Here is a 56892-nt window from a genome sequence, read left to right as displayed (position 1 = left end):
TTGGCTTAGGCTTACATCCGGGGTTAAAGCTTACCGCAACCCAAAAGCTCGATGTTGAGCAAGCCGCTGCACAAGTAGGTGTTGCAGAGTATTTAGATAGGCTGCCTGAACATTTATCTGGCGGCCAACGTCAGCGTGTCGCACTGGCGCGTTGTTTTGTTCAACCACACGACATTTGGCTGCTTGATGAACCTTTTTCGGCGCTTGACCCTTTGCTTCGTGAAGAGATGTTGAGCTTAGTGAGGCGATTAGCAGCAGAGCGCAATATTACGGTTTTGATGGTGACTCACCATTTAGGTGACGCACGTAGTATCGCCAATAAGTTTGTGTTTGTGGCGCTAGGTAAGGTGTTGGTTGAAGATTCGATAGAGACACTGACGGCTGACCATCCACAGCAAGAGCTAAGCTCGTTTGTTAAAGCGGGTGAGTGACGATTCACCAATCTTGTTTAATATCTCTTGATATTGAGTACGTAGAAAGCAAAAAGACCTAGCATGCGCTAGGTCTTTTATTATCTTTATAAGTAAAGCGAGACGAGGATTAGTCGCCTAACTTTAGCTCTTTTAAGATTTGAAAAATTTCACGAGAAGCTTTGGCTGGCTTGTTCGCTGATTTTTCTTTGTTAGCTTGACGCGCTAGCTGACGAAGACGTTGACGGTCTGCTTCAGGGTACATCTCCATAACGTCTGAAATGGCAGTATCGCCTTCAGCTACAACACGGTCACGCAGTTGTTCAAGCTTATGCAGCTCAGCGGTTGCTTGTGAGTGCTTGTTACGTACTTTATCCAAAGCCGCTTGAATTGGCTCAGGATCGACACTACGCATTACTTTACCAATGTATTGAAGTTGACGACGCTTCGCTTCATTTTTAAAGCGTTGTGCATCTTTTATCGCTTGTGCCAAATCTTCAGACAGAGGAAACTTGTCTAATACAGAAGGCTTTAAACCAACAAGCTCTTCTCCCAGCTTTTGCAGGGCATCCATGTCGGTTTTCATTTCTGTCTTACTTACCCAGATGATTTCTTCTTCTGGTTCCCATGGGGCTTTTTGGTTTTTGCGAGCCATCTTTTCTGCCTATGTCACTATCTCAAACGAATATATTGCCTATTTTAGCAAGAATCTTGGGGAGAAAGCGAAATTCTTGTTATCCTACGTAATATTGACCTACAAAATTAGAATAGATATGGATGTAAAACAGCAAGTCGCTCAGCAAAGAGTTGAGCTAGAAGCCGCAGTAGCAAAAGCATTGGACATGGCCTCTGTGAGTGCCGACGCCGCTGAAGTTGCTATTACTAAGTCAACGGGTTTAAGTGTTTCAACACGTATGTGTGAAGTGGAAAACGTTGAATTTAATAGTGATGGTGCGCTAGGTATTACTGTTTACCGTGGCCAGAAAAAAGGCAGCGCATCTACATCCGATCTAAGTGAAAAGGCGATTGCTCAAACGGTAGCGGCTGCGCTTGATATCGCTCAGTACACATCTGAAGACCCATTTGCTGGTCCGGCAGCAAAAGAGTACATGGTTAAAGAAATTCCAGATTTGGATCTTTTCCACCCTGATGAACCAAACCCTGACTATGCTGCTGAGATTGCAATTGCTGCTGAGAAGCAAGCGCTAGCTTATAGCGACAAGATCAAACAAAGTGATGGCGCGAGCTACGACAGCCATTACGGCGTTAAGGTTTACGGTAACAGCCATGGCTTACTCGCAAGCTACGCTTCAAGCCGCCATAGCACGAGTTGCTGTGTGATTGGACAAGGCGCTAACGGTGAAATGGAACGCGACTACAGCTATACCGTTGCTCGTCACCGTGACGATCTGTGGACGCCTGAGCGTGTAGGTCAAGAGGCTGCTGAAAAGACTATCAGCCGTTTGGATGCGAAAAAGCTATCAACAGGCCAATACCCAATTATGTTCGCTAACGATGTTGCTACTGGCTTGATTGGTCACCTTGTAATGGCAATCAGTGGCGGCAACCTTTACCGTAAGTCGTCGTTCTTACTGGATCATCTAGGTCAGAAAATTTTGCCAGATTGGTTCAATATCTCTGAGCGTCCACATATCTTACGAGGTTTGGCTTCAAGCCCGTTCGACAGTGAAGGTGTTTACACTCAAGATCGTGAAATCATCACTGATGGTGTGTTAGCTACTTACCTACTAACGAGCTATGCCGCGCGTAAGATGGATATGACACCAACCGGTCATGCGGGTGGTATTCATAACTGGTTCGTTAAATCGACCGGTCAAAACTTTGAGCAGATGCTAAAAGAGTTGGGTACTGGATTCCTAGTCACTGAAGTGATGGGGCAAGGCGTAAACACAGTAACGGGCGATTATTCTCGTGGTGCTGCAGGTTTCTGGGTTGAGAACGGAGAGATCCAATACCCAGTATCGGAAGTGACGATAGCCGGTAATCTAAAAGACATGTTTAATCAGATCGTGGCAGTCGGTAACGATGTTGAAATGCGTTCACAGATTCAAACCGGTTCTATCTTGCTTGAGTCGATGAAAGTCGCGGGCGAGTAATTTAATTAACGCTATTTTGATGAATTAAAAAGGGAGCTGATGGCTCCCTTTCTGTTTTTTGTATTTCGCCAAAAATTGGCTAGTTGCTTCTGCTAACTAGATCAGTATGGTCGCTAAGCCTAGGAACACCGATAGGCCAATAACATCGGTGACAGTAGTGAGAGCCATACCGCCCGCAAGTGCAGGGTCGATGTTCATTTTCTTCAACATCACCGGAATGGTTACACCGGCAATACCAGCGACAAGTAAGTTGGTCATCATCGCTGCGGAGATGATGCCTCCCAGTATCCAGTTACCCTTCCAGGCTACTACGATACCACCAATGATAACGGCCCATAACACGCCGTTTAGGAAGCCGATAGCCGCTTCTTTAAGTAGCAATTCACGCTTGTTACTATCACCAATATGACCGAGCGCTAAACCACGAATCACCAGAGCAACGGTTTGGTTGCCGGCAACCCCGCCCATTGAAGGTACAATCGTCATCAGTACTGCAATCGCTGCCATTTGGTCGAGCGTTGCTTCAAACATGTTCGATACTGAAGCCGCAGCCAGTGCTGCGAGTACGTTAGCACCAAGCCAGACGCTACGACGACGAGCGGATTTTACGACCGGTGCGAAGGTATCTTCGTCATCATCCATACCCGCCATACTCATCATTGAGTGTTCGGCATCTTCACGGATAACATCAACCACGTCATCGATAGTGATACGGCCCACAAGATGCTGGTTACTATCGACAACTGGCGCAGAAACCCAGTTACGACGTTCAAACAGGCTCGCAATATCGGAAGCGCTGGTTTCAACGGCGATAGCTTCGTCTGCATCTTCCATCACCTCAGAGACTGCAACATCCGGTTGTGTTGTGATCAGGGTCGTTAATGATAAGTTACCAATCAAACGCTCTTCTTCATCGATGACATATAAAGTATCGGTAGCGTCCGGAAGTTCACCACGCATACGTAGATAACGCAAAACAACATCAACATCGACGTCACCACGAATCGTGATCACGTCGGTATTCATTAACGCACCCGCAGAATTTTCTGGGTATGATAGTGCTGTCTCAACCAAAGCACGGTCAACGGAGTCCATCTGAGAAAGGACTTCGCGAGAAACATCGTCGGGTAGGCTTCGAAGTACGTACGCGACGTCATCGGTTTCCATGCCTTCGGTTGCTTCTGCCAATGTTTCTGGTGCCATTTTTGACACAAGAGCATCTTTGACGTCTTCGTTTAATTCATCAAGAATTTCACCGAAGTCTTCAGGATCGGTGAGTTGCCAGAGTACATCACGACTTTTGCGAGGGGATGCTTCTAAAAGGTGTGCAATATCTTCAGGCTCCATGTCCTGAAGTTGTCGGCGTACGTGAACAAATCGCCCATTTTCTAGGGCTTCGCTGACTTCTTGGAGGGTTTGGTGAGCTTGGTCAAATTCTAATTGCTCTGCCATATGTTCCTCCTATCTCATTATTCTAACAATATTTAGAATAGTAACTTAATTCTAGGGCTTATTTAAATCATTAACTTAGGTAGAACTAATATTTAATATTGGTTGGCTATTTATTTAAGTATTAGGCGTTGTGAGTAACGCTTTTTCTCTTATTCACCTTCATCAAACTTATCTTCAATGAGGTGACAGACGGCATCAAGCGCCTGCTGTGAATCGCTGCCTATGGCTTGAATTGTGATGTGTTGCCCTTGTGCTGATTCCAGCATCAATAGTCCCATAACGCTGTCTGCCGTCGCGATCTTATCGTCTTCGCTATGAATAGTAATGGTGGCATCAAAGCTTTGTGCAAGTTCAACCAACTTTACGGCTGCTCTAGCGTGAAGACCCAAACGGTTTTGGATCAGTACAGTTCGAGTTAATTCCATGGTTAGCCCTGTTGGTGCTTCTCTAGGGAGGCGTGTCTGATTTGTACTTGATGGCCAAGTTGTTCGAAGTACTCACCAATTTTTTGTGTCAGATAAACTGAGCGGTGCTTACCGCCAGTGCAGCCAATCGCGACCGTTAGGTAGCTACGATTATTCTTCTCTAACATTGGTAACCACTGCTCAACAAAGCCTTGGATCTGTTGCTTGAGTTCAATAACTTCGGGGTGTTTTTCTAGAAAAGAATGAATCGGAGCATCAAGACCGGTTAATGGTCGTAGGTCTGGCTCCCAGTGAGGGTTTGGCAAGAAGCGAACATCAAACACATAGTCAGCGTCACTTGGTAAGCCAAACTTAAAACCGAACGATTGAAAGACAATAATCAGCTCTTGCTTCTCTTTGCCTTCCACTTTAAAGCGAACCTTTTCACTCAATTCGTAAAGGTTGCATTCACTGCTGTCAATTACAATGCTGGCTTGCTCTGCAAGGGGAGCCAAGAGTGTTTTCTCTAAATCGATAGCTTGCTCAAGTGATAGCTTTTCTTGACCAATAGATAGAGGGTGAATTCTACGTGTTTCGCTATAGCGTTTAAGCAGTGTTTGCTTACTCGCATCTAGGAACAAAACGTTCACGTCAATATCAGTGGCAGATTTTAGTTGTTCTAGTGTATCTGTGACTAATTGAGGCTCTTTCGGTAGGTTACGAATATCAATACTAACGGCAACGTTTTGATTGATCTCACTGACGGATTTGACGAAGTCGTTGAGTAGATTTACTGGTAGGTTATCGACACAGTAATACCCCAAGTCTTCGAGGACTCGTAGCGCAACACTTTTACCGGCCCCCGATTGGCCACTTACAACGATGAGTCGCATATTATTACTCGCCAGGTGGTACTTGAATCATGATGTCATAAAGCTCTTGATCGCTTTGAGCATTACGCAATTGTTTAAGAGTCTGCTTGTCGTTAAGGCGCTCTGCCATGCAAGAAAGGGTTTTTAGGTGTTCCTTACACTGTTCGCTAGGGACAAGAAGAGCAAATAATAGGTCGACAGGGCGGTTGTCAATAGCGTCAAATTCGATTGGAGCTTGGCATTGCAGCAGCACTGCGATCGCTTTATCACTGACACTCATACGAGCATGAGGAATAGCGATACCATTACCAATACCAGTACTGCCCATTTTTTCACGGCTCAACATGCACTCAAACAGTTCTGTTGAATCTTGACCGCAGCTTTCTGCTGCAATCTGGCTGATGAGTTCAAGGGCTCTTTTTTTGCTCGTGCATTGGACAGCACTTTTAGTGCAGTCCAATGAAAGTACTTCGCTTAATTGCATGTTAGTGGCTACTTAGCTTTTCTTTGTGCTTGTTGAGTTGACGGACTAGTTTATCAACTAATGAATCAATCGCAGCATACATATTTTCATCTGTTGCTGTTGCATGGATTTCTCCTTGATTAACATGAAGAGTCGCTTCTGCTATTTGATCAACTTTCTCAACTCGTAATACAACCTGGACGCTATTGATATGATCAAAAAAGCGCTCAAGTTTGTCTAACTTAGTGTGAACATAGTCTTGCATTGAATCGGTAAGATCAACGTGATGGCCTTGAATATTGATTTGCATAGACTTTCCTTTTCAGTTGGTTGCATGGCTATAACTAAATTAAATAGTTAGTTAAATTATTTTACAGCAGGCGTTTACGCTGACTTGATGGGGCAATACCCAGAGACTCACGGTATTTCGCTATGGTACGTCGAGCTACCTGAATTCCTTGATCAGCCAGCAAAGCAGCAATTTTACTATCACTGAGAGGTTTCGCGGTATTTTCCGCCGCGACCAGCTTCTTAATGAGCGCACGAATTGCTGTAGATGAACACTCACCACCATTGTCGGTGCTAACATGGCTCGAGAAAAAGTATTTGAGCTCAAAGATGCCGCGTGGTGTATGCATGAACTTTTGAGTCGTCACACGGGATATTGTGGATTCATGCATCTCAACAGCTAACGCAACATCGTTTAGGACCATTGGCTTCATTGACTCTTCGCCATGTTCGAAGAAATCGCGCTGATGTTCAACAATGCATCTCGCAACTTTGAGTAACGTCTCATTTCGGCTTTCTAGGCTTTTAATTAGCCACTTTGCTTCTTGCAAATTCGATCGAATGTACTGATTGTCGGCGCTGTTGCCTTTGCTACCAAGAGCTGCGTATTGTTGATTTACCTTAAGCTTAGGCACGCTATCAGGGTTTATGGTGACTATCCATTTACCGAGCTCTTTGAAAACTGAAACATCAGGAACCACATATTCAGTTTCATCCGGTGTAATTTTGCTGCCAGGGCGAGGGTCCAACTGCTGAATGAGTTGCATAATCTCACGCAGTTCTGCTTCCTTCAACTTGGTTTCTTTTATGACAAGTTTATAGTCACGATTACCTAGTTGATCTATATGGCTAGTAAGTACTAACTTAGCTTCATTAAGCCAAGGGGTATCTTGAGGAAAGGTCGCGAGTTGCAGTAACAAGCAATCTTGCAGGTTCACGGAACCAACGCCTAATGGGTCAAATTGCTGAATTCGTTTGCGAACGGCTTCGATCTCATCAAGCTCGATCTCTTCGTTATCAAAGTTTTCAAGGATATCTTCACAAGAAACAGTGAGGTAGCCATAATCATCAATGGCATCGATCAGCGCGAAGGCGATACTTCGGTCAGTGTCAGTGAAGGGTGTTAGGCCGAGTTGCCAAAGTAGATAGTCGTGCAAGCTTTGTGTGGTTTCGCCTTGATAAACGGGCATGTCGTCATCAATAGCAATACCAGTATTACCAGTGTTTGCGCTGTAGACATCTTCCCAAGTTGTGTCGATTTCGAGTTCGTTGCCAATCTCTGATTTTTCGATTAAATCAGAGCTATCAGGTAAGTCTTGCTCTGTGGCTTCAACTGTTTCTTTCTCGTCACTGCTAGGTTTTTCTTCCGATATCGGCGTATCTTCATTGCCTTCTTCGACATCGAGTAGTGGGTTAGATTCAAGTGCTTCTTGGATCTCTTGTTGCAAATCTAAAGTAGACAATTGCAACAAACGAATCGCTTGCTGCAATTGAGGGGTCATTGCTAACTGTTGGCCTAGCTTAAGTTGTAATGAGGGTTTCATTCAGTGTGACTTACCTAGTTATTATTCTTAGAATTCTCGATACTCTCTATCTAATCATAGACGGAATTGTTCGCCTAGATAAACTTGTTTAACTTGCTCGTTATTGAGAACATCTTCAGGAGTACCTTCAGCAATCAGGTGTCCTTGGCTTACGATGTAAGCTTTTTCACACACGTCTAATGTTTCACGAACGTTGTGGTCGGTAATCAAAACGCCCAAGCCGCGATCGCGCAGGTGAACAATGATTTTTTTGATATCGATTACTGAGATCGGGTCAACACCAGCGAATGGTTCATCTAATAGAATGAACTGCGGGTTTGCTGCGAGTGCTCGAGCAATCTCTACACGACGACGCTCACCACCTGACAGAGCCATACCATTGCTGGTGCGGATATGTTGGATGTGGAACTCTTCTAGCAGGTCTTCCAGTTTATCTTGGCGTTGTTCGTTGGTCATCTCATCACGGGTTTGTAAAACCGCCATGATGTTGTTCTCTACAGACAACTTGCGGAAAATCGACGCTTCTTGAGGTAGGTATCCGATACCAAGGCGAGATCGACTGTGCATTGGTAAGATACTGATGTCTCGGTCATCAATGCTGATGGTGCCTTCATCACGCGCAACCAGACCAACTATCATATAGAAAGACGTGGTTTTACCTGCACCGTTCGGTCCAAGCAGGCCGACGATCTGGCCTGACTCTACCTGCAAGCTTACGTCGGTTACCACCTTACGTTTACTGTAGGTTTTCGCTAGGTTTTTTGCTTTTAAGACAGCCATCGTTACTTATTCACTTCCGTTGGTTGTAAAACCGTTGACACTCGTTTGTTTTCACCACTGTCAGCGACTAATTTCTGAGAACCGATCTGGTAAGTGATCTTAGAACCGCGAATGATGCTGCCATCTTGAGATAGCATCGCATTTTTGGTCATGATCAGTCGGTCGGCAACAAGCTGGTAATGTAAATCGTCAGCTTCGCCGTAGAGTGTCTTACCGTCGTCAGTAAGCTGAGAGAAGGTTGCTGGCTTACCGAAGCCTTGAATCTCTTCAATCTCACCATTTACGGCGTTACGAGTAACAATAACCTTGTCGGCATTGATATTGATGCTGCCTTGTTTAAGGTTCACATCACCAAGGAAAGTCACTTGGTTACTTTTCATATCCAATTGCTGGCTGTCTGAGTCAATGTAGACAGGTTGCTCGCTATCCGAAGACAGAGCATAGACATTAGGTGCCGCAAGGGTCAAAGCGAATAAACTAAGGTGTAAGAGTTTCATATCTACCTTGAACAGAATTAAAGAGGGTAGCATTGTTGGTACCGAAGTTACCTTTCATTGCTTGTCCCTCAGTTTCAAAAAATGTACCGATCATATGGACCGGAGTATCTGAATAAAAATCTCGGCTAGGCAGCTCAACAACCATTTTATCTGTGGTCATTGTATCGAAGCTGGCTTCTGGCAACAGGTTCTTTGCCACGACGTTGTCATAAAAAGTGACAACTTGATTCTCATCCATAATCGCGCGATCAGCGGTGACTTGCCATTCAATCGTATGCCCTTCACGGAATACCGAAAGAACTGGGTTTTGAAAGTGCGTATCGCCAACCACTGAGTAGTGTTCTAAATACGTCGATTCAACCTGATAGCTGCGAATACCGCTTTCGTCGTAGCTAATGTTGTTCAGGCTTTTGCCACTAAACGCGGGCAGCTCCAAATTGGGAGCCACTTGTATCGTTGATGTTTGCTCTTTGTCGTACAGGTAATAGGTCGACCAAGAGGCAATAAATATGAGTATTAAATAGATAATACGAGTAAAACTCATATGCTTAAACCTTTATGCACGTCGAGTTCATTTCTTGCTTGTAAAATAAGGTCACAGACTTCACGTACCGCACCATGACCACCGTTAATGGTTGTCACGTAGTTTGCACGCTTTGCAAGTAGCGGGTGCCCATCTGCCACACAGACCTTCAAGCCAACTTTTTCCATTACAGGCCAGTCAATCAGATCGTCTCCGATGTAACCTGTATTTTCAGGGTTTACAGAAAGCTTATCGCAAATATCTTGGTATGCCTTAACTTTATCGTCTTGACCTTGATAAATCAGCTTAATGCCCAGAGCGGTCATACGATTCTCAACAATTTGAGATTTGCGACCCGTGATGATCGCGATTTCAATGCCTGCATTCATCAGTGATTTGATACCGTAACCGTCACGAGTGTGGAAGGTTTTCAGCTCTTCACCGTTGTTGCCCATGTAGATGCGACCATCAGAGAAGACACCATCGACATCACAAATTAGGAGTTTGATCTCTTTTGCTACTGCAAATACATTAGCATCGACCGTGCCGTATAGAGTTTCGACTGTCTGTGTCATTACATTACTCCTGCTTTCAGTAAGTCATGCATGTTTAGCGCTCCAACCAGTTTACCTTCTTGGCACAACATCAGGCCATTGATGCTCTTAGCTTGCATCAAGTTTAGGCCTTCAACTGCAAGCATGTTGGGTTCAGCTACCGTCGGATTAAGTGTCATTACATCACCGATCTGCGTGTTATGGATATCAACGCGTTTGTCTAAGATACGGCGCAAATCACCATCAGTAAAAATACCGGCCATTTGACCATCTTCACCAACGATGGCCGTCATGCCTAAGCCTTTCTGAGATATCTCTAGTAGAGCGTCTCTTACTAGTGCGTCAGGTGCTACAACAGGAAGTGAATCGCCTGTGTGCATGATGTCGTCGAGCTTCAACAACAGTTGACGACCTAAAGCGCCACCTGGATGAGACAGTGCAAAATCTTGAGCGGTGAATCCTCGAGCCTGCAAAAGTGCAACGGCTAACGCATCACCCATTACCAAAGTCGCCGTGGTACTGGTGGTTGGTGCTAAGCCCAGTGGGCACGCTTCTTCCGGTACTGAAATTTGTAAATGAATATCGGACAAGGTCGCCATGTTCGATGCTGGCTTACCTGTCATGCTGATGATCTTGATGTTCAGACGCTTCAATACAGGGAATAGGCTGAGGATTTCTCCCGATTCACCTGAGTTGGATATTGCAATCACAATATCGCCAGGTTCGATCATACCCAAGTCGCCATGCGCTGCTTCACCTGGGTGTACAAAGAAAGCCGATGTCCCGGTACTTGCTAATGTGGCTGCGATTTTGTTGCCAATGTGACCTGATTTCCCCATGCCCATCACAACGACTTTGCCTTTGTTGTTCAGGATAAGGTCGCAAGCCTTGCAAAAATCATCATTAAAATATTGGTCTAATTGGGTGAGACCTGCAACTTCGGTGTCCAAAACTTGTTTTGCAACACTGCGGTAATCAAATGGCTGAGACATCAAATACTCCAAGTACGAGAAGTTAAATTAACAATTAAGCCGACATATTCATTAGTAGGTAACTTTGATAGGCCACGAACGTCACGATTAACACACCGCCTTCAATACGATTCACGCTACGAGATTTTCCTAGTGCCATAACAACAAGCAGCAGCGACACGCCTAGCATTACCCAGAAGTCACGCCCCATAGCGAACTCGCTCAAGATCGAAGGGTTTAGGATGCCCGGGATCCCCATAACCGCAAGGATGTTGAATACGTTTGAACCGATGAGGTTACCAACGGCCATATCATCTTCCCCTTTCATCACACCAGCAAGCGACGCTGCAAGTTCAGGTAAACTAGTACCAACGGCAATGATGGTTAAACCAATCACTAGATCACTCATGCCGAAATATTTCGCGATGATCACCGCGTTATCAACCAACATGTCGGCGGCCAAAGGCAGAATGATTAAACCAATCACGACCCACATCGCGGCTTTAGGATTACTTACACCTTGAGGAATCTCGGATTCTTGTTCATCCAGGAAGGCATCGCCGTTTTTCTTCTCACTGCGGCTGATTTGCAGCATGGCAAACAAGAACGCGGCAAAAAGTACAAACAGTAATACGCCTTCATAGAAACCTAAATGGTTATCCCAGAGGAGTGCGCCTGCTAGTAGAGTGACACCAATCATTAATGGTAGTTCACGGCGAATGACGCCAGAGCTAATCGATAACGGCTTGATAAGCGCAGTAATACCTAAAATCAGGGCGATGTTGGCGATATTTGAGCCGATAACGTTACCTACGGCTGTATCTGTTTTGCCGTCAAGGGCTGCTGTCGCAGAAACCATCATTTCAGGAGCTGAAGAACCCATTGCTAAGATCGTCATACCGATAACTAGTGGTGAGATACCGAAGTTGCGAGCAAGAGCCGCGGCGCCGTAGACCAGCTTATCTGCGCTCCACACCAAAAAACCTAGACCGATAATAAGAAACGCAATCGCTTCAAGCATGATGATTCCTAAAAAAATTAATAAAAAACGAAGAATTAACCGCTAATTTTGACCTGTTGCTAGATAAAAGGGAAGTCACTCGGCAAATTAATTACTAGTTAGTCGGTAAGAAAAAGAGCTGAATAGATAATTTTCTAATGCTTTCAAATCCCTGCATAGATTCATGTTTAATATGAATTAATTGAACAGTGCTTTTAATTCTAAAGTAGACTCATTATTATTGCAGCCATAATTGGCGTTTTTTAAAGCAAGGAAACAACAAAAATATGTTGAACACTGAGCTTGTGAAAGTTAAGAACCTCAGCTTCTCACGCGGTGAGCGCGTTATCTTTGATGACATCAGTTTAGAGGTGCCTCAAGGCAAGATAACCGCAATCATGGGGCCGTCTGGGATCGGCAAAACGACTTTACTGCGTTTGATTGGTGGGCAACTGCCGCCAGATAAAGGCGAAGTTTGGTTTGATGGCGACAATATCCCTGCATTATCACGTCGAAAGCTGTATCAAGCACGTAAGAAAATGAGCATGCTATTCCAATCAGGTGCGCTTTTTACTGATCTCAATGTGTTTGATAATGTGGCGTTTCCACTGCGAGAGCACACTGAACTTAATGAAAAATTCATTCGTACCATCGTATTACTTAAGCTTGAAGCGGTAGGATTACGAGGGGCAGCGCAATTAATGCCGAGTGAGTTGTCTGGCGGTATGGCGAGGAGAGCAGCGTTGGCTCGTGCGATCGCGCTGGATCCAGAACTTATCATGTACGATGAGCCGTTTGTTGGCCAAGACCCAATCACTATGGGCGTATTGGTTGAATTGATCCGAAACCTCAATCAAGCCTTGGGCTTAACCTCTATTGTCGTTTCTCACGATGTGCCTGAGGTGATGAGTATTGCTGATTGGGTTTACCTCATGGCGGATAGCAAGATCATTGCCGCTGGAACACCTGATGAGTTGTACAACAATAGCGATCCGAGAGTGCAGCAATTTTTGCAAGGCGAAGCCGATGGTCCAGTACCATTTAGATTCCCTGCGAAGAGCTTAGAAAAGGATTTGTTTTAATATGATTGTTAAAACTATTGCGGGTGTCGGTAAGCGTACACTTGCGATCTGTGAGTCATTTGGTCGAGCAAGCCTGATGTTATTTGGGGCTTTGTTTGGCATCCCGCGACTAAAAAACTTCCCCTTATTAGTAAAACAACTTTATAGCGTTGGCGTTCAGTCATTGGCTATTATTTTAGTTTCGGGTTTGTTCATCGGCATGGTGCTTAGCCTACAGGGCTATGTCGTGTTAATTGACTACGGCGCTGAGGGAAACCTTGGCCAAATGGTCGCGCTTTCACTGTTACGTGAGTTGGGGCCTGTGGTGACTGCGTTATTATTTGCAGGTCGAGCCGGTTCAGCACTTACGGCAGAAATTGGTCTAATGAAGGCAACAGAGCAGATCTCAAGCCTTGAGATGATGGCCGTTGACCCTCTTAAACGCATTATTGCACCACGTCTTTGGGCCGGGCTTATCTCAATGCCATTGCTTGCTATGATTTTTATGGCGGTCGGTATTTGGGGCGGTCAACTGGTTGGTGTTGATTGGAAAGGCATTGATCACGGCAGTTTCTGGTCTGCGATGCAGTCTTCAGTAGAACTTGGCCGAGATATTGGTAACAGCATGATCAAATGTATGGTCTTCGCTATCACCGTAACTTGGATCGCACTTTTCAATGGTTATGACGCAGTACCGACTTCAGAAGGTATTAGTCAGGCAACCACACGCACTGTAGTGCACTCTTCTCTAGCGGTACTAGGGCTAGATTTTGTTCTTACCGCATTGATGTTTGGGAATTAATCATGCAACAAACTCGAAAATTAGAATTATGGGTCGGCACCTTTGTTATTGCCGGAATTTGCGCAATCTTAATCATGATCTTTCAAGTCGCTGACGTAAAAGGCATAGGTTCGAACCATACTTACAATCTAAAAGCGACCTTTGACAACATTGGCAGCCTAAAAGTTCGTTCTCCAGTGAAAGTGGGTGGCGTCGTTGTTGGACGAGTTAAAAGCATTGAGCTTGATACCGAGAGCTACCTTCCTGTCGTTGAACTGTCTATTGACGGGAAATACTCACAATTTCCAGATACCTCTAGCGCTCAAATTTTAACGTCTGGCTTAATCGGTGAGCAGTACATTAGTCTGGTTCCAGGCTTTATTTTTGATGATGAAGAGATGCTGGTCGATGGTGATGCAATTGAAGACACCAAGTCAGCATTAGTACTAGAAGATTTGATTGGCCAAGTGCTGTATAGCGTTGGTGGTTCTAATGACAGCGAAGCTAAGGAATAAGATGATGTTGAAAACTATTAGTCATTTAAAAGATATTAGTCATTTAAAAACTATTGGTTACTTGAAATCAATGTTTATGGCGGCAATGGCGTTGCTTATGTCTACCCAAGCCTTTGCTGTAGAATCGATTGACCGTACTCAGCCTTACCAGATGATGACTCAAGTTGCAGAAGTGGCGTTTGAGCGTTTGAAGAGTGAACAAGACAACATCCACCAAGATCCAGAGTTATTGAAGGTCATTGTGGAAGAAGAGTTGATGCCTTATGTGAATGCACAATATGCAGCTCTTAAGCTACTTGGACCAAACTTGAAAGGCGCAGATAGAAAAGACGTGGGCGTGTTTATCGATTCATTCCGTAAATACCTGGTTTCTTCTTATGCTCAAGTGCTGACTCAATACACAGATCAGACGATTGAATTTGGTCCAGAACCAAAAATCAAAGCGGATAGCCGTATTACCAGTATCAAGGTCGATATCATCGATACGCCGCGACCAAACATTAAGCTTGAATTTAAGCTTCGCAAAGACAAGAAGTCTGGCGAGTGGAAAGCATTTGATATGGTTGCTGAAGGTATTAGCCTGTTGTCGAGCAAGCAATCGGAATGGAATACTAAGATTCGTCAAGAAGGCATCTTACAAGTTGCAGACGAACTAGAGAAATTAGCTGCACAACCGATTCGTTTTGAGAGTAACAAATAATGAGCCATTCTCAATGGCAAGCACTAAGCTCTAAAGAGTATCAGCTGATCGGTGATATCGACCGAGACAGTGTTCCTGCAATCTGGCGTATATTGGAAAAGTGGCAAACGACGGAATCGAGCGTTGAAATTGACCTTAGCCATATAAATCGAGTCGATTCAGCAGGAATGGTGATGCTAATTCACTTATTAGAGCATGCAAAAAATCAAAACTGTCATATAATGCTCAGTTTCGTGCCAGAACAATTACGAACGTTGTTCCAATTGAGCAATATCCAGCCAATGATGGCAGAACACATAAAAAATTAGGCAGGAGCTATTTGTGGACAGCACAAAAGTACAAGAATTATTAGCAGAAGCACTGAACCTTCAGGAAATTTTCGTGAAAGGGGAAGGCAGTCATTACGAAGTTGTTGCGGTTGATCCATGTTTTGATGGCATGAATCGAGTTAAGAAGCAGCAACTAATCTACGGCCCACTAATGGAATACATTCAACGCAATGACATCCATGCTCTTTCTATTAAGGCTTTCACGCCGGAAGAGTGGGAACGTGATAAGAAACTGATGTCACTTTAAGGTTTATGATGGAAAAGTTTCGAGTTATTGGATCGGACAAGCCGTTAAGCGGTGAAGTGACGATCTCAGGCGCAAAAAATGCAGCGCTACCTATCTTATTTGCTTCAATTCTTGCTGAAGAGCCAGTAGAAGTAAGTAACGTTCCTCACCTACGTGACATCGATACTACGATGGAACTGCTAAAGCGTTTAGGCGCAAAAGTATCACGCAACGGTAGTGTTCATGTTGATGGTAGCGAAATCAATGAGTTTTGTGCGCCTTATGATTTGGTAAAAACAATGCGTGCTTCTATCTGGGCTTTAGGTCCGCTAGTGGCCCGTTTTGGTGAAGGGCAAGTGTCACTTCCTGGCGGTTGTGCGATTGGTGCTCGGCCTGTTGATCTGCATATCCATGGCCTAGAACAACTAGGTGCGACCATTACATTGGAAGATGGTTATGTGAAAGCAAATGTTGATGGCCGTTTGAAAGGCGCGCACATCGTGATGGATAAAGTAAGCGTTGGCGCTACGATTACTATCATGTGTGCAGCAACACTCGCGGAAGGGAAAACAGTATTAGACAACTCTGCGCGTGAGCCTGAGATCGTTGATACTGCTGACTTCCTAAACAAACTGGGTGCTAAGATTTCTGGCGCCGGTACAGACACGATTACTATCGAAGGCGTTGAACGTCTTGGTGGTGGTCAACACTCTGTGGTTGCTGACCGTATTGAAACGGGTACCTTCCTTGTTGCTGCGGCAGTGTCTGGCGGTAAAGTGGTTTGTCGCAATACCAACGCTCATCTTCTTGAAGCTGCCTTAGCGAAGCTTGAAGAAGCGGGTGCGAAGGTTGAAACGGGCGAAGACTGGATCAGCCTTGATATGACAGGTCGTGAGCTGAAAGCGGTGAAAATCGTCACAGCACCACACCCTGGTTTCCCAACCGACATGCAAGCACAGTTTACGCTGCTAAACATGATGGCAAAAGGCAGTGGTGTGATTACAGAAACGATCTTCGAAAATCGCTTTATGCACATTCCTGAGTTACAACGAATGGGCGCAAAAGCTGAGATTGAAGGTAACACGGCTATCTGTGGTGAAACAGAGAAATTGAGCGGCGCTCAAGTCATGGCTACGGACCTTCGTGCATCAGCGAGCCTTGTTATTGCTGGTTGTATTGCTCAAGGTGAAACCATCGTTGACCGTATTTATCACATCGATCGTGGCTACGATAAGATTGAAGATAAACTGTCAGCTTTAGGTGCTAACATCACACGATTTCATGAGCCTAACTAACTTAGGTTAGTGTCTTCATGAGTAAATAAGATAAAAACACAAAAGTCGGAACCTTGGTTTCGGCTTTTTTATAGTTGTATTTACCGTAAATGACTCTGTTACTATTCTCTGTTAGCAGATAAATAAATGTTACGGTTGGTGAGGAACAAAATGATAGCAATCTTACGTATTTTCGCTTTAGCGATATTTGCGATTCTTATGTTTGTATTTGGGTGTGGCTACTGTTTATTAAGCCCCCGTAACCCGAAACACGTATTTACTTTTGGCCGTTACTTTGGACGTATGTCAAGAGTCTTTGGTATGAAGCTGGAGCTGCGTATCCCGGAAGATGCATACTCTCGCGGGCAGCATGTTTATGTGGCCAACCACCAAAACAGCTGGGACCTATTCACGATTTCATCCGCGGTAACGCCTAAAGTTGTGACAGTGGGTAAGAAAAGCCTAGCGTGGATGCCTCTATTTGGTCAGCTTTACTGGTTGACGGGTAACATTTTGATCGACCGTGCGAACCGCAGCAAAGCTGTGGGTACGATTGATCAAGTGGTTAATAGCCTAAAAGGCAGCGATGTGTCTGTATGGATGTTTCCTGAAGGAACTCGTTCTCGTGGCCGCGGCCTGTTGCCGTTTAAGACGGGTGCTTTCCATGCTGCGATTGGTGCTGGCTTGCCTATTATTCCTATCGTGTGTAGCTCAACGGGTGACGTGAAGCTGAACCGCTGGAATAATGGTCACGTGATTGTTGAGATGTTGCCACCTATCAGCACTGAAGGCTACAGCAAGTCGAATGTTCGTGAACTGGCTAACCTAGCTCGTGAGCAGATGGCTGCTAAGCTTGAAGAGTTAGACAAAGAAGTGGTTGAGCTTAATAAGAAGTAATTTAAGCTAAGCGAAACGATGAACAATAAAAAGGTTGCCAATAGGGCAACCTTTTTTGTCTCTGATAAACGTTCAGCTTTATACCAACTTGTTTACTAGAAACCGTTTATTCTAGATATTAAAATCTATTTGCGAACTGCAATCGCCTCGATCTCGATACCTACATCTTTTGGTAGACGCGCTACTTCAACACATGAACGTGCTGGGTAGTTTGCAACACCGTGTTCATCAAAGAATTTACCGTAAACTTCGTTTACAGTACCGAAGTCGTTTAGATCTTTAACGAATACCGTTAGTTTTACGATGTCTTTTACTGTCAGGCCTGAAGCTTCAACTACGGCTTGAACGTTATCTAGAGATTGGCGAGCTTGTTCTGCGATATCTGCAGATACTTCACCAGTTGCTGGGTTTACTGGGATTTGACCAGAAGTCAGTACCATGTTGCCAAGGTCAACACCTTGTACGTATGGGCCGATTGCAGCTGGAGCAGATTCTGTGTGAAGTACTTTAGTCATTAGTTATTCCATCAATTATTAGATAAAAATTGATTTTCAGTGTGCCTTCAAACTTAGGATAGGTAAAGAGTAAAATACCCCGCACAGACGAGGTATTGAGTAGTTTTTGCGTTCGATCGGTGTTGCCGTATCGTGTTACCTTTCTGTCACGATTTCGCGAGAGAAAACTTTTTCACAGTACTTACACCTTAATCGAATATCTTCATTTTTTTCAAAGATCTTAAAGCTGCTTTCAACGGGCTCGTTGTGAGTGATGCAGTTGGTGTTTGGACACTCAAATACGTCGTTGATTTGCTCAGGAAGTTCTAATGGCAGCTTTTTAACGACTGCGTAATCTTCGATTTGGTTAACGGTTGCGTGAGGCGCGTAAAGTGCCAACTTGCTCGCTTGCTCTTCCGTAATAAACACATTTTCAATTTTGAGCAGGTCTTTTCCACCGAGCGCAGAAGATGGCAGGTTTAGGCCAATCGTTACTCGCTGATTTGAGTTATGCATGTCGAACAGTTTTAGCACCTTGATCCCGATGTTGGCTGGGATATGGTCGATAACCGTTCCATTTTTGATTGCTTCAACTTTTAATTGAGTCTCTTTAGACATGATATCTCTCCTCTACAGTGTTTCGTTAAGAACAAGGGCTAGCAGTGCTTCACGTGCGTAAACACCGTTCTCTGCTTGCTGGAAGTAGTACGCGTAAGGTGTTTTATCGACATCGACAGTAATTTCATCAACACGAGGAAGAGGGTGAAGAACCTTTAGGTTATCACGTGCATTTTCCAGCATCGAAGCGGTCAGGATGTACGCTGATTTGATGTGCGCATATTCCGATTCATCAAAACGTTCTTTTTGAACTCGAGTCATGTAAAGAACATCAAGTTCAGGAATGACATCTTCCATGTCTGTCAGCAGTTGGTACTTGATGCCTGCTTCATCAAGCTCTTCACAAATGTAGTCAGGCATCGCCAGTGCTTCTGGAGCAACGAAGTAGAAACAGATGTTGTCGAATTTAGCTAGGGCTTGAGTTAAAGAGTGAACCGTACGGCCGTACTTAAGGTCACCAACGAATGCAACGTTCAGGTTGTCGAGGCGGCCTTGAGTTTCGGCGATAGAGAACAGGTCTAATAGCGTTTGTGTCGGGTGTTGATTTGCACCGTCACCTGCGTTAATAACAGGCACACCGTTAGAGAACTCAGAGGCTAGACGCGCTGCGCCTTCTTGAGGGTGGCGCATTACGTAAGCATCAACGTATGAAGAGATAACCTGTACTGAGTCTGCTAGCGTTTCGCCTTTCTTCGCCAGTGAAGTGTTACCACCACTGTCGAAACCAATCACATCACCGCCGATGCGTTGAATAGCCGTTTCAAAAGAGAGACGAGTTCGCGTTGAAGGTTCGAAGAAGCAGCTTGCAACAACTTTGTTCTTGATGAGTTCTGGGTTTGGTTCAGCCTTTAGCCGACCTGCCGTTTGAACAATTAATTCTAGCTCTTCACGAGAAAGCTCTGGAATTGAGATGATGTGCTTTTGATAGAGCGAATTCGCCATGATCTTCTTCCTCATAATAATGTATTAGCCATAAAAAAGCCTCCCATAATGGGAGGCTTTAAAAAAGTGCTGAAAAGCAGAATAGACGACCTGTTAAGCATCTTAGCTTGCGATCAATATTAGGTGTTTTCACAATTTTATTATGTGTTTTCACAATATTAGTTGGCGTCATTTTCACTACTCTCAGACAAATTGCCGAGAATTATACGCTTTCAAATTGTGAGCGCAAGCGATTACATCAAGCTTTTGTTTACTTTCATTCTTCGTTATTGACCTAAGGTTGCCACCATTACCGCCTTGATGGTGTGCATGCGATTCTCTGCTTCATCAAACACAATAGAGTAATCAGATTCAAACACTTCGTCTGTTACTTCCAAACCGTTCATTCCATACTTATCTGCGACTTGTTGGCCGATCACGGTTTCATTGTTGTGGAAAGCTGGCAGGCAATGCATGAACTTCACTTGAGGGTTACCTGTGAGCTTTATGACATCCATATTTACTTGGTAAGGCGTCATTACAGCCACGCGTTCGTCCCAGGCTTCTGGTGCTTCACCCATCGAAACCCAAACATCGGTGTATAGGAAATCACAGCCTTTCACACCTTCAGTTACGTCTTCAGTTAGTGTGATTGTTGCACCAGAGCTTTGTGCAATGGCTTGGCACTTTTCGACAAGTTGTTCTTCTGGCCAAAATGCTTTTGGCGCTACAAGGCGGATATCCATGCCCATTTTAGCTGCACCCACTAATAGAGAGTTCCCCATATTATTACGTGCATCACCAAGATAAGCAAAGCTGATTTGGTGCAGATGTTTACCACGACCATGCTCAAGCATTGTGAGGAAGTCAGCCAAGATCTGGGTTGGATGAAATTCATCGGTTAGACCATTCCAAACCGGCACACCAGCGTATGCGCCAAGATCTTCGACAATGCTTTGGCCAAAACCACGATATTCAATACCATCGTACATACGACCTAATACACGAGCCGTATCTTTCATTGATTCTTTCTGACCAATCTGAGAACCAGAAGGACCCAAATAAGAGACTTGAGCACCTTGATCAAAGGCGGCGACTTCAAAAGCACATCGAGTTCGAGTTGATGCTTTTTCAAAGATCAAAGCGATGTTTTTACCGTTAAGCTTTTTTTGCTCTGTACCTGCATACTTAGCTTTTTTTAGGTCAGCAGACAGATCGAGTAAAAACTGAATCTCTTTAGGAGTAAAGTCGAGAAGTTTTAGAAAGTTACGATTGCGAAGATTAAAGGCCATCTCTCGCTCCTTGGGTATATAGAATCAATGAAGAATCCAGTTAAACATAAAAATGCTATATTTGTGAATACTTATTTTATTTTTTTGATAAAAAAGGCCAGTAAAATAATACTGGCCTAGATACACTATTGTTTGAGATTAGTTGAGCTATTTGACTTAGATACCGTCTCTTTCGATAGGACAACTCATACAACGAGCGCCACCACGGCCACGACCGAGTTCGTTGCCCGGAATCGTCAGTACTTCGATTCCTGCTTTGTCGTATTTCTCATTGGTGTAAACATTACGCTCATAACCGATAACCGTACCCGGTTTCACCGTTAGTACGTTGTTAGCGTCATTCCACTGTTCACGCTCAGCTTCGTAGTTGTCACCACCCGTGGTTATGATTTTCAGTTGATCGAGTCCTAATGCACCTTCAATAGCAGAAAGGTAGTTGTCAGCCTTTTCTACACGCATCTCGCCATTTTCTTTTGGCGTTAAGCGCCAGGTGTCCAGGTCTTTGCGAACAATCTCAGGATAAACTGAGAAGGTGTCGATATCCATATGTGTCATTACCGTATCAAGGTGCATACAAGAACGGTGCTTTGGTAAATCAATCGCAATGACTTCTTTCGCTTGACCGGATTTGAATAAACTTGCCGCTAGGTTTTCAACACCTTGTGGCTTAGTACGCTCTGAAATACCGATAAGAACGGCGCCTTTACCAATAACCAGTACATCGCCGCCTTCAATATTGGCGTTGTCGTAATGAAGATCTTCATCACCGAAATACTTAATAAAATCTTGTCCAGCGAATACAGGGTGCCAGCGGTATATTGCTCGCAAGTGATTCGTTTCTCGTTGACGAGCTGGCATCATCATAGGGTTAAGGGAGACGCCTCCGTAAACCCAGCATGAGGTATCGCGGGTAAATAGATGGTTAGGGAGCGGTTCGATAACGAAATCGAGTGGACGATGCATCTTCGGTAGCATCGATGATGATTTGATAGGAAGCTCTGAGTAGGCTAAACCACCAAGTAGGAGCGTGGCTAAGTGCTCATTGTCCATTTGAGCAAGGTACTCTCTTAACTCACGTGCGAATGTAGGGCCGTAACGAAAATCAGAGATTTGAGTATTAAGCAGCCATTCACGAGCTTGAGTCACTGCGAGTGTCTCAACTAATAGGTCATGCAGCAACAGCACTTCAACGTCTTGGTCACGCAGTGTTTCTGCAAAGGCATCATGCTCTTCACCAGCAGCTTCAACGGCAAGTACATCATCAAATAGAAGTTCGTGACAGTTTGAAGGGGTGAGGTGGGTGAGTGCTCTTTCCGGTCTATTTAGGAGAACTCGTCTTAATTGACCGACTTCGGAGCCAACGTACAGCTTACTCATTTTGCATCCTTACTATTAATCCAACTTCTATTTATGACAAGCTTGATCGTAATATGCAAGTTTTGAAGATTGTGTAAAGGCTGTATTGTTCTGATGTTTTTGGGTTTAAATTCTGAGTTATTTAAGTTTTATGGTATTAAAATCCAATCGAAAGGCTTAATTCTGGAACAAACTTTTTGCGGTTCTATGCTCAAATTTTAGTTATTCGATGATCCACTATGCTTGGTGAACATGATTTTCCATTCAAAAAATATGCAGTTATTTACTTTTTAATGAGGTTTTATGCATCAGTCAAGAGATCGTCAGTATGCATTTGATATGACTAACCACTCAATTTTTTAAGACTAAGACTAAAAGTAATAATAAAAATGAAATGCTAAAATACACGATGGTTAATAAAATGTTGAAAATTTGTTTATGTGATTTTGATTTAAATTTTGAATCGATATCGCCTTTGCTATCTCGCAATAAACTTACCTTTCTAAGCCTGATCTAGGTGGCTTTTCTAGACGATCCGTGCCATATTTCGTGGCAATCAAATTTGATCTTTTCATAGTCAACACTCTGGAGCAGACACATGTCTCACGAAGATGAATATCTATCAGTAGCGGAATTAATTGAATTTCAAAAGGAAGAGACTCGCGACATCATTACAGCATTAATTGAAGATGGTAGCGATCCTGAAGCTCTATACGATATTGAGCATCACCTATTCGCTGAAGATTTCGACGTACTTGAGAAAGCGGTTGTTGAAGCATTCAAAATGGGCTTTGAAGTGCTTGAAGCTGAAGAGACAGAAGACGAAGATGGTAAGAAGCTACTTTGTTGTGATGCAACGATGCAGTGTACTCTGAATGCAGAAGCAATTGATGAGCAAGTTGAAAAGCTTGTGAATCTTGCAGAAAAATTTGACATTATCTATGACGGTTGGGGCACTTACTACGAAGGTGCAGATGCTATCTACCCTGAAGAAGATGATGGAGGCGAAGAGTAATTCTTTCCTAATTTTAAAAGAATGCCAGCGACTAGCTGGCATTTTTTTGTCCTCAGAAAAATAAATGTATTTATATGCATTCATTCATTATAATGCGGTCAAAATTGATCTAGCTCAAGGAATGACATGCGGCTACCTCTCGATGGTCTTTGGCAAATTTCGCCACTGACGGATCTCTCAATCCCACAAGATGACATTACCTTTCCTGCTCCGTTAAGCTCTAAACTCCCTGATCACTTGAGTGAAGAGGAAATCGCAGAGCAAGAGTGGCACCTGATGCATGATATCGAAGTGGATGATGCCATGTTGGCGTGCCCATTTGTTGAGCTAGTTGTCGCAGGCGTTGACTACTTTGCAGAAGTACGACTCAATGGCGTTGCCGTGTTTGACTGTGATGGTAGCGAAGCTGAATATCGTAAAGACATTCGCCCTTATATGCAGCTTGGTCGCAATCGTTTTGAGATCCTTTTCCTTGAAGAAGAGGAGAGCCTGTTACTTGAAGAGGATATGGATGACTCTGTATCTTCAGCAGCCGTTACTAAATCAGATTCACGTATTGGGATTTGGCACGCACCGTATTTGCAGTTTGTTCGTAATGTGAAGCTTGAACAAGTCGTCACCGAGCAAATCTGGCACCACGGTGGTGGTTGTGAGTTTAAAGTGGATGTTATCTATCAAACGCTAAAGGCGGGGTTAGTATCGGCATCCATCAAGTTTAATGGTATGACACTCGTGATGCCGATTGATGTACGCGCTGAACATACTGGCGTCGTGTTCCAGGTTGAGGCGCCGATCCTTTTTGATATTGAGAATCCTAACCCTAAGCATCTATACCCATTAGAAGTGGTACTTGATGGGCAAGAAGAGAGTTCTTTTGTTGCCTTGAACCCAACTTCTTGCGTCAGTAACTTTCTACGCTAACTCCTTATATTTTAGCGCTATCTTCTTTCGCTATAGCGGCGCATTCTGCTTATAACGACTTGGCCATGACAACCTCACAAGCGTCGTGGCCTGTTTCTCCCCAAGCTGAGTCAAGATGCTCAAACCCAAGTTTCTCATAGAGTTTGACCGCAGCACCTAAGCACTCCGTCGTTTCTAAATAGATGTGTTGATACCCAAGTTGTTTGGCTTGCTTTAAGCTCAAAGCAACAATCCGCTTGGCTAGGCCATGCCCTCGAGTTTGAGGTAAGAAGTACATCTTTTGTAGCTCACACACATTGGGTTTACCAGCTAGAGGGGCAAAGCCACCGCCTCCGACGATCTTTCCGTTGTGTTCGATAACCCAGTACATTGCATTCGCTTGGCTATAGACAGAGTACATATCATCGAGTGTTGGATCGGCCACGCCATAGCCTTTATCTTCTGTGAGTCCATGCTCAGCCGAAACTTGGCGAATGACTTCTGCTAATTGTTGGTTGTCTGACTCTGTGAGTGGGCGTAATACAAATTCATCCGCTTGGCATGCTTTCGTTAACCCTTTTAAGTAACTCTCAAGCCCTTGCTTAAGTCGTTGTTGTTCGTTGCCATTGAGTGCCGAGAGTACTTTTTCAAAGAAGATGCTTTGCTGCTGGTCGAGTTGAGATAACGCATCAATACCTTGAGTGGTCAGGGCGACTAATTGGCTACGTTTGTCTGTTGGATTCTCTAGGCTTTCAACTAAGCCAAGTTTGATCAGACCCGTGACAGTGCGGCTAGCATTCGATTTATCTACGTTGAGTTGCTGTGCCAATTGGTTGATGGTGATTGGCTGCAACTGGATTTCACCAAGAGTATGAGCCTGGACTGGAGTGAGGTCGACATCACCACACTGTTTATCAAGCATGCCAAGTAAACGAACCGTTTGACGAGAATAGTCTCTTAACTGTTGAGAATTCATAACTACCTACCTTTGGATTAAGAAACAAAGTTGCGCACCGCAATTAATTTAATTGCGATGCGCAACTTTGTCAATGGTAAGATGAATGTTGTTATTCGAAGCAGGTTACTTTAATCCCTCAGTGAGGTTTAGGTTAAGCGTGTTGATGTAAACAAAACTGAGCTTGTACAGCTTGGTTTTCAGCTTTTCGTAACCAGACTTTCTCGTGGAAGTAGTAAGCAACGGTATTTAGAGTTGGCTCTAGTAAAGCCATCACACCGCCGATAAAAGCATCTCCAGTCAACAAGTAGACAACAGTAAAGGCAACACTAAAGTGGATGGTAGCAAAGCTTGCTGTTTTTAATTTGGTCATCCACTGACGAGCTTTAAGTGCTGGAACTTGAGCCCACGCCTTTTCATGAAAATAGAAGGCAACAGTATTCACAGAGGGTTCAATCATAGCGATTAAGCTACCAATTAAGATGTCGCCTGTTAGTACATAAGCGACACTAAATGCGATAGTAAAATGTAATGCAGCAAAGGTTAGTGTCTTTTTCATGATAATTACTCAATCGTTGTGTTGTTTCGATAGGTCTATTATTGAGAATTATTATCATTAAATATAATGGGTAATTAAGATTGTTTTGATAGGCAAAAGCTATCAATGAAATGGTGTGATGCTGACTGAGAGTTAGGGCACAAAAAAAGGCTGACCATGAAGGCCAACCTTTTTGTCTAGAGTGAGAAGTTCTAAGGCTTCTCGGTCACTCGGTTTTAAAGCGCAGCGATTGTCGCTTTTTGCTCTTCAAGCTTAACAAGAGTCTCTTGGTAGCCTTCTAGCTTTTCACGCTCTTTCGCGATAACCGCTTCTGGTGCTTTAGCAACGAAACCTTCGTTACCTAGCTTACCTTCGATACGCTTAATCTCACCGTGAGTCTTAGCCACTTCTTTATCTAGACGAGCAAGCTCTGCATCTTTGTCGATAAGACCCGCCATTGGGATCATCAGCTCAGATTTGCCAACCAGTTTAGTTGCACAAGCCGGAGTCTCTTCGCCGTCTGCTAGAACTTTAATGTCGTCTAGTTTAGCTAGAGAGTTCAGAACGATCTTGTTCGCTTCGATACGAGCAGCATCTTTCTCATCAGCCACTTTGATCATTACTTCTAAGCCTTGGCTTGGTGCAATGTCGTATTCCGCACGTAGGTTACGGATAGCGGTGATGAAAGTCTTAACCCATTCGATGTCGTCAACGATCTCAGCATTGAAGTTAGCTTCATTAAACTGAGGAAGCGCTTGAGTCATGATGGTTCTTTCTTCTGCATCAGGGCCTTCAACGCCGTCGATCAGCGGAATAACGCTCTGCCAGATGGATTCAGTGATGTAAGGAAGAACAGGGTGAGCAAGACGTAGAGTCTTCTCTAGAACCGTGATAAGCGTGTAACGAGTCGCTTGTTGTTGAGCTTCAGACCCTTTCCAAAGAACAGGTTTAGTGAGCTCTAGGTACCAGTCACAGAATTGGTTCCAGATGAATTCGTAAAGCGTGTTTGCTGCCATGTCTAGACGGTAGTTGTCTAGGTGAGCGTTAAACTCTTTCGCTGCAACTTCAAACTGAGATTCAATCCACTTATCCGCTAGAGAGAATTCCATGTTTGCACGGTCTTCTACAGACAGTGACATGCCACAGTCGTGCTCTTCTGTGTTCATAAGTACGTAACGGCTTGCGTTCCATAGCTTGTTACAGAAGTTACGGTAACCTTCAAGACGCTTCATGTCCCAGTTGATGTCACGGCCAGTTGAAGCCATAGCAGCAAGAGTGAAACGCAGTGCGTCAGTACCGTAGGGTTCGATACCGTTTTCGAATGTTTTACGTGTGTTCTTTTCGATCTTAGCAGCCAGTTTAGGTTGCATCATGTTGCCACAACGCTTCTCTACTAGCTCTTCAAGGCCGATGCCGTCAATCATGTCGATTGGGTCAAGTACGTTACCTTTCGACTTAGACATCTTGTCGCCGTTTTCATCACGGATAAGACCCGTCATGTAAACAGTTTTGAAAGGTACTTGAGCTTTGCCATCTTCGTCTTTCACGAAGTGCATGGTCATCATGATCATACGAGCAACCCAGAAGAAGATAATATCAAAACCAGATACTAGTACTTCAGATGGGTGGAATGTTTTCAGTGCTTCAGTATCTTCAGGCCAGCCTTGTGTGCCGAACGTCCAAAGCGCAGAAGAGAACCAAGTATCTAGTACGTCGTCGTCTTGCTTAAGCACAACAACAGGCGCTAGGTTGTTCTTTTCACGAACTTCTTCTTCAGTGCGACCTACGTAAACTTTACCATCGTTGTCGTACCATGCTGGGATACGGTGGCCCCACCAAAGTTGACGAGAGATACACCAGTCTTGCACGTCACGCATCCACGCAAAGTACATGTTTTCGTATTGTTTAGGTACGAATTGGATTTGGCCATCTTCAACCGCTTTAACAGCAGGCTCTGCAAGAGGTGCTGTGCGCACGTACCATTGATCAGTCAGCATCGGTTCGATAACCACACCACCACGGTCACCGTAAGGGACGGTAAGGTCGTGATCTTTGATCTCTTCAAGCAGACCAAGCTCATCGAATTCAGCAACGATAGCTTTACGTGCAGCAAAACGCTCCATGCCTTGGTACTTAGCAGGGATATCTGTTGAGTAAACATCGCTTTCTTCGCCGTTAGTCGTGAATACTTCAGCAGCATCACGGATATCAGCGTTGAACGTTAGGATGTTGATCATTGGAAGGTTGTTGCGCTTACCCACTTCGTAATCGTTAAAGTCGTGAGCAGGTGTGATCTTCACACAACCTGTGCCTTTTTCCATGTCTGCGTGCTCATCGCCTACGATAGGGATAAGACGGTTAACAACAGGAAGTAGGATTTCTTTGCCGATAAGATCTTTGTAACGAGGATCTTCTGGGTTAACAGCAACACCAGTATCGCCAAGCATGGTTTCTGGACGAGTCGTCGCAACAACGATGTAGTCTTTACCATCAGCCGTTTTAACACCGTTCGCTAGCGGGTAGCGGAAGTGCCACATGAAACCTTTTTTGTCTTTGTTTTCAACTTCAAGATCAGAGATTGCAGTGTGCAGTTTAGGATCCCAGTTTACTAGACGCTTACCACGGTAGATTAGGTCTTCTTCGTATAGACGAACAAACACTTCTTGAGTTGCAGCCGATAGGCCGTCATCCATAGTGAATCGTTCACGATCCCAATCTACAGATGCACCAAGACGACGAAGTTGTTGAGTGATCGTGCCACCTGATTCGCCTTTCCATTCCCAGATCTTGTCGATGAAAGCTTCACGGCCGTAGTCGTGTTTTGTTTTGCCTTCTTCAGCAGCAATCTTACGCTCAACAACCATTTGAGTTGCGATACCAGCGTGGTCAGTACCCACTTGCCAAAGCGTGTTTTTGCCTTTCATACGTTGAGCACGGATAAGCGTATCCATGATCGTATCTTGGAACGCGTGACCCATATGTAGGCTGCCAGTGACGTTCGGTGGCGGGATCATGATGCTGTAAGCTTCTTTTGATGTGTCACCGTGTGGCTTAAAGTAGCCTTTCTCTTCCCAAGTCTGATACAGAGCTTGTTCGATTGATGTTGGGTTGTATGTCTTTTCCATAGTGCTCTTAAACGGATACTGTGAATGGTTAATCGTGGTCAAACTTCATAAGTGAAGCTTCTTGAGTTTAAAGTCAAAGAGAGCTTTAACTATGACGTTTGACTATGGATGTTGAATCTCGATAGTTTGTAGCTGATATCCAGCCTGACGGTAAATTTTATACCTTTCTCGAGCGAGTTGCTTAGCTTTTTCTTCGCAAGGCACGAAGTCTATCACCTGAGCAAAGGCGTTCGCAAAGGTTGTATGATTATCAGCCAGATTAATTACCAGTTGACGATTCCAATTGTGTTTTACGCCTTGATAGCCAATTTCGATGTTGGTTGAATACTTTGGGCCTTCGCCAACCAAGTTGTGCGCAATAAACTCACTGGGTTCGACTTGCCAGAAAACTTCAGCAATACGCTCGGCATGTTCTTTGTCATTACAGTTGAGATAAAGTTTAGCGCCTTGTTTTGCAAAGTGCTGAGCAAGAAACAGCACATAGTGAGCAAAACCCTCTTCGCTGGCTTGCGGGCTGTCTGAAGGCACAATGTAAAATGTAGCAGTCTGCATACTTAATACTCGAACTGAAAATCGTGGCTATTAATGTTACTTGGTCAACTGACTCTAATAAATAGTGCTTATTAAAAAAGGGCCCGTAGGCCCTTTTCATTATTTTGAAGATTGCTCTTCAGTCTCATGGCCGCTGCGGTTCAATAAGAATTGGACTAGCATTGAGACAGGACGACCTGTCGAGCCTTTTGCTGCTCCAGATTTCCAAGCTGTACCTGCGATATCCAGATGAGCCCAGTGGTATTTCTTAGTGAACTTAGACAGGAAGCAACCAGCAGTAATGGTACCGCCAGGGCGGCCGCCGATGTTCGCCATATCAGCAAACGGGCTGTTTAGCTGCTCATGGTACTCATCTGCCATTGGTAGGCGCCATGCACGGTCACTTGCTTGCTCAGAAGCATTCACAAGTTCGTGAGACAGTGGGTTGTGGTTTGATAGAACGCCACTGATGTGGTGACCTAAAGCAATAACACACGCGCCGGTTAGCGTTGCAACGTCCACCACACATTCTGGTTCAAAGCGCTCAACGTAAGTTAGTGCATCACACAGAACCAAACGACCTTCAGCATCAGTATTTAAAACTTCAACGGTTTGGCCTGACATAGTTGTTAGGATGTCACCTGGGCGATAAGCATTGCTACCAGGCATATTTTCACAACCTGCTAGAATACCAACAACGTTGATTGGCAAGTTCAGTTTCGCCAAGGCTTTCATTGTTCCGAATACAGACGCTGCACCACACATGTCGTATTTCATCTCATCCATGCCTTCGCCTGGCTTAAGTGAGATGCCGCCTGAATCGAACGTAAGGCCTTTACCAACAAGTACAATCGGCTTTGCATCTGAATCAGGTGCGCCTTTGTACTCCATGATAGACATCATAGATTCGTTCTTAGAGCCACGACCTACCGCTAGGTAAGAAGTCATGCCTAGTTTTTCCATCTCTTCTTCACCGATGATCTTAGTCGTTACGGTTTCGAAGTCGTCAGCTAGGCGACGAGCTTGAGAGGCTAGGTATGCTGGGTTAGCTATGTTTGGTGGCATGTTGCCAAGGTCTTTAGATGCTTTCACACCAGAAGCAATAGCAAGACCGTGAGAGATCGCTTTTTCACCAAGGCTTAGCTCGCGACGTGTTGGTACGTTGAACACCAATTTACGTAGTGGACGACGAGTCTCTGGCTTGTTGCTCTTGAATTGGTCGAATGTGTAAAGACCATCTTTAGTCGCTTCTACCGCTTGGCGAACTTTCCAATAAGTGTCACGGCCTTTAACGTGAAGTTCTGTAAGGAAACATACTGCTTCCATAGAACCTGTTTCGTTTAGTGTGCTGATGGTTTTTTGGATAATTTCTTTGTATTGACGCTCGCCTAGCTCACGTTCTTTACCACAGCCTACTAATAGAACACGTTCTGAAAGTACACCAGGTACTTGATGCAGTAGTAGCATCTGGCCAGGTTTACCCTCTAGGTCACCGCGACGAAGCAGTGAACTAATATAGCCATCGCTAATCTTATCTAATTGCTCGGCTACTGGAGAAAGGCGGCGCGGTTCGAATACACCGACAACGATACATGCGCTGCGCTGTTTCTCTGGGCTGCCACTTTTTACACTGAACTCCATGCGTACTCCTACATCCTGAAGACAAATCAAACTAAATGTTAGATAATGGGTTCTTACTTGTTGGATCCTATAATGGAACTAACCTTAAAGAAGAACACTGACACTTAGCTAAAAATTGAAAAAAATAAAAGGTTCAACGGGAAATTATAGTGATTCAATCAAAAAAACAAGTTTTGTATAGGTAATTTGAGTGTGATTATTGTTAGATATTTGATCCGCGAGACAATCAAGAGCCAATTTGCGATCTTTTTTGTTCTCTTTCTCGTGTTTCTCAGCCAAAAATTCATCAGTGTTTTGGCGGACGCCTCTGATGGTGATATTCCTGCGAGCCTCATATTGTCGATCGTTGGCCTAAATATGCCAGCGATGGGCTTACTGATGCTTCCACTCAGTATCTATATTGGTATTTTACTTACTTTTGGTCGTCTTTACGCTGAAAGTGAAATAGTAGTAATGAACGCCACGGGTATTGGTAATAAATTTCTTATCCAATCTGCGCTTTATTTAGCTTTGATTACTGCATCTGTTGCCGCTTTTAACTCATTTTGGCTATCTCCGTGGTCACAAGATAAAGTTGAACAAATGTATGAAGAAGTGGCTGCAGAGAACAGCGTTGATTTGCTGCCAAAAGGTAAGTTTGAAGGCACGCCAGATGGTTCTTCTGTCGTTTTTATTGATGATATCGACGGTAATAAGTTAAAAAATGTGTTTGTTGCTCAAATGCGACCACGTGATTCGGTATTGCCTAGCGTGATGTTCTCTAAGTCAGGTGATGTAAAAGAGCTCAGCGATGGTCGCCAAGTCATTGTGATGTACGATGGCACTCGACATGAAGGTGTTCCAACACGTCTTGACTATATGGTGACACACTTTGAGGAGTACGAGGGCCTAATAGGCCAACGTGAAGTCGAGAAAAAAGGTCGAGATTGGGAAGCCATTCCTACGCTTGAACTGATTGGTAATCCAGAAAACAGTGCGAAAGCAGAATTACAATGGCGAATTTCATTGGTGCTTTGTATTCCATTGTTGACCATGCTTGTTGTGCCACTGTCTGCTGTGAACCCTCGACAAGGTCGTTTCGCTAAAATTGGCCCAGCCATTCTAATTTACCTAACCTATTTCTTAGCAATTAGTGCAACCAAATCTTCGATTGAAGAGGGGAGTATCCCTGCGGTAGTCGGCATGTGGCCAATCAATGCGTTATTGTTATTTGTCGCGATTGGTGCAAACTTTATGGATAGCGTGCCAGTAAGGCGTTTGAAAGAAAAATTCAAGAATAAGAGGTTGGCTTAAGCCGTGTTTAAGATTCTCGATTTATATATAGGCAGAACCATCATCGCAACGACGTCGCTGGTATTGGTGACGTTTGTTGGCCTCTCTGGGATCATCAAGTACGTAGAGCAGCTTAGAAAGGTTGGTCGCGGTACATACGATCTATTACAAGCGCTGTATTTCGTTTTGTTGAGTATCCCACGTGATATTGAAATGTTCTTTCCAATGGCCGCTTTGCTTGGCGCATTGATCGGGCTTGGTATGCTTGCTGCAAGTTCTGAACTCGTTGTAATGCAGGCTGCGGGTTTCTCTAAGTTAGATATCGGCCTATCGGTACTCAAAACCGCAATCCCACTGATGATCGTTGTGACATTGCTTGGTCAGTGGGGCGCACCGCAAGCGCAGAAAATGGCTCGTGATTTAAGAACTATATCGATTGCTGGTGGTAATATTATTTCGACGCAAAGTGGTGTTTGGGCTCGTGATGCCAATGACTTTATATTTGTTGTCAAAATTGACGATGAAAAGCTATATGGTTTGAACATGTGGCGCTTTGATGAAAACAAAGCACTTAAGACGGCGATATATTCTGAAGAGGTCGATTACGTTGGAGACAACGTTTGGACAATGAACGATGTCGAGATCACATCTTTCGAAAACGAACTTCAAATTACCAAAGAAAGCCTCCCTACATATTCATGGAAGACATCTCTTGCCCCAGATAAACTTGCGATTGTTACGGTTAAGCCTGAAGAGCTATCTTTAAGTGGGTTGTATGATTATGTATCTTATCTGAAGGCGTCAGAGCAAGATGCGTCACGTTATGAACTGGCGTTATGGCGAAAGATAACTCAGCCTATTTCGATAGCGGTCATGATGTTGATGGCATTGTCGTTTATCTTTGGCCCTCTACGTAGTGTGACCATGGGGGCTAGGATTCTTTCTGGTGTTATCGCTGGTTTTACTTTCTATATATCCAGTGAGTTTTTTGGTCCTGTGAGTTTGGTTTATCAAATTCCCCCCGCTTTTGGTGCGCTAGCCCCGAGTGTAGTATTCCTCGGAATAGCAGTCATGCTCTTGAGGCGGAAACTGTAAATAGAAAAAAGGAAGGTATAACGCCTTCCTTTTTTGATCTTGATTAGAGCTAACTTAAATCACGCTATCGTGCTTGTGGTAACACAACGACTTCGGTCTTTGCCCAGATATCGTGAAAGCCACGCTTTTGTGGATCGAATGGAACACATAGGTTTGCCAATCCAAATCCCGAAGTACCTAAACGAATCAGCGCCTGAGTTACTGTAATAGCTGAACCGTCTTTGTTTTGAACGCGTAGCTTCCAGGCTCTCATTCCCAGAGTTTGTCCTGCTCTTGTCCAGAAGAACACAAAGAAGTAAACCCAAACGACCACTAAGTAAAAAGTATACGCTGGGCTCCAAATCGGATGGTTGGTTAAGAAGTCACTAACATCGGCATATCCGCTGTGGTTAAAAATGCCGAGAGCCATGAGCGCGTGCAGCAGAGCGACAATGACGCCAGCCGCCAACATTTCAATAGCGATTACGATCAGAGCGTCGTAGAACAAGGCACCAAATCGGCGCATGACTCCTGCTGGTGGCAGAGTGTTTGTTGATGTCATGTGTTATTACTTCTTTAAAAATTGAGGCGTCAGAATATAGTTTAAGGCTTAGCCTGAAAAGAGATATGACGCACAGCTTATGACTTAGTGGCGAAATTATCGGCAAACACACATGAATTCAAGTTTTTATACTTGCCACATCAGTTCGCATACGTATAATGCCAAACATCGAAAGGGCAATGCCCTAAGATAATGCCGGTATGGTGAAATTGGTATACACGACGGATTCAAAAATTCCTAAGTTACTGATTTATAAAGAATTTTAATGAAAAGCCTCGATTTTTATCGAGGCTTTTCTGCATTCAGAATATGCAAGAACACAACCTCCATCACACTTCAAAATATCCCTTCTTAATTTCTTTTATTTTTCTTCTACTGACAACTTCCTGTCCAACTTAAACATAGAGCAACAAAACCAGAACCTAAGCTTTACTGGTCACTGCGGTCAAAGCAGCAAACTGAAACGCGTTACCGTCTTTCCACTTTAGAATATCTTCAAAGCTTAATGGTTAGATGTTCAAGACAGCAAAACCGAAAAGGTACTGTCATGCTACTGTCGTATGCCGAGAAAAGACAGTCAAGGAGCTCCTATGTTAGTTGGAGAGCTACTTAATTTAAAATGTACCGGATGGTGATCCCTTAAGATGATCTAGCACGTTTCTGGACAATTCCGATTTAGCAGCAACAGACAGTCTCCAATCTTTGGATAACTTCTCGTATCCCAAAAATAAAAATGCAGTAGTTTCGACAGGAGGTATTTTTGGTCGGTTCTGAACAATTCCAAACATGGCTGATTTTGACGGCTACTATTTTTAATGGTGAGATACTGCATGGTTATTCAACAAGTTTATGAGGAAACGATTTGAGATACCTTCCTCCTAAGCAACTCCCGAAAAGCAATAACAGCAGGACTAACCTGCTCTCGGCTTGGACAGATTAGATTTAGCTCAACCGATGGTGATTCAAAGTCTGGTAAAAGCTGTACAAGTTGCCCACTACTAAGATCTGAGTAGAGATCTATCTGAGAGCGATATGCTATTCCTTTGCCATTAACTGCCCATCTACGAACTATATCGGTATCATTGCTGATTCGGTTACTACCTACTTTAACCTTGTATGTACCAGAGTGGTTAGCGTACTCCCAACAGTTAAACAAGCGACCAGCCTTGCGGTGTAATAAGCAATTATGCTCCCTCAAGTTTTCAGGATGCATTGGCTCTCCATATCTAGATATATAGGTTGGAGAGGCGCAAGTGATCCTGCTCATGGTCGCGATATGAAATGAAACCATCGATGAATTTTCTGGCTTCCCATAGCGAAGAGCCATATCAACCTGTTCGAGAAAAAAATCTGAAATAGAATCGCCTACTGTCAGATCAATCGATAATAAAGGGTGCTCATTCAATAACTCTTCTATCCACAGCAAAAGTGTATTGCGGCCCAAATCAGATGAGACGGACAATCTGAGATTACCACTTACTTTTCCTTGTGTCTGATGTGCGGCTATACGGCCTTGTTCCAAACTAGCTAGTGCCTGACGGCAATGAAACAAGAACTGCTCTCCTTGTGGCGTTATTCTCAGTTGTCTGGTTGTTCTGATAAGTAGTTGTACCTCTAACTGTTTTTCGAGTCTTTTTAGCGCAGTGCTGACTGCTGCAGGAGTAAGACTCAGTTGGTTTGCAGCCTCGGTTATGCTGCCCGTTTCCACGATTCGAATGAATAGATAGAGATCTGACGTATTCATTATTAAATATTTTTTAAAAGTATATTAATCATTAGTGTCTTTTTAGTTTACTTAAAGTCTGGAACAATGTCTCTACTGTTATTCATAACAATGGTGCTCAGAGAGGCAGATATGACCCAACCATTACACACCGAAAACTTACTTAACCGTCCTTTAGAGCTCCCATGTGGCGCCATCATTAAAAACCGTCTAATGAAATCAGCAATGTCTGACTCACTTGCTGATGGAGAGGGAAACCCTACTCAGGCACAGTCTCGACTCTATGAACGCTGGGCAGAGGGCGGTATTGGGTTATCGGTCGTTGGAGAGGTTCAAATTGACGCACTATTTCCAGAAAATCCAGGAAATCTCGTATTATCCGAACAGTCTGATATTAAAGAGCTACAAGCATTGACCTCACGTGCTGCAATTAATAACGCACATATCTGGCCCCAACTTGGGCATGCAGGTGGATTGGCGTATCAACCGTTGAGTAAACCCAAAGGGCCTTCAGCTCTTTGTATTGGAGATTTCGAGTGTGAGGGGATGTCTGAGCAAGACATAGCCTTATTACCACATCAGTTTGCTAAATCCGCAGCAATTGCGAAACAAGCAGGATTTACTGGCGTACAGATTCATGCAGGCCACGGGTTTCTACTAAGTCAGTTTTTATCACCACTCTTTAATCATCGAACGGATCTATATGGAGGGTCGGTAGAAAACCGTTCCCGTATTATTATTGAAGTAATTGCGGAAGTGAGAAGTACTGTTGGAGGTACTTTCCCTATTGGTATAAAAATAAATTGCTCAGATCAGCTCGAAGGTGGTTTAACTCAAGAAGACGCACTAGAGGTCATTTCCCTTCTCAACACAACCTCTATTGATTTGATTGAGATAAGTGGCGGATCATATTTTCCTGGGGCAAAATCCAGCTCTGACAGCGCTTCAAACGGCCCGTACTTCATTGATTTTTCAGTAAAGGCTAAAGGATTAACAAATATTCCTTTAGTGGTGACGGGGGGCTTTAAAAAGCGGGAGCAAGTAATAGATGCCTTATCTATAAATGCAGCGGACTCAATTGGTCTTGGGCGAGCATTGATACTCAGACCTGATTTACCAAATGAATGGTTAGAGGGAGAAGGTGTTACATTTGACTTTCCAAAATTTAAGTCACCGCCGCAGGGGGGAGTCACCGCTTGGTATACTATGCTTCTTACGGCTATAAGTCATGATAATGAAAAAGAGTTCAACTTAGAGCTATTGCCAGCAATTCAGTCCTACGAAAATCGTGATAAAGCTCGTATTACGAAATGGCAGGCGAAGTATCAACTGTAGTCCACCATCTAAGATCTAGAAACGCATAGCTATGCGTTTCTACGGGGCACTTTTCCTGAAGTTAGGTTTATTTATGGTCGCATCCTTTCATTTATTATTTCCTCTTCTTACCATAAATATAAGTACAGCAATTCCAGTGACACTATCTGCTTCTGAATAATTGCATCAACAAACAATGGGGCAAAAACGAGTCACAACCTCAAACTAAAACTAAAGTCTCCCGATCCTGCATAACTTGAAAGCATATATGAAGACCTTGGTTAACCACTGAGGTATTCACATGAGTAAACTATTCAAATTTACCCCAACTAAACTTAACAACATTCCACCCCACGATAGACGGTCTAAATCCACCAACAATGAAGTCTCTGATACCGAAGTGCAGGGCTTGAAATTGCTTATTGGTAAATCTGGTAAGAAGCGCTTCCTACTACGGTTTATATCGCCAATCTCAAAAAATAAATCCAGCATTGCACTCGGTCAATGGCCAGATATCGACTTACCTACGGTTCGCAACAAAGCACGTAAGTTAAAGGTACAAATCGCCGATGGTATCGACCCGAAACTTGAAAGGGATAAGCAAGTTGAAACCCAAGTCCCTACTTTGTATGACTTCTTTCACGATACCTTTATTGTTTCTAAGAAAAGTAAAGGTAAGAAAACGTGGCGTGATGATATAGCTAGGTTTGAGCACTGGAAGCACCTACATACGAAGTCTATCGATAAGATAACTGGCGTCCATCTTCATCAAGTTCAAGCAAAGCTATTAGCAACGGAGTATCGCCCCGGTAAGAAGTACGCAGCAGCCACGGTCGATCGTACTATTGCCTTGATGAAAACGATCCTAAAGGAAGCATATCGCCTTTTAGACATCCCCTATATCGGCGATAAGGTCTCGCTTATCAATCCAGATAACATGAGGACTCGCTACTTAACCATGGAAGAAACAGCAGCAGTGATACGTACATCACGAGATTACTATTGCCGTGTAACCGGAAACTTCATAGCACTTCTTTTCCTTACTGGGTGTAGGGATTCTGAGCTGCGCACCAGAAAATGGAAAGATATCAGTCTGATCGATAAAACCATGTTTGTAGAAAGTACCAAGAACGGCTCCAGTATGACGGTGCCACTAACACCCTTCATGGTTGAGTTATTCCGGGAGCTGTTAAACATGAGGCAGAAAGGCAACCCATACGTGTTCTTTGGTCGAAAGGAGAGAAGCTACATATCACAACCGCGTAATGCCTTTACGCGTATCAAGGAGAGGGCAGGTATCAAGAATCCTCATGAGGTTTGCTTTCATGTGGCACGTCATAGCTTTGCTACAAATTTAATCGAGAATGGTGTTGATGTTTTAACGGTGCAACGTCTTATGAATCATAAAGACTTGAGTAGCACCCAAAGGTATGTAAAACATTCCCAACAAAAACTGCTCAATAGCTCGGACACTTTGTCTTCGATATTGAAAGAACAGGCACCAAGACTGGCACACCGTATCAGTTAGATAGTTTTAACCTTAAAATCAAACATATATAAGAATTATATATACGCCCCTACCAGCTCTCGCTAGTAGGGGCTTTTTCGTATCTGGAATAAGGGAAAATACATGCAAGTAATAAAAACTTTTACAGAGTTAATGGCATTGAAAATGGCGAGCTCTGATAAGGACAATCTAATCGGCCATTTAACTGAAGCGACAGATGGAGACTTAAATGAGTTAGAGAACAGTTGGGACGAAATAGGCATCACCCTGATTTTGTTCGATGAGAGCGATACCAATCAAGACCTCGATAATATGGATGAACAAGCCAAGTACCTGATTAACTTCGTCACTAATCACCCAGAATACGTGTTGCTTATCGGCTCAATGGTCATTGCTCTAGGTGTCCTTAACGACCATGGCTCAGGTTGTTACCTAGCCGGGCATTCTAACTCTCAACTTCATCCAATCCAGACGCTACTCGCTCACGTTGATAGCTAGTCGTCACTCACACCGCAATATTTCGCATTATTACCGACAGGAGAATATCTATGAACCAACGCAAAGTAGACCCAGACTTCCCTAATGCTGGCACTCAAGGTGATCAGCACCAAGAGATTAATCATTTCGAACAAATCGTATTAACAGGTGCAGCGCCGAAATTAGCAGGGACTGGCAAGGTCTTGTATGAAGTGGCGTTACATAATGAAGAAAAGCAACTCTACTTCAGGATTACAGGGCAGGAAGGTGGTGCAGGGCTTCATTCAAAAGAGTGGCTATCTGTTAAAGCCATGCTTGAACTGATAGAGGCGCAGAAAGATAAACCATGGAAGAGTCAGCTGTACAAGCAGCTATTCAATGGTGGCTCGGCAAACAACCACTCGTTCTGTTCTGTGATAATTAGGGACTTAGGTTTAGCATCAAAAACGGATTCATCACGCTACTTACATGTACTTTCAACAGACTTCGAAGATAAGAAAAGTGCATTACTGGCACTCGCCAAATCTCAAACCACATCTAAGAAAAAATAATCCTACCAGACAGTAAGACGACAGAAGAAATTTGCTAAGTCGATGAGTTGTAATCTGTTTACTTCATCAGGTGATTAACGCCAACGAACGATGAGTAATACAGTCACCACTGATATCACCACTCGACGGATTTCAAATTTCTTGGGTTATCAGTGGAAGAGTTAATGACGAGATCAGAATACTCACCTCGAACCAAGCCATTTCCTAGTTTTCATACCTCGCACTACACAAGAGTGCATCCCTAACAAACTAAAAGAGAATTTATTATGAACTTAACTTTTGACGTTGAGCGCTTACTGCTGCCAGTAAGTGTCGATCTTCAAGATACTTTAAACCGAGTGATCAGCGAATCAGGCAAATGGACACCCATGATCCAATCGGTCGTGATTAACTTCCGAGATACAAGCTACAGCTCTGAGGACGGCGGTTTTCATCCTGTTGAAATCAGGCTTGTTCGACTCTATGACCAATGGGTATTTGATTACATTACTGACTTTGCGTATTGCGGTGGTCCCTATCCCGAACTGGTTAAAGAGGTGGATTTCAACTTCGGATGTGGGACAGCGAGCTTTTCCTATGTTCAGGAATTACCAATAACAAGTAGTGAGGTAATGGAGTTCTATTCGATGTGGGAATCCAACTTTCTAAGTTACATCGGAATGGACTGTTTTGATGAGATAAAAGTCACGGTGGATTAGTCCATCACTAACGAATCAAGTTGAAAGCATCATGTATGCACCATAAAATCTGCCTCTCACTTCCTAGTGAAATCAAGGCTTCCCATTGTCCCATGTAACTCATGGTGTGATGGGAAGCCTTTTTCATTTGGGTAGCAGGCGTTTTGTTATTAAAGACTCCCATTGCTATCTGGAAGCAATGGGAGCGAGTGTTTAGGTTTAGCCTGCTAGTTCAATCAGGGCTTGTTGAGCTTGTTGCTCTTTACTGTCAAGGCTTGATGGAAGAGCGTAACTCTTAATGTTTGGTAGTGAGTTCAAGTACTTGAAAAAACCTTGAATTGTCATAGGTTGTACAGGTTCGAAGTAAGCTTCTTCATCATCACCAAATGAAAACTCTGAGCAGTACATTACAAGATCTTCTTTCTCATAAATCAGGGCGACAGAGCGAGAGTCTTCAAAATCACTATACGCTTTGAACTCCAAGTGTAGAACTTCCTGACCCTCAACATTCGATAGGAACTCAGCTCCAGCTTCAATCGTATAGTGGTCAGCGTCGACTGACATTGTACACATTCCCATAATTGCCTCATGAGCATGTGCTGCTGCGTTGCATTTAGCTAGCTTTTCACTAGTACAACCATTTAATAGCCAATCTTCTTTGTTGAATTGAGTCATTATTGTCATTTCCTAACTTATTAATTTAATAAGCTATTGTAATGGGTGCTAATCTACTGATTTTCAAGGGTTATAATTTGTTAGGTAGATATTTATTACTGCATGGCAATGTTCTTTTGAGTCTTATTGTCAGATAGTTTCCTATTGCTATGTCGAAGTAATAGGAGTGAATATTTACATCTAGGTATGACAACTTGGCCATTTTTTCACTTTTGATATGAGAAACAAGGTCAGAACGGGCGTTTTACCACGACATCGAGATAAGCATTGATTGGAATGGAAACTTGCAATTTATAAGCTCAATGACAAGTTTAATCCATTAAAACCACTCTCGCTAAAACAACCAAGTTATCTGACTCATGGTAACCACCACAGCGACATTGGTGATATCGACGATAAACAGATATGGACTGGATTCAGTGGTTTTAAGCAGAGTTCTAGCATCAGTTCTCATAGTAATTCCCCTATATAATAACCTGCTCAAAGCGCAGTTATTTATTAGTTAGTCACCGTTCACCGAAAAACAGCATCGTTTTGAGTCTTCCCTTAACTGGTATCGGTTCGAAGTTTCGTAAAATACCCCAGTTCCTATATCTAGCATCCAAAGCTTACAAACCTCTGCATAGTGGTTTCTTTATGACACGGGGCGACTACAACAGAGAACCGAAACGACATTATGTCTTGGTGGTTACATTTAATCTCAACGAACCATCAACAAGCCCAACGACGCGCTTCAATCTACTTTGTATCTTCTACTTGGTTGAGTCTAGATACGCTTGGAGCTCTTGCTTCAACAAGTAACGTATCCAATCAGGTGAGAGCACCTCTGCATGAGGTAACCATGTTTTAAATTGGCGTAGTAACTCTGGTATGTTCTTGGTTTGGTGACTAATTAACACATCACCGGAATCTAGCTCTTTCAATACTCGGAAGTCATCTGCATTACCTTCATTTAAGAAAGCTTCTACGCCTTTAGCGCTCATCTGTATAAGAACTTCAACGGGATTGAATAGTTCATCTTCATATCCACAACCAGTCAGCTTCTGTTCAATGCTAGGGTTAGGAGAGTATTTACCCTCGTAACGCACTAACTCACGAACCTTAGCGACTCTGAGTGACTCTAGGCGGTTTCTGTGTGTCCCGACAATGAACCACAATCCGCGTTCATTCAACAGTTTGTAGCTGTGGAACTCATCGTAGGTTTTCCCTTCATGGCTAAAGCTGATCACGTTTCGTCGCTGTATCGATTCGATAAGTTTCTCGAACACCGAAGCATTGTCGCTAATGTCTTCAATTTGAGGGTTCTTGAATAGAAAGGGTGGGGTGCTCTTGTTGTTCAGTACGCCATTACTTAGGTAGTGCTTACCGGAAAACAACGTATCGAACCCCATTTTCATCAACAGCAATGACACTTCATTATTGGTCTGTCTACCCAGCACTTGTGGGTCTAGAAAGTAACAAGCACCGTCACGCTGAATAGGTAAGTAATTTAACCGTTCGTTGAAGTCCCGATTTAACGTCCTTCTTGCAACTCCAAATTCACGACTTAAATCTTCTAGATGCAATTTCTCACCCGTATTCAAACGGGTAAGGATGATGCCAAGTCGTTTCGCTAGTTTGTCATGCTCTTTCATTCTACGCATTGTAGATAGGTCACTCGTCAGGTGGTGTCGCACTGAGAAAGAACCTGATTATTTCTAGCGAATTTTCATAAGGTTACTGATATTGCTATACCTTTCATTAGCTACCTCTAGGTATGCCTTACAAGGCATTCATCAATCATTTCAATATTTCTACACCTGAGCGACACACCCTGTCGTTCACCCTCTTTAAACTAATCATCAATCACGTTAACGCCGTCTCTTATAAGCGGCGTCATTACGTATTTAAGGAAAACAAAAATGAAAAAATCAATCATCCTGCTAGGTCTAACTTCGCTTTTCGCATCTTCAGTATTTGCAGGTGGCACGTTCGGCGGTAATCCGGGCGATATCTCGAAAATGAAAGAACTGCTAGAGCCGCAATGGAATGGTAAAGCAGGTATTCAGAATACAGCGTCTTACGGTGTCATCGTTCAATGGAAAGCGGATGTCTGTGGAACCATGAATGGTCATGTCACTGATACGACGAAATGCACCTCAGACACCCCGAAAGGTAAAGCACAATAAGGTTTGTTGCGGAGCTTGGCTCACGATATCTCAGTTACGAAATTGGAACTCTCTAGGCTGAGGTATCAATGAGCTCCGCAACACCCAATAAACCAACAAGAAGGAGCCTTTACATGGCGATTAAATCGATTACAAAGTTAGTAACTACTTGTCCAGCATGCGGTGAGCGTGCATATGATGATGGTAGCTGTCAGGTGTGTGGTCACTCTCACTAAAACTGCATTAACAAAAGCTCTAAAGGGTCATGTTCTTCATTGAGCATGGCCCTTTTCGTATCTACAGAAAAGGAGTAAGTACGTGGATAAAGACAACTATTCTGAACCACAAAAAGGATCAGAGACTCTATCTAAAAGTAGGAAGGAATTAGGATTTAAAGCTGCTCAACTTGGTGGTGCTATAGGTCTTCGATTTGGTGGGCCATATGGAATGTTAATTGGGACAATCTGCGGATTTTCAGCAGGAATTTTGATTGATGAGGTACTGGAGGACTAGAAAGGGTTGAGGTGTTAACGTCTTGGTTAACACCTCGATGTAGGCAATCATCGGCAATAAATCTGGGTAAGGTCTGGTCAATAATACGGGCATATTTTTTTCTTTTAGAACATGTTACGTCCCATTACCTCATTGATGGTTTCTTGCAATTTTTCAGCGGTTTCCTTGTAACCAAATGAGTTTCGTTTTGGCTCATAAGCATGGAATAAATTATCAGGTAACTTACGCATTATCATACCCAAACGAGGGATTTTACCGTGTAGAGATTCGACTTTTTCAGCTGCACGTTGTACTTCATTCTTTCGCTTGATACGTGGTTGATTACCTTTATTACAATCCTTTAAAAACGTATCTACTAGTCGTTTATAACGTGTCGGTGTTTTAGGTTTCATGAGTCATACTCCAGAGTTTATTAAGGGCTAATCTGAGCAACATTAAGCTGCTTGGTTATAGAAATTCCAGTTTGGCTTGTAACGGCGAGATGGGGTTTTACTCTCAGTCGCTTTGTGCATTTCTTGGATAATTAAATGTGTCATATCCAAATCATCACAAGGGATGAAAGACAAAATACGGTTGTGTTGGGTTCGCAGAATGACACCGCTGTATTTAGAGCTTTGATGTTGTTCGTAACCCAATATAGAGTTCTTACGTACCCAACTACCTGTTGGAAGGGTTATCCAGTAGTTAGCATCACGAATGCAGAGCTTTTCCAACTCAGAATGCAATGCTTCGAGCTTTTTCTCACTCTTTTCATCTTTAAGTTTTAAGTGGGCTAACTGCTTCCCGTTTCCTGCTCTGACACTAACGTGGTTTTTGTTCTTGTTGATTGATGCTATGAGACTTGGTGACACCTGTAACTTGTCACTGAATACAGTCACCGTGTTCTTTTTTACTTCGATTGCCATGAACGCTCCTTAATAGTCGATAGCAAAACCGAAACGTCATAATGTCGTTTCGGTAACAAGTTATGCAGCTTCAAGGGGGGATTGACCTTCTAACTGTTGGCGTAACTTATCGTTCTCGTCTTCAAGTTCTTTCAAGCGAGATTCCATTTCAGTCAATTTATTCAGAAGACCATTACTTTCAGATTGATTAGCTCTTTCTTTCTCAACTTTTAACTGAGTTGCAAAGTCCTTCAACATTGCATTGATGGTGTCAGAATTAACATCGGGGTGTTGTTCTAGATGTTGTTTAATTTGCTCACGTAAAGGGGCATAACGTTTACTCGATAGCTTGTAAATGTTGGTAAATCCCACTTTGCGACATTCTTCCAACGTTCCAAAATCAGATAAACCTGTCCAACGCGTTAACGTGCGTTTATCAACCGTACGTCTACCGTTACCGATAATATTTTCATCACGCCATTTACCGAACTTATTCTTGTTCCCTTGGAAGAGCTGTCTAGCTTCATGCATTGCAGCACCAATATCGTACTGAGCTTGTTCACACTGTTCTTTATCAACAACACGAGCAGCTCCAGCGTTCGACAAGTCGTTAACTACTGCATCAGCTAATTCTTTTAGACGGCTATCGGTGGGCTCTACGGCTTTATTTTTATCAGTCATTTTCTTTACTCCAGATTAGAAAGAGCTCCATTTAAACTTCTTTTACCCATGTGGTCAAATGATAAATTTCATATAATTCAGGTACTTATGTTTGTTTTTGAATGTTTCTAGAGAAAGGGCGGGAAGTGGATTACAAGGGGGCGCATGAGCGTTTAAAAGGTGTTTAAAGAGGGGGTTACCGGTTTGCTTGTCACTTAAAAGGCAGATTTAATCCCTCGGTAGAATCGGTTTAAGAGTCTGTTAGGTGTGTGGCGGTATGTTTTTTGAACAGGAAAATCCAAGGTTCTTTATGTTTTATTTCCGTGATTTAGATCTCATTCGTGAGGTTGGTCAATAATAGACAGTTACCTGTTTGCCATTGATAGTGTCAAAAATCACGATAGACTAACTCAGCGTGAATTGAATAATTTCATTTAAATCATAGCATTAGGAAAGAAAATGGATGTTGCATCTTGATAGTGTAATTAGGTCACGCAATTCACCGCTGATTACATCAGTAATCTCACCACGAAATCGTAAACCTAATCTCCTATCAAGACACAACATCCATTAATAGGTTGTTTTTTCTTTAAAGTCAGCAGTTTAAACAATTACACCTTAGCGATAACCACTGTTTTTTCTGCTATCTATAACTTCTATCACGAGTCCTTCAGCATCATTTTTACTTCATCCAGTTCGTCTTTATGGAAAAAGTGTTCTATCTCCATGTCAGGGAACGTTTCAATTAACCAATGTAATAGCGGTATGAGTCTTGGGGTTGCAGCGAGTACATTAGGGCGGAAAGCTGCCTGTCGTGAATTACTGATAGCGTTCGGAGCGATTTCAAATCCTGCATTGTTAAACAGTTCGGTAAGTTGTTTGAGGGTGAGTTTCTTACCTTTAATGGTTTTGGTCAGTCCGTAGCTCTCTTTAGATAGTGCTCTCAATGTAAGCTTGAGTAAGACACCGTGTGAACCATCTTCTTCATATTTAATGTGTGAGCCTTTAAGTAGTGGCTTCGTCTTGCTGTAATCGATCCAGTCTTCCCAGTCGCTCATATTTTTAAGGCAGTTAGTACGTCTCCACCCATCGAACAATGCGCGAGTCTGTTGTCCCTCTTGCTCGTTCTTCCAAGGTACGGTTTCGAAATAGATATGCTCGACGATGTGACCTTTTGGATGGCGGATTTTGGTCATGCGAGGATTTACGGGTTTACGCTTAAAGTCGAACTCTAAGTTGAGTGTCTTTTCTCGTTGGATTTCTATCAGATCCATATCCTTGAGATACATATCGCGTGGAGAGATCAACGAGTTGTTAGGGATCTTCTGTCCGGGATAGCGATCTAAGAACAGTTCGACCATATAAGCATTTTCTTTTTCAGGTGATGCTAGTGCTGCTTCTGGTGGTTTGACGCCTGCTTTTGCGATTACAGGCTCTGTTTCACCGTGTTCACCTGTTAGTTGACCACGGGTTTTCATGGCGATGATCTGTTTTGCATGGTGCTTAAGCTTGATCATCTTTCCGTCACCCGTTTGCTCACAGATCTTGCTGAATCGTTTGCTGATGGTTCCTGAAACGTGGAGTTGTTCTTCGGTACAGTCTACGAGATACCCATCTGTTGTGGCACTTACAACGGTAACGTCGTCGCCATGGTGTTTATGAATCCCTGCTAATTGCTCTGAGAGAACGGATCTCACAAAACCAGTGGCACTGGCCGAAAAATATGGATTAGTAACAGGAGAGTGCGGTATGTTTTTACTTAATCCATCTGATGTGTTGAAGCCCCGTTTTCCCTTCAGTCCCTGCCCTAATTTACCATACAGCGTGTTGCCAATCTCTTTCCAGAGCTTCTGTCTAAATGTATCGTTCTCATCGGTGTACTTTTGTCTTTGCTCTCTGATGAGTTCGGTGAAGCCTTTAAAGAGTGGTTCTTTATCTTCAATCCATGGAACAATAACCCCGAACTGAATTTCAATATCACATCCCATGTTATGTGCGACTTCAATTTCGGGAGCTGTACAGTAAGAGTAACCTTCTAGTGGATAATATAATCCATAGAGTTCAGTTCTTACTGGAAGGGATGGAAATTTCGTAGTGTCTTTATTGAAGCTGAACTTAACATAAGCAAACCCCATCTTGTGACCAAGGTAATCATTGATGTTTGTTGAGGTGAAGCTTCTCTCAAACGAAACGGGTTTAATGTCCATTAACGCATTGACGTAGGCCGTAGCAAGGTCAAAATCGTTGTAGTCGCCTAAGTTTACGCCACCAAACACGTAACATTCGTTTCTGCCGCCATGAAAACAATCGACACTGAGCTGTTCGAAGATACGACGACCTGCTGTGATGACAGTTTCTTTCTTCTGCATTACTCGACCTTTAGTTTGATTCCAATATTGAATCGTTTTGGTCTCCATACCGAGTGCTTGGTTTAATGCGTCTTTATCACCTGTGAGTGCTTTGAAGAGTGATACTGAGAAGTTACCTAGTGTTGATGGTAGATGTTTAAATTGAAGTTTATCTAACCGTTCTTCTGGAACTTTATCTTTGAGTGATGCTTTGATGTCTTCGAGGGCGAAATGTTGCATCTCTAATCCGTATTTAACTGTTATTTCGGCATCTCTTAGGGCATAGCGGAGGAAGAGTGGTTCATCTGAAACTAACAGTTCATCCATTCGATCTTTACGGTAAGGCTCTGGGATTACTTCTTTAGGTATATGAATCAGCTCTCCTATGCTATCAAGTCCACTTTGCCCCGGGCTTAGTAGTAATGTATCTACAAAGCGCACGCTACTCTCACGTTTCTTACCATGCTTGTCTGTAAAATGAACAGGTTCTGAAGCCTGTTTTGTTCTGCCTACTGCGTCTAAATCGATGCCGTATGCGCCACGGGTTGACGCGACGGTGCCTCTAATGACCTCCAGTTTTGCTTTTTGGCTGGTATCCCAGAACGCTTCGAAGGACACCATATCTGCTCTGAGGTAATGTGCGTAGATATAGATGTCTTTAGGCCAGCCTTTAATGAATCCACGACCGATAGCAGCTTGAAGTGTCTCAACTAAAAATTCTTCAAACTTCTTACGGGGTTTCTTAACTTTGTTGATGGCTTTGAGTTCATCTTCACGACTCTTGTTTGCTGCTCTAGATTTCTTAATTACCTCAGCAACAGGGGTCAGTATCACATCGCTCATGTGGTGCTCACCTGCGATTAGGTAATACTGATAGGACAGAATGTCGTTTCGGTTTTCTTCTTCGTTGTAGACATATTCGCTGTCTATACCAATGTGAACGGCTTCATCATTACCTTTGAGTGCTTGCCAAGGTGATTGTTTTTCATTCTCGAAGTAGATATCGAGCTCTTCATCGACGGCCTTGCTTGAGTATTCATCGGTTTGCTCTTGTTCTAGAAATTCGTCAAGTTCAACGTCGGTTGATTCTGTGGTCTGGTCGGCGGTTTCTGCTTGGAAGTATTCTTCGAGTTCTTTATCTATGATTTCTACATGGTTAGATTCATTTTTCTGACTCATCGTTATTCTCTTATGACCAAGTGTTTTATAAGTATCTGAAGTGTCAGTCTTTATACCACAGTGTAAATCTGGTGTTGAATGTAACTTCGAGTAGGCTTGGTGTGTGAGTGTCGTGGTTATGTGAGGTGAATGAGTGGTAGTGCGATGATTTTAGATTTTCTGAAGTTGGGTATGGGAAGTTGGAATCTGAGCTAAGGTGGAAACCCTTGGCTGATATGGGAACTTTGAAAACGATGCTGTTTTTCGTCGAACGTAACTAAACTAATAAATAACTCTGGTAAGAGGTTGAATATTAATGATAATTAGCATAGCAGTGAGTGCTGGGTGGTTGAGTCTGAAAGTCCTAGGAACCTATGTGAGTTATAAAAAGCCTAATCCCTGAGTGGGGTTGGGTAACATCTATCTACGGTAGATTTATTGATTTCACTTCTGAAGCAATTGCTTTCGCAGTTGATAAGCGCTTGTGGTTGGTTAATGGCAGTGAGCTGGTCCACATGGTCGAAGATGGACGCAGCTTTCTGAGTAAACCAGTAATACCTGAACCTGAAAGAGTGTCGGCTGTTGAAGATAGAGTTTGCCCTAGCTGCCAATCTAAGCTTGTGATGCGTGTTGCTAAAAGGGGAGTTAATTCTGGTAAGAGTTTTTATGGCTGTTCGACTTATCCGAAGTGTCGCTACACCTGTGATTGTTAATATATGTGCAAATTATAATCGCAGGGAGTAGGCAGAATCGGTTAGTGATCACATCGTGATAGAAGTGTTACTTAACTCATTTCTGCCCCGAAGTTTGCCAGCCTAAAATTTAGGACACATTTCTCTTGTCATAAATTGACCTACTTTCTCTAATGACTGACTATATAAATAGTTTGGTATGCCGATACCTATAATTCTCAGTGGTTATACAGTCCAGGTTATGGCGAAACTTAAAAGGTTTAAATATGGAATTACGGTACGAATTCTCCGAAGAAGAATTTCTTAACCTTTGCCTTAAAAATCTCAACCGAGAATATTCTACGGTAGCGGAAGATCTGTACGAAGCCCTTTGTCATTTTCTTAATACACCTAATTTAATACCTGTTTTTGATGTGAAGCATCGTTATAAGCAAGAATTTTATGATGAGCATTTGTCACTTAGGGAATACATAAATCGAGGTAGGCTGACACTCCCATACGTAGAGTTCGAGTTGAGTTGTAGCAAAGATATAGACTTAGAAGTGACTGAAATCTACCTACCTACGTTTATTCATTTGGGTAGCCATAAATATGGTGGAGGAGCAACTCAGCGTTACAAAATTAAGAACAGTAAGCTGAAGACAAAAAATAAGTCATCCACTACTTTGCTTAGTGTAGAGTTTCCTCATGCTCTTTTGAAGAAACTGAACTTGCTTGTAACGCCTGTAGAGTTGCTATTGCCTTCAAAATTGGGAGTCTGGGAGTGGAGACAAACCTTTTACAATAAAATTTCAGGTCATAGCTTTTTCTGTTCATGCTTTAAAGACGCACTCGCGAAGGATAAACAAGGATTGCCTGTAAAACATCCTCATATTAAAGACGCACTAATTAATCAATCATTTAGAGATTCAATTTGTCACTTATGTACTGAAAAAAACTCCGATCTTATGTTTTGCCATAAAATGTATGGGTCTGCGTTCAAAGTTAAATATGGTGCATATATTCGAAAATATGAGATTCAAGAAGGAATCGACGAAAAAGAAGCAGAAAATCGAGTCAGGGAGCTGAAAGGCGTGGCAAGAATAGGAGAAAGATGGATAAATGAAACCCTGCTCTTTAACTATATCGAAGTGTTATTTCCTCAATATGTAGTACAACGTGAGGCTTCTCCCTATTGGTTAGAGAGGCAAAGATATGACGTTTTCATCCCTGAATTAGGTCTTGCTATCGAGTATCAGGGGCAGCAGCATTATGTTGCCGTAGAACTGTTTGGAGGGAGAGAAGGTTTACAAACTACTAAACAGAGAGACAAAGAAAAGCTACAACGAAGTAAAGATAATGGTATAGATATTATCTACTTTAATTATAAAGATAATTTGACTGAGAAACTGGTTCATAGCCGATTAAGGAATTATTTGAAAGAAAAGTAGTTTTAGTGAGACTTTTGCTGGCGAATATCTGACCATTAAGTCGATATATCAGCGTGATTTCTGCTGGCAAAAAACTGCCCCGAAATCGTTTAGCTCAAGACTTATGACCACTCTCTCATGTCAGTTCTTGACCAACTTTCCCTAATAGCAGATTATGAGCTTGGTTGAGCATTTGCGACTATGAAGACATGTTCTGTAATTTGTGATAGCAAGGAAGAATAAGATATATAAAACAGTATGTTGCTGTTATGATATCTGTGTTTTCTAAAATATTAGAAAGACAATGTGTGCTGAAAAGACACTGTTAGAACTATGAAAAAATGGGGTGTATTAATGGATAACGAAGAAAATAATTCATGGACAAACCTTTATAGAAAAGGAATATTATTTTCTTTAACTGGATTCATTTGTGTGTGTTTATGTTTTCTTATTGGATGGAATGGTTGGTTTAATTTTTTTGACGATAAGCCAGCTTTATGGTTTCAAAGAAGTGGATCTATCATGCTTGTCTTTTTAGTCATAGCGGACTATCACGTCTATAAAATGAGTAATGATGTCGATGATTTAGATGGATGTCCTCCATACGCAGTCCAAACCAAAGATAAATATCGGGTTTTCGTTAGGCCGTTGCCAGCAATTGCGTCACTTTTAACTTTAATTGCGACTTTGGTGTGTGGATATGGTGATTTGATATACACGGTGCTTTCATAGTTCTAACAATCCAATGCAATTGACGCAATCGATCTTCGCAGTTGCGGTTTAAAGTTTTTTAAACGCTTTGGTTACAGCGCAATGCGCAATTGATTGGGGCGTTAGCTTCACGAGGTAATATGAAAGTTATAAATAAGATTCTGGATGATTACACAGATTATTGCCATCAAAAACTTACCGAAGAATTCGGAACATATAGCCTTGGCGCATATGACCCTATTTATTTGTATCAGAGATATAAATGCAGAATTCTTGATAATAAGCCAAGAACAGTTCTTGAGGCAAATGATTTAACAGTCCCACAAATTTATCAGTCTGCTTATCAAGAAATTATCAGTGACATTGAAAATGGTAATAATATAAAAAAATACCAAAGTAGAAATTTAAAAAAGCTAGATTACGATGATGACATGTTATCTCACTGGGGAATTCAACACTTTCATCTAGGACAAACTCTAGAAAATGATGGATATGTTAAAAGAACGGAAAATTTACTGTTCATTCATTTTTCTGAATCTAATGCGCACATCCTAGGGTTCTTTCATCATGGGGCATGGTCTGATCTAGACATTATCGAAATTCTCCACGAGAACTGGCCTCAGGAATTGGCTGTTTTTAAATCTGGAAGTAATGTTGCTGCTCTGACTGAATTGGAATATAAAACGCTACGAAAGAAACATGCTAATGCGAACGTAACAGTAAATGATGGAACAGAATATCTGTGTCCAGGCATGGGTGTAACTGCAAATGGCGCTCCCGTATTTGCAACAATGAATTCGCAAAAGGTAATTTTCATGTTTAATAGGGCATTTGAATTAATTCGTGAAAATATTGTACTGATACTTGAGTTAGATCCAGAACGACGAACGAGTGAGACATTAACGATTGGTATGGAGATAGTTGATTCAACGCATTCGATTGAATATCACATTAAGGAAACAGGTTTTAAATTTACATTATCAAGCTAACAATCCAACTCAATTGACTCAGTTAAACTCTGCGATTGTGGTTTAAAGTTTTTCAACGCTTTAATTACTGTAAAGTGTGCAATTGATTGGAACGTTATATTCTTAAGGAGCATCATGGGGCATTCAATATCTTTTTATAAAATATTCAGTGATTCAATGTTATTAGAACAAATTGTATCGGGAAGCCGTAGTTATATCGAGGCATTACATCTCTCATATTCAAATGAAAAAAGATATATCTATGAGATTACTGAATTGGATTTTTCCTATGACGAATATTTAGGTTGGTTACACGAAAATGTTAGCTCATTGCTAATTCAATGTGCAACTCAAACTCGAATATATAAGGACACATACTCTCCTGATGAAGAACCTGAAGAAGGAGAAGAGTTTTACTCATCAGACATTGAAGCTTATGAGCATTTTCCGAATATAGTTGAAGTAATTTCTGGAAAATTTAGACCTTCACTAAGGGAGTGTTGTAATAAAATTATTCATGCTGAAGCTTTTGAGTTGGAACTAGTAAGTAATGAAAGTACTAAAAAACACTGGAATGGGTTTTGTATTTTAAAAGGTACGTATAATCAGCATAACTGGCTCATTAAATTAGACGTCCGAAAATTTTGTATGGCAATTCGGTATTACTACGAAGTGGAAAAGAACTGATAGTAACTCGCAATGAATTTAATAAACGCTCAAGGCATTAACATACTTTTCCTAATGCGATATAAACGCTTTAGAACACTAGGCCTAAATCATTTCTGTCCAATTATGAGTTAGGACATTAAAAAAGAGGCTGATGCTTCAGCCTCGATATTAATGGTAATCCTGTTTGAGATGTTACACTGAATTCAGAATACAGCCTTAAATGCTTGGGTCGAGAATTTCACTTAAAAATCGCACTTTGCAAGTGATACTTATGCAGTTTTCAGTTTAGAAGCGAGGTAAAACGACTGTCTGTTACAATTGCGTTGATTAGCTCTTCTACTGCTGGCTCAAATTCATCGGGCATATTTTCTCTACATGCAACTCCGCCCAAAAAGCTACCAGAATATTCATGTCGGTGCACTACATTAAAAGACTCGCCATTAGAGCTTTCAACTTTCATATCAAAGCTCCAGTGACCGTCCGTCATACCAGATGATGATGTGGTGCTATTTAAATTACCTGATAGCGTGATTTTTGAATTTTCATCAAACTTATTAGCCATCTTTAGCTCATCAATAAATGCATTCTCAATGTACTCATTGATAGCTTCAGAGTTTGGCATTATCACAGGATTAGCTAGACGGCACATTACACTTGTAACTTCTGTTGTTGCCGTGATGTCACTAACATTAACTTTTTTGTCAATACTGCGAAGTGCAACAGCATTATCCGCTGATGGCGTGTAATGATCGACTCGAGCTGAACAAGCTGACAAAATAACTGCCATGATTGTTACAGTAATCCCCTTAACTATTACTTTGTTCATATTTACCTTTAATAAATGGTTATAAATCAATAGAGTAGGTAAGGTACATGGAAAAAATGGTGGCACAATCTAATCTGTTAATCTTTTTAAGATTGCTCACAATAATTCACTTTAGATTATTATTCTTATTTTGGTGAATTCACGTAAGTTTTAAATTAAGTACCAGAGGGTAGGCTAACAAGGTGTTGTCCAGAAATGAGTTTGAATGTAGTTCGACTAGATCTGCTTTGATGGAACCGCCACGCCCGAAGGCAACGGGATTTTGAAGAGGTAGTGTGTTGAAGCGATTGGAGGACTGTTTGAGGGGCTATATATGGTTTATCAATTCCGTCGCCAGCTCTGCGGTAGCATTTCCATCATTTCAATAGCGATTACAATAAGGGCGTCATAGAACAAAGCACCAAATCGGCGCATTACTCCTGCTGGTGGCAGAGTGTTTGTTGATGTCATGGTGTTATTACTTCTTCAAAAATTGAGGCGTCAGAATATAGTTTAAGGCTTAGCGTGAAAAGAGACATAACGCACAGCTTATGACTTAGTGGCGAAATTATCGGCAAACACACATGAATTCAAGTTTTTATACTTGCCACATCAGTTCGCATACGTATAATGCCAAGCATCGAAAGGGCAACGCCCCAAGATAATGCCGGTATGGTGAAATTGGTATACACGACGGATTCAAAATCCGTTGCCTTCGGGCGTGGCGGTTCAAGTCCGCCTACCGGTACCATATTCAAATGATAAAGCCTCGACGAAAGTCGGGGCTTTGTTGTATCTGGGGTATAGGAAGTGTTGCCTTCGTGGTGGCGGCATGAAGGTTTCTTCAATCAGACGGATCTATATGTGTCACTCCTAAATCCCATAGTTTCCCTTCGCTATTCGATCTGATAATGAATTAATTATCTTAAATCATGATGTTACCTGACATTCTCCCTTCTATTGTCTATGTTTAAAGGACTAACAGAGGAGAGAAATATGCTGACAGTAACCCCTTACTTATTTTTTGATGGTCGTTGTAGTGAAGCATTGGATTTTTATCATAAGTGTTTTGGTGGTGTGGTTTTATCTAAGCAACTTTTTAGTGATGCACCACAGGTAGTCGAGGGGGCTCAACCTGATTGGGTGATGCATGCTGAGTTTGAAGCGTTTGGTATGAAGCTGATGATGTCTGATGGTGTTAAGGCAAAAGAACTTGAAGGCAACAATCTCGCTCTCTCTCTTGTGACTGAAGATACCGCGACTCAAGAACAAATCTTTGAAAAGCTCAAGAAGGGAGGGCGGATAATGACTCCACTCGCAGATACTTTTTGGGGGGCTCGATTTGGCAAAGTAGAAGATAAATTCGGTATACGCTGGATGGTGCACTGCGACTCTTTAAGTTGAGCCTGTGAAATTGGATAGTGAAATTGCTGCTTGGTTTTATTAGAATTATAAATAGAGATTAATCATCAATATTATATATAAAAATGGGCAGCATAAAGATTACCGTAGATCGCATTCAGCCCGGTCTGCATATACGACTCCCCGTAAAATGGAATGAACACCCATTTTTATTCAACAGCTTTAAAATCAAAGATGACGCTCAAGTAAAAGTAATTCGACATCTTGGGATTAAGCACGTCTATATAAACCTGAGTCAAAGTGATACCTCACCTTTACCTGTTAATCACGTAGGTGAACAAGAAGTCGATATTGATTCACAGGTAGGCCTTGAAACGGAAAGAATGTGGAAAGATAAGCATGAGCGTATCGAAACCCTTAGCTCTTACCGCCGCAGGGTGAGTCATTGTGAGAGAGAGTTTGAACGTTCGCTTGCTCGAATGCGATCTGTGATGACCAAGATCCGTAACAGACCTTTAGATGCGGTAGGGGAGGTTAAGGCTCTTGTTGATGATATCGTTGAAACTCTAGTGAGCGATGATAACGTCACCTTGCACCTTATGAATGCTAAAGCGGATTTCGAAGATATTTACTTTCATACTCTAAATGTTTCGGTTGTTGCACTGATGATAGGTAAGGCCAAAGGCTATAACACACAGCAATTGAAAGACCTCTCATTCGCAGCGTTGTTTCACGATGTAGGCAAGATCAAAATACCAGTCGCGATACTAAGAAAGCAGAGTGCACTAACGGTGCCAGAAGAGAACTACCTGAAGCTTCATACTAAATACGGTGCGGATATTGTATCGGCAATTGATGACTTTCCTGAAAGTGCTAAAAAGGTGATCGCTCAACATCATGAGATGAATGATGGTTCTGGTTACCCCGAGGGCTTAAAAGAACATGAGATTGATGAGTTTGCCAAGATAGTCGCCGTGGCTAATGCATTTGATAACCTTTGCCATGGTAAAACGCAATCTCAACAAATGATCCCGTATTTGGCACTGTCCCACCTATATAAGAGCTGCAAGCACCTATATAGCCAAGATAACTTGGGGCTGTTAGTTAAGTTCATGGGAGTCTATCCACCAGGAACTGTAGTACAGCTTTCAAATGATTCTATTGGGATTGTGATATCCGTTAACGCTAAACATATGCTTTATCCAAATGTACTTATCTATGATCCTAGCGTGCCAAGAACCCAAGCTCCGATCATTGACCTCTTTATTAAAGAGATCAAAATCGTTAATGCCGTTCATCCAAGCAAATTACCTGAACAAGTTCGAGAATATCTAAGCCCTAGGGCTCGTTTATCTTACTTTTTTGATAGAGGAGAGTAGTTATCCACAGGTCGTTGTGGGTAATCTGTTCGGAACTTGGGGTGAAAGTGGTATAAATAAGCTCTTGGTTGAAATGTCTTCGCTTAACCTCTTTTTTCAATAAAAAACGCATTTATTGCTTGCCAATATGAGCTGCATCTCTATAATGCCGCCTCACTGACACGGCAGACGCTACAAGGCTTCAGCGAAGAATGTTAGTAAGGCAACTAGCTTTAAGCGATGATTCGCTTCTACTTTTAGAAAGTAGAAATTAATTCCAAATAAGTGTTTGACACTGAGAATTAAATCGCTAGAATGGCCGCCTCTTCCGA

59 protein-coding genes, 1 tRNA gene and 2 pseudogenes (1 of these 62 only partly in view) are annotated in these 56892 nt (G+C 42.7%); 29 read left to right on the top strand and 33 right to left on the bottom strand.

Annotated elements, in window-relative coordinates; all coding sequences use genetic code 11:
- Window positions 1-431, top strand: partial view of a thiamine ABC transporter ATP-binding protein gene (thiQ, locus tag WR49_RS14140; protein WP_046224449.1) — the 3' portion only. The gene continues 274 nt to the left of window position 1, outside the view; 431 of the gene's 705 nt are visible here — the last part of the coding sequence; its start codon lies beyond the left edge, outside the window; its stop codon occupies window positions 429-431.
- A gap of 109 nt (window positions 432-540) precedes the next feature.
- On the opposite strand, the gene yjgA is transcribed toward thiQ, so the two are convergent.
- Window positions 541-1065, bottom strand: coding sequence for a ribosome biogenesis factor YjgA (yjgA, locus tag WR49_RS14135; RefSeq protein WP_010435062.1), 525 nt, complete (start codon window positions 1063-1065; stop codon window positions 541-543).
- A 118-nt stretch (window positions 1066-1183) separates the two neighbouring features.
- On the opposite strand from yjgA, the gene pmbA reads away from it, so the two are divergent.
- Window positions 1184-2527 carry a metalloprotease PmbA gene (gene pmbA, locus WR49_RS14130; protein WP_046224448.1) on the top strand — a complete coding sequence of 448 codons (1344 nt, stop codon included), beginning with the start codon at window positions 1184-1186 and terminating at the stop codon, window positions 2525-2527.
- Window positions 2528-2623: 96 nt separating this feature from the next.
- On the opposite strand, the gene mgtE is transcribed toward pmbA, so the two are convergent.
- The 12 genes from mgtE to WR49_RS14070 form a co-directional block, all read right to left on the bottom strand.
- Window positions 2624-3979: a magnesium transporter gene (mgtE, locus tag WR49_RS14125; RefSeq protein ID WP_046224447.1), complete on the bottom strand. Its 1356-nt coding sequence runs from the start codon at window positions 3977-3979 to the stop codon at window positions 2624-2626.
- A gap of 149 nt (window positions 3980-4128) precedes the next feature.
- The gene (locus WR49_RS14120; RefSeq protein WP_017055331.1) at window positions 4129-4404 is read right to left on the bottom strand and encodes an HPr family phosphocarrier protein; all 276 of its coding nucleotides are present in this window, start codon (window positions 4402-4404) and stop codon (window positions 4129-4131) included.
- A gap of 2 nt (window positions 4405-4406) precedes the next feature.
- Window positions 4407-5276 carry an RNase adapter RapZ gene (gene rapZ, locus WR49_RS14115; RefSeq protein ID WP_046224446.1) on the bottom strand — a complete coding sequence of 290 codons (870 nt, stop codon included), beginning with the start codon at window positions 5274-5276 and terminating at the stop codon, window positions 4407-4409.
- Between the two features lie 4 nt (window positions 5277-5280).
- On the bottom strand, window positions 5281-5739 hold the full coding sequence (ptsN, locus tag WR49_RS14110; protein ID WP_046224445.1) for a PTS IIA-like nitrogen regulatory protein PtsN: 459 nt from the start codon (window positions 5737-5739) through the stop codon (window positions 5281-5283).
- Between the two features lies 1 nt (window position 5740).
- Window positions 5741-6028, bottom strand: a complete 288-nt coding sequence (hpf, locus tag WR49_RS14105) for a ribosome hibernation promoting factor (protein ID WP_017055328.1) — start codon at window positions 6026-6028, stop codon at window positions 5741-5743.
- 61 nt (window positions 6029-6089) lie between these two features.
- On the bottom strand, window positions 6090-7550 hold the full coding sequence (locus WR49_RS14100; protein WP_046224444.1) for an RNA polymerase factor sigma-54: 1461 nt from the start codon (window positions 7548-7550) through the stop codon (window positions 6090-6092).
- Between the two features lie 54 nt (window positions 7551-7604).
- A complete protein-coding gene (gene lptB, locus WR49_RS14095) occupies window positions 7605-8330 on the bottom strand; it encodes an LPS export ABC transporter ATP-binding protein (protein WP_004735304.1) in 726 nt (241 codons plus the stop codon).
- Window positions 8331-8332: 2 nt separating this feature from the next.
- A complete protein-coding gene (lptA, locus tag WR49_RS14090; protein ID WP_017058914.1) occupies window positions 8333-8827 on the bottom strand; it encodes a lipopolysaccharide transport periplasmic protein LptA in 495 nt (164 codons plus the stop codon).
- Window positions 8808-9371, bottom strand: a complete 564-nt coding sequence (lptC, locus tag WR49_RS14085) for an LPS export ABC transporter periplasmic protein LptC (protein WP_046224443.1) — start codon at window positions 9369-9371, stop codon at window positions 8808-8810. Before lptC ends, lptA begins: the two co-directional genes overlap by 20 nt.
- A complete protein-coding gene (gene kdsC / locus WR49_RS14080) occupies window positions 9368-9925 on the bottom strand; it encodes a 3-deoxy-manno-octulosonate-8-phosphatase KdsC (RefSeq protein ID WP_019821458.1) in 558 nt (185 codons plus the stop codon). The genes lptC and kdsC overlap by 4 nt, the downstream gene beginning before the upstream one ends.
- On the bottom strand, window positions 9925-10896 hold the full coding sequence (gene kdsD / locus WR49_RS14075) for an arabinose-5-phosphate isomerase KdsD (protein WP_046224442.1): 972 nt from the start codon (window positions 10894-10896) through the stop codon (window positions 9925-9927). Before kdsD ends, kdsC begins: the two co-directional genes overlap by 1 nt.
- Window positions 10897-10930: 34 nt before the next feature.
- Window positions 10931-11896: a calcium/sodium antiporter gene (locus tag WR49_RS14070; protein ID WP_017055322.1), complete on the bottom strand. Its 966-nt coding sequence runs from the start codon at window positions 11894-11896 to the stop codon at window positions 10931-10933.
- A 266-nt stretch (window positions 11897-12162) separates the two neighbouring features.
- Here WR49_RS14070 and mlaF point away from each other — a divergent pair, with 266 nt between their 5' ends.
- From mlaF to WR49_RS14030, 8 genes are all read left to right on the top strand, one after another.
- Window positions 12163-12957, top strand: coding sequence for a phospholipid ABC transporter ATP-binding protein MlaF (gene mlaF, locus WR49_RS14065; RefSeq protein WP_046224441.1), 795 nt, complete (start codon window positions 12163-12165; stop codon window positions 12955-12957).
- A 1-nt stretch (window position 12958) separates the two neighbouring features.
- Window positions 12959-13738, top strand: coding sequence for a lipid asymmetry maintenance ABC transporter permease subunit MlaE (mlaE, locus tag WR49_RS14060; protein WP_046224440.1), 780 nt, complete (start codon window positions 12959-12961; stop codon window positions 13736-13738).
- 2 nt (window positions 13739-13740) lie between these two features.
- Complete coding sequence (gene mlaD / locus WR49_RS14055) at window positions 13741-14232, top strand: outer membrane lipid asymmetry maintenance protein MlaD (RefSeq protein WP_046224439.1); 492 nt, start codon at window positions 13741-13743, stop codon at window positions 14230-14232.
- Between the two features lie 70 nt (window positions 14233-14302).
- The gene (locus WR49_RS14050) at window positions 14303-14932 is read left to right on the top strand and encodes an MlaC/ttg2D family ABC transporter substrate-binding protein (RefSeq protein WP_156155680.1); all 630 of its coding nucleotides are present in this window, start codon (window positions 14303-14305) and stop codon (window positions 14930-14932) included.
- Window positions 14932-15240 carry an STAS domain-containing protein gene (locus WR49_RS14045; protein WP_046224438.1) on the top strand — a complete coding sequence of 103 codons (309 nt, stop codon included), beginning with the start codon at window positions 14932-14934 and terminating at the stop codon, window positions 15238-15240. Before WR49_RS14050 ends, WR49_RS14045 begins: the two co-directional genes overlap by 1 nt.
- Window positions 15241-15253: 13 nt before the next feature.
- Window positions 15254-15508, top strand: a complete 255-nt coding sequence (gene ibaG, locus WR49_RS14040) for a BolA family iron metabolism protein IbaG (RefSeq protein ID WP_017058924.1) — start codon at window positions 15254-15256, stop codon at window positions 15506-15508.
- A gap of 8 nt (window positions 15509-15516) precedes the next feature.
- Window positions 15517-16782 (top strand): UDP-N-acetylglucosamine 1-carboxyvinyltransferase, encoded by a 1266-nt coding sequence (gene murA, locus WR49_RS14035; protein ID WP_046224437.1) that lies wholly within the window; start codon window positions 15517-15519, stop codon window positions 16780-16782.
- A 150-nt stretch (window positions 16783-16932) separates the two neighbouring features.
- Complete coding sequence (locus WR49_RS14030) at window positions 16933-17658, top strand: 1-acylglycerol-3-phosphate O-acyltransferase (RefSeq protein WP_017055313.1); 726 nt, start codon at window positions 16933-16935, stop codon at window positions 17656-17658.
- 125 nt (window positions 17659-17783) lie between these two features.
- On the opposite strand, the gene WR49_RS14025 is transcribed toward WR49_RS14030, so the two are convergent.
- From WR49_RS14025 to arcA, 5 genes are all read right to left on the bottom strand, one after another.
- Window positions 17784-18173 carry a RidA family protein gene (locus tag WR49_RS14025; protein WP_004735319.1) on the bottom strand — a complete coding sequence of 130 codons (390 nt, stop codon included), beginning with the start codon at window positions 18171-18173 and terminating at the stop codon, window positions 17784-17786.
- A gap of 135 nt (window positions 18174-18308) precedes the next feature.
- A complete protein-coding gene (gene pyrI / locus WR49_RS14020) occupies window positions 18309-18770 on the bottom strand; it encodes an aspartate carbamoyltransferase regulatory subunit (protein ID WP_017055312.1) in 462 nt (153 codons plus the stop codon).
- A 12-nt stretch (window positions 18771-18782) separates the two neighbouring features.
- The gene (gene pyrB / locus WR49_RS14015; protein ID WP_017055311.1) at window positions 18783-19712 is read right to left on the bottom strand and encodes an aspartate carbamoyltransferase; all 930 of its coding nucleotides are present in this window, start codon (window positions 19710-19712) and stop codon (window positions 18783-18785) included.
- 266 nt (window positions 19713-19978) lie between these two features.
- Complete coding sequence (locus tag WR49_RS14010) at window positions 19979-20983, bottom strand: ornithine carbamoyltransferase (protein ID WP_046224436.1); 1005 nt, start codon at window positions 20981-20983, stop codon at window positions 19979-19981.
- A 156-nt stretch (window positions 20984-21139) separates the two neighbouring features.
- The gene (gene arcA, locus WR49_RS14005; protein ID WP_017055309.1) at window positions 21140-22360 is read right to left on the bottom strand and encodes an arginine deiminase; all 1221 of its coding nucleotides are present in this window, start codon (window positions 22358-22360) and stop codon (window positions 21140-21142) included.
- 577 nt (window positions 22361-22937) lie between these two features.
- Here arcA and rraB point away from each other — a divergent pair.
- Window positions 22938-23354: a ribonuclease E inhibitor RraB gene (gene rraB, locus WR49_RS14000; protein WP_046224435.1), complete on the top strand. Its 417-nt coding sequence runs from the start codon at window positions 22938-22940 to the stop codon at window positions 23352-23354.
- 126 nt (window positions 23355-23480) lie between these two features.
- Window positions 23481-24275, top strand: coding sequence for a glycosyl hydrolase 2 galactose-binding domain-containing protein (locus WR49_RS13995; protein WP_046224434.1), 795 nt, complete (start codon window positions 23481-23483; stop codon window positions 24273-24275).
- A gap of 49 nt (window positions 24276-24324) precedes the next feature.
- On the opposite strand, the gene WR49_RS21075 is transcribed toward WR49_RS13995, so the two are convergent.
- The 5 genes from WR49_RS21075 to pepA form a co-directional block, all read right to left on the bottom strand.
- Window positions 24325-25230, bottom strand: a complete 906-nt coding sequence (locus WR49_RS21075; RefSeq protein ID WP_082082783.1) for a bifunctional helix-turn-helix transcriptional regulator/GNAT family N-acetyltransferase — start codon at window positions 25228-25230, stop codon at window positions 24325-24327.
- 133 nt (window positions 25231-25363) lie between these two features.
- Window positions 25364-25768 (bottom strand): DUF2061 domain-containing protein, encoded by a 405-nt coding sequence (locus WR49_RS13985; protein WP_046224433.1) that lies wholly within the window; start codon window positions 25766-25768, stop codon window positions 25364-25366.
- A gap of 215 nt (window positions 25769-25983) precedes the next feature.
- Window positions 25984-28872, bottom strand: coding sequence for a valine--tRNA ligase (locus WR49_RS13980; RefSeq protein WP_046224432.1), 2889 nt, complete (start codon window positions 28870-28872; stop codon window positions 25984-25986).
- A 102-nt stretch (window positions 28873-28974) separates the two neighbouring features.
- On the bottom strand, window positions 28975-29424 hold the full coding sequence (locus WR49_RS13975; RefSeq protein WP_046224431.1) for a DNA polymerase III subunit chi: 450 nt from the start codon (window positions 29422-29424) through the stop codon (window positions 28975-28977).
- Window positions 29425-29523: 99 nt separating this feature from the next.
- The gene (gene pepA, locus WR49_RS13970) at window positions 29524-31044 is read right to left on the bottom strand and encodes a leucyl aminopeptidase (protein ID WP_017055301.1); all 1521 of its coding nucleotides are present in this window, start codon (window positions 31042-31044) and stop codon (window positions 29524-29526) included.
- Window positions 31045-31236: 192 nt separating this feature from the next.
- Between pepA and lptF the strand changes: the two genes are divergently transcribed.
- Together lptF and lptG are read left to right on the top strand one after the other, a co-directional pair.
- Window positions 31237-32337, top strand: coding sequence for an LPS export ABC transporter permease LptF (lptF, locus tag WR49_RS13965; RefSeq protein ID WP_046224430.1), 1101 nt, complete (start codon window positions 31237-31239; stop codon window positions 32335-32337).
- Between the two features lie 3 nt (window positions 32338-32340).
- Window positions 32341-33411: an LPS export ABC transporter permease LptG gene (gene lptG, locus WR49_RS13960; protein WP_046224429.1), complete on the top strand. Its 1071-nt coding sequence runs from the start codon at window positions 32341-32343 to the stop codon at window positions 33409-33411.
- 64 nt (window positions 33412-33475) lie between these two features.
- On the opposite strand, the gene WR49_RS13955 is transcribed toward lptG, so the two are convergent.
- Together WR49_RS13955 and WR49_RS13950 are read right to left on the bottom strand one after the other, a co-directional pair.
- Window positions 33476-33952 (bottom strand): RDD family protein, encoded by a 477-nt coding sequence (locus tag WR49_RS13955; protein WP_017055298.1) that lies wholly within the window; start codon window positions 33950-33952, stop codon window positions 33476-33478.
- An 847-nt stretch (window positions 33953-34799) separates the two neighbouring features.
- Window positions 34800-35696 carry a LysR family transcriptional regulator gene (locus tag WR49_RS13950; protein ID WP_016798105.1) on the bottom strand — a complete coding sequence of 299 codons (897 nt, stop codon included), beginning with the start codon at window positions 35694-35696 and terminating at the stop codon, window positions 34800-34802.
- A gap of 111 nt (window positions 35697-35807) precedes the next feature.
- Here WR49_RS13950 and WR49_RS13945 point away from each other — a divergent pair, with 111 nt between their 5' ends.
- From WR49_RS13945 to WR49_RS13925, 5 genes are all read left to right on the top strand, one after another.
- Complete coding sequence (locus WR49_RS13945; protein WP_046224477.1) at window positions 35808-37010, top strand: NADH:flavin oxidoreductase/NADH oxidase family protein; 1203 nt, start codon at window positions 35808-35810, stop codon at window positions 37008-37010.
- A 280-nt stretch (window positions 37011-37290) separates the two neighbouring features.
- A complete protein-coding gene (locus WR49_RS13940) occupies window positions 37291-38517 on the top strand; it encodes a site-specific integrase (RefSeq protein WP_046224428.1) in 1227 nt (408 codons plus the stop codon).
- 102 nt (window positions 38518-38619) lie between these two features.
- Complete coding sequence (locus WR49_RS13935; RefSeq protein ID WP_046224427.1) at window positions 38620-38994, top strand: hypothetical protein; 375 nt, start codon at window positions 38620-38622, stop codon at window positions 38992-38994.
- Between the two features lie 50 nt (window positions 38995-39044).
- On the top strand, window positions 39045-39524 hold the full coding sequence (locus tag WR49_RS13930; RefSeq protein WP_046224426.1) for a hypothetical protein: 480 nt from the start codon (window positions 39045-39047) through the stop codon (window positions 39522-39524).
- A gap of 266 nt (window positions 39525-39790) precedes the next feature.
- Window positions 39791-40222: a DUF2787 domain-containing protein gene (locus WR49_RS13925; protein WP_046224425.1), complete on the top strand. Its 432-nt coding sequence runs from the start codon at window positions 39791-39793 to the stop codon at window positions 40220-40222.
- Window positions 40223-40420: 198 nt separating this feature from the next.
- Here WR49_RS13925 and WR49_RS13920 read toward each other — a convergent pair whose 3' ends face one another.
- Both WR49_RS13920 and WR49_RS13915 read right to left on the bottom strand, forming a co-directional pair.
- A complete protein-coding gene (locus WR49_RS13920; RefSeq protein WP_046224424.1) occupies window positions 40421-40876 on the bottom strand; it encodes a hypothetical protein in 456 nt (151 codons plus the stop codon).
- A gap of 752 nt (window positions 40877-41628) precedes the next feature.
- Window positions 41629-42510, bottom strand: a complete 882-nt coding sequence (locus WR49_RS13915) for a helix-turn-helix transcriptional regulator (protein ID WP_046224423.1) — start codon at window positions 42508-42510, stop codon at window positions 41629-41631.
- A gap of 267 nt (window positions 42511-42777) precedes the next feature.
- Here WR49_RS13915 and WR49_RS13910 point away from each other — a divergent pair, with 267 nt between their 5' ends.
- Together WR49_RS13910 and WR49_RS13905 are read left to right on the top strand one after the other, a co-directional pair.
- Window positions 42778-43044 carry a hypothetical protein gene (locus tag WR49_RS13910; RefSeq protein ID WP_046224422.1) on the top strand — a complete coding sequence of 89 codons (267 nt, stop codon included), beginning with the start codon at window positions 42778-42780 and terminating at the stop codon, window positions 43042-43044.
- Window positions 43045-43341: 297 nt separating this feature from the next.
- Complete coding sequence (locus tag WR49_RS13905; RefSeq protein WP_010434944.1) at window positions 43342-43536, top strand: hypothetical protein; 195 nt, start codon at window positions 43342-43344, stop codon at window positions 43534-43536.
- Window positions 43537-43640: 104 nt separating this feature from the next.
- Here the strand turns inward: WR49_RS13905 and WR49_RS13900 are convergent, their stop codons facing one another.
- The 4 genes from WR49_RS13900 to WR49_RS13885 form a co-directional block, all read right to left on the bottom strand.
- A complete protein-coding gene (locus WR49_RS13900) occupies window positions 43641-43928 on the bottom strand; it encodes a hypothetical protein (protein WP_046224421.1) in 288 nt (95 codons plus the stop codon).
- 42 nt (window positions 43929-43970) lie between these two features.
- Entirely contained in the window at window positions 43971-44441 is a 471-nt protein-coding gene (locus WR49_RS13895) for a hypothetical protein (RefSeq protein ID WP_046224420.1), read from the bottom strand.
- Between the two features lie 60 nt (window positions 44442-44501).
- Window positions 44502-45101 carry a hypothetical protein gene (locus tag WR49_RS13890; protein ID WP_046224419.1) on the bottom strand — a complete coding sequence of 200 codons (600 nt, stop codon included), beginning with the start codon at window positions 45099-45101 and terminating at the stop codon, window positions 44502-44504.
- A 638-nt stretch (window positions 45102-45739) separates the two neighbouring features.
- On the bottom strand, window positions 45740-48607 hold the full coding sequence (locus WR49_RS13885; protein ID WP_046224418.1) for a DNA polymerase: 2868 nt from the start codon (window positions 48605-48607) through the stop codon (window positions 45740-45742).
- Between the two features lie 419 nt (window positions 48608-49026).
- Between WR49_RS13885 and WR49_RS21070 the strand changes: the two are divergent.
- The 5 genes and pseudogenes from WR49_RS21070 to WR49_RS13865 all read left to right on the top strand — a co-directional run.
- Window positions 49027-49299, top strand: a pseudogene (locus tag WR49_RS21070) (topoisomerase DNA-binding C4 zinc finger domain-containing protein); the annotation flags it as partial.
- Between the two features lie 245 nt (window positions 49300-49544).
- The gene (locus WR49_RS20820; RefSeq protein ID WP_052715041.1) at window positions 49545-50708 is read left to right on the top strand and encodes a hypothetical protein; all 1164 of its coding nucleotides are present in this window, start codon (window positions 49545-49547) and stop codon (window positions 50706-50708) included.
- Between the two features lie 333 nt (window positions 50709-51041).
- Entirely contained in the window at window positions 51042-51419 is a 378-nt protein-coding gene (locus WR49_RS13875; RefSeq protein ID WP_156155679.1) for a hypothetical protein, read from the top strand.
- A gap of 119 nt (window positions 51420-51538) precedes the next feature.
- Window positions 51539-52387: a hypothetical protein gene (locus WR49_RS13870; RefSeq protein ID WP_046224416.1), complete on the top strand. Its 849-nt coding sequence runs from the start codon at window positions 51539-51541 to the stop codon at window positions 52385-52387.
- A 114-nt stretch (window positions 52388-52501) separates the two neighbouring features.
- Window positions 52502-53053 (top strand): hypothetical protein, encoded by a 552-nt coding sequence (locus WR49_RS13865; protein WP_052715040.1) that lies wholly within the window; start codon window positions 52502-52504, stop codon window positions 53051-53053.
- Window positions 53054-53315: 262 nt separating this feature from the next.
- Here the strand turns inward: WR49_RS13865 and WR49_RS13860 are convergent, their stop codons facing one another.
- Both WR49_RS13860 and WR49_RS21355 read right to left on the bottom strand, forming a co-directional pair.
- Window positions 53316-53861, bottom strand: coding sequence for a hypothetical protein (locus WR49_RS13860; RefSeq protein WP_046224415.1), 546 nt, complete (start codon window positions 53859-53861; stop codon window positions 53316-53318).
- 354 nt (window positions 53862-54215) lie between these two features.
- Window positions 54216-54311: pseudogene (locus WR49_RS21355) on the bottom strand (RDD family protein); the annotation flags it as partial.
- A 195-nt stretch (window positions 54312-54506) separates the two neighbouring features.
- Between WR49_RS21355 and WR49_RS13855 the strand changes: the two are divergent.
- The 3 genes from WR49_RS13855 to WR49_RS13845 all read left to right on the top strand — a co-directional run bounded on the left by WR49_RS13855 (window position 54507) and on the right by WR49_RS13845 (window position 56581).
- Window positions 54507-54591 (top strand) — tRNA-Leu (locus WR49_RS13855).
- 245 nt (window positions 54592-54836) lie between these two features.
- Window positions 54837-55244 (top strand): VOC family protein, encoded by a 408-nt coding sequence (locus WR49_RS13850; protein ID WP_046224414.1) that lies wholly within the window; start codon window positions 54837-54839, stop codon window positions 55242-55244.
- Between the two features lie 83 nt (window positions 55245-55327).
- Window positions 55328-56581, top strand: a complete 1254-nt coding sequence (locus WR49_RS13845) for an HD-GYP domain-containing protein (RefSeq protein WP_046224413.1) — start codon at window positions 55328-55330, stop codon at window positions 56579-56581.
- Window positions 56582-56892 lie beyond the last annotated feature (311 nt).

It is taken from the genome of Vibrio sp. ECSMB14106 (assembly GCF_000972265.1).
In the GTDB taxonomy this organism is placed as follows: Bacteria; Pseudomonadota; Gammaproteobacteria; order Enterobacterales; family Vibrionaceae; genus Vibrio; species Vibrio kanaloae.
The sequence above is the reverse complement of the archived record's forward strand: the minus strand, read 5'-3'. Positions and strand labels throughout refer to the sequence as shown.

Bases quoted from the DNA above. Each gene is read 5' to 3' on its own strand.
- yjgA (WP_010435062.1), bottom strand. From the start codon at position 1,065: ATGGCTCGCAAAAACCAAAAAGCCCCATGGGAACCAGAAGAAGAAATC.
- pmbA (WP_046224448.1), top strand. From the start codon at position 1,184: ATGGATGTAAAACAGCAAGTCGCTCAGCAAAGAGTTGAGCTAGAAGCC.
- mgtE (WP_046224447.1), bottom strand. From the start codon at position 3,979: ATGGCAGAGCAATTAGAATTTGACCAAGCTCACCAAACCCTCCAAGAA.
- WR49_RS14120 (WP_017055331.1), bottom strand. From the start codon at position 4,404: ATGGAATTAACTCGAACTGTACTGATCCAAAACCGTTTGGGTCTTCAC.
- rapZ (WP_046224446.1), bottom strand. From the start codon at position 5,276: ATGCGACTCATCGTTGTAAGTGGCCAATCGGGGGCCGGTAAAAGTGTT.
- ptsN (WP_046224445.1), bottom strand. From the start codon at position 5,739: ATGCAATTAAGCGAAGTACTTTCATTGGACTGCACTAAAAGTGCTGTC.
- hpf (WP_017055328.1), bottom strand. From the start codon at position 6,028: ATGCAAATCAATATTCAAGGCCATCACGTTGATCTTACCGATTCAATG.
- WR49_RS14100 (WP_046224444.1), bottom strand. From the start codon at position 7,550: ATGAAACCCTCATTACAACTTAAGCTAGGCCAACAGTTAGCAATGACC.
- lptB (WP_004735304.1), bottom strand. From the start codon at position 8,330: ATGGCTGTCTTAAAAGCAAAAAACCTAGCGAAAACCTACAGTAAACGT.
- lptA (WP_017058914.1), bottom strand. From the start codon at position 8,827: ATGAAACTCTTACACCTTAGTTTATTCGCTTTGACCCTTGCGGCACCT.
- lptC (WP_046224443.1), bottom strand. From the start codon at position 9,371: ATGAGTTTTACTCGTATTATCTATTTAATACTCATATTTATTGCCTCT.
- kdsC (WP_019821458.1), bottom strand. From the start codon at position 9,925: ATGACACAGACAGTCGAAACTCTATACGGCACGGTCGATGCTAATGTA.
- kdsD (WP_046224442.1), bottom strand. From the start codon at position 10,896: ATGTCTCAGCCATTTGATTACCGCAGTGTTGCAAAACAAGTTTTGGAC.
- WR49_RS14070 (WP_017055322.1), bottom strand. From the start codon at position 11,896: ATGCTTGAAGCGATTGCGTTTCTTATTATCGGTCTAGGTTTTTTGGTG.
- mlaF (WP_046224441.1), top strand. From the start codon at position 12,163: ATGTTGAACACTGAGCTTGTGAAAGTTAAGAACCTCAGCTTCTCACGC.
- mlaE (WP_046224440.1), top strand. From the start codon at position 12,959: ATGATTGTTAAAACTATTGCGGGTGTCGGTAAGCGTACACTTGCGATC.
- mlaD (WP_046224439.1), top strand. From the start codon at position 13,741: ATGCAACAAACTCGAAAATTAGAATTATGGGTCGGCACCTTTGTTATT.
- WR49_RS14050 (WP_156155680.1), top strand. From the start codon at position 14,303: ATGTTTATGGCGGCAATGGCGTTGCTTATGTCTACCCAAGCCTTTGCT.
- WR49_RS14045 (WP_046224438.1), top strand. From the start codon at position 14,932: ATGAGCCATTCTCAATGGCAAGCACTAAGCTCTAAAGAGTATCAGCTG.
- murA (WP_046224437.1), top strand. From the start codon at position 15,517: ATGGAAAAGTTTCGAGTTATTGGATCGGACAAGCCGTTAAGCGGTGAA.
- WR49_RS14030 (WP_017055313.1), top strand. From the start codon at position 16,933: ATGATAGCAATCTTACGTATTTTCGCTTTAGCGATATTTGCGATTCTT.
- WR49_RS14025 (WP_004735319.1), bottom strand. From the start codon at position 18,173: ATGACTAAAGTACTTCACACAGAATCTGCTCCAGCTGCAATCGGCCCA.
- pyrI (WP_017055312.1), bottom strand. From the start codon at position 18,770: ATGTCTAAAGAGACTCAATTAAAAGTTGAAGCAATCAAAAATGGAACG.
- pyrB (WP_017055311.1), bottom strand. From the start codon at position 19,712: ATGGCGAATTCGCTCTATCAAAAGCACATCATCTCAATTCCAGAGCTT.
- WR49_RS14010 (WP_046224436.1), bottom strand. From the start codon at position 20,983: ATGGCCTTTAATCTTCGCAATCGTAACTTTCTAAAACTTCTCGACTTT.
- arcA (WP_017055309.1), bottom strand. From the start codon at position 22,360: ATGAGTAAGCTGTACGTTGGCTCCGAAGTCGGTCAATTAAGACGAGTT.
- rraB (WP_046224435.1), top strand. From the start codon at position 22,938: ATGTCTCACGAAGATGAATATCTATCAGTAGCGGAATTAATTGAATTT.
- WR49_RS13995 (WP_046224434.1), top strand. From the start codon at position 23,481: ATGCGGCTACCTCTCGATGGTCTTTGGCAAATTTCGCCACTGACGGAT.
- WR49_RS21075 (WP_082082783.1), bottom strand. From the start codon at position 25,230: ATGAATTCTCAACAGTTAAGAGACTATTCTCGTCAAACGGTTCGTTTA.
- WR49_RS13985 (WP_046224433.1), bottom strand. From the start codon at position 25,768: ATGAAAAAGACACTAACCTTTGCTGCATTACATTTTACTATCGCATTT.
- WR49_RS13980 (WP_046224432.1), bottom strand. From the start codon at position 28,872: ATGGAAAAGACATACAACCCAACATCAATCGAACAAGCTCTGTATCAG.
- WR49_RS13975 (WP_046224431.1), bottom strand. From the start codon at position 29,424: ATGCAGACTGCTACATTTTACATTGTGCCTTCAGACAGCCCGCAAGCC.
- pepA (WP_017055301.1), bottom strand. From the start codon at position 31,044: ATGGAGTTCAGTGTAAAAAGTGGCAGCCCAGAGAAACAGCGCAGCGCA.
- WR49_RS13955 (WP_017055298.1), bottom strand. From the start codon at position 33,952: ATGACATCAACAAACACTCTGCCACCAGCAGGAGTCATGCGCCGATTT.
- WR49_RS13950 (WP_016798105.1), bottom strand. From the start codon at position 35,696: ATGAATACGTCAGATCTCTATCTATTCATTCGAATCGTGGAAACGGGC.
- WR49_RS13945 (WP_046224477.1), top strand. From the start codon at position 35,808: ATGACCCAACCATTACACACCGAAAACTTACTTAACCGTCCTTTAGAG.
- WR49_RS13940 (WP_046224428.1), top strand. From the start codon at position 37,291: ATGAGTAAACTATTCAAATTTACCCCAACTAAACTTAACAACATTCCA.
- WR49_RS13935 (WP_046224427.1), top strand. From the start codon at position 38,620: ATGCAAGTAATAAAAACTTTTACAGAGTTAATGGCATTGAAAATGGCG.
- WR49_RS13930 (WP_046224426.1), top strand. From the start codon at position 39,045: ATGAACCAACGCAAAGTAGACCCAGACTTCCCTAATGCTGGCACTCAA.
- WR49_RS13925 (WP_046224425.1), top strand. From the start codon at position 39,791: ATGAACTTAACTTTTGACGTTGAGCGCTTACTGCTGCCAGTAAGTGTC.
- WR49_RS13920 (WP_046224424.1), bottom strand. From the start codon at position 40,876: ATGACTCAATTCAACAAAGAAGATTGGCTATTAAATGGTTGTACTAGT.
- WR49_RS13915 (WP_046224423.1), bottom strand. From the start codon at position 42,510: ATGAAAGAGCATGACAAACTAGCGAAACGACTTGGCATCATCCTTACC.
- WR49_RS13910 (WP_046224422.1), top strand. From the start codon at position 42,778: ATGAAAAAATCAATCATCCTGCTAGGTCTAACTTCGCTTTTCGCATCT.
- WR49_RS13900 (WP_046224421.1), bottom strand. From the start codon at position 43,928: ATGAAACCTAAAACACCGACACGTTATAAACGACTAGTAGATACGTTT.
- WR49_RS13895 (WP_046224420.1), bottom strand. From the start codon at position 44,441: ATGGCAATCGAAGTAAAAAAGAACACGGTGACTGTATTCAGTGACAAG.
- WR49_RS13890 (WP_046224419.1), bottom strand. From the start codon at position 45,101: ATGACTGATAAAAATAAAGCCGTAGAGCCCACCGATAGCCGTCTAAAA.
- WR49_RS13885 (WP_046224418.1), bottom strand. From the start codon at position 48,607: ATGAGTCAGAAAAATGAATCTAACCATGTAGAAATCATAGATAAAGAA.
- WR49_RS20820 (WP_052715041.1), top strand. From the start codon at position 49,545: ATGGAATTACGGTACGAATTCTCCGAAGAAGAATTTCTTAACCTTTGC.
- WR49_RS13875 (WP_156155679.1), top strand. From the start codon at position 51,042: ATGGATAACGAAGAAAATAATTCATGGACAAACCTTTATAGAAAAGGA.
- WR49_RS13870 (WP_046224416.1), top strand. From the start codon at position 51,539: ATGAAAGTTATAAATAAGATTCTGGATGATTACACAGATTATTGCCAT.
- WR49_RS13865 (WP_052715040.1), top strand. From the start codon at position 52,502: ATGGGGCATTCAATATCTTTTTATAAAATATTCAGTGATTCAATGTTA.
- WR49_RS13860 (WP_046224415.1), bottom strand. From the start codon at position 53,861: ATGAACAAAGTAATAGTTAAGGGGATTACTGTAACAATCATGGCAGTT.
- WR49_RS13850 (WP_046224414.1), top strand. From the start codon at position 54,837: ATGCTGACAGTAACCCCTTACTTATTTTTTGATGGTCGTTGTAGTGAA.
- WR49_RS13845 (WP_046224413.1), top strand. From the start codon at position 55,328: ATGGGCAGCATAAAGATTACCGTAGATCGCATTCAGCCCGGTCTGCAT.